This is a genomic window from Rhizobium sp. R634, from assembly GCF_002211305.1.
Classification (GTDB): domain Bacteria; phylum Pseudomonadota; class Alphaproteobacteria; order Rhizobiales; family Rhizobiaceae; genus Rhizobium.
In genome coordinates, this window is sequence record NZ_LOKW01000025.1 from 398,059 (window position 1) to 452,203 (window position 54,145).

General features: G+C 62.5%; 61 protein-coding genes and 1 tRNA gene (2 of these 62 running past the window's edge). 26 read left to right on the forward strand and 36 right to left on the reverse strand.

What is annotated here, in order from left to right:
- On the forward strand, nt 1-141 hold the 3' end of the coding sequence (locus ATY77_RS24870; RefSeq protein ID WP_088689249.1) for a GTP-binding protein. It extends 1,023 nt beyond the left edge of the window; only the last 141 of its 1,164 coding nucleotides appear in the window; its start codon lies off the left edge, out of view; its stop codon occupies nt 139-141.
- A 116-nt stretch (nt 142-257) separates the two neighbouring features.
- On the opposite strand, the gene ATY77_RS24875 is transcribed toward ATY77_RS24870, so the two are convergent.
- The 9 genes from ATY77_RS24875 to ATY77_RS32975 form a co-directional block, all read right to left on the reverse strand.
- Entirely contained in the window at nt 258-1,031 is a 774-nt protein-coding gene (locus ATY77_RS24875) for a FadR/GntR family transcriptional regulator (RefSeq protein WP_088689250.1), read from the reverse strand.
- 9 nt (nt 1,032-1,040) lie between these two features.
- Nucleotides 1,041-2,321, reverse strand: a complete 1,281-nt coding sequence (locus ATY77_RS24880; RefSeq protein WP_088677628.1) for a TRAP transporter large permease — start codon at nt 2,319-2,321, stop codon at nt 1,041-1,043.
- A 4-nt stretch (nt 2,322-2,325) separates the two neighbouring features.
- Complete coding sequence (locus ATY77_RS24885) at nt 2,326-2,904, reverse strand: TRAP transporter small permease (protein ID WP_141103965.1); 579 nt, start codon at nt 2,902-2,904, stop codon at nt 2,326-2,328.
- Nucleotides 2,905-3,045: 141 nt separating this feature from the next.
- The gene (locus ATY77_RS24890; RefSeq protein WP_088689251.1) at nt 3,046-4,023 is read right to left on the reverse strand and encodes a TRAP transporter substrate-binding protein; all 978 of its coding nucleotides are present in this window, start codon (nt 4,021-4,023) and stop codon (nt 3,046-3,048) included.
- Nucleotides 4,024-4,483: 460 nt separating this feature from the next.
- Nucleotides 4,484-4,708, reverse strand: coding sequence for a sulfurtransferase TusA family protein (locus ATY77_RS24895; RefSeq protein ID WP_088689252.1), 225 nt, complete (start codon nt 4,706-4,708; stop codon nt 4,484-4,486).
- A 5-nt stretch (nt 4,709-4,713) separates the two neighbouring features.
- Nucleotides 4,714-5,940 carry a murein L,D-transpeptidase family protein gene (locus ATY77_RS24900; protein ID WP_088689253.1) on the reverse strand — a complete coding sequence of 409 codons (1,227 nt, stop codon included), beginning with the start codon at nt 5,938-5,940 and terminating at the stop codon, nt 4,714-4,716.
- A gap of 196 nt (nt 5,941-6,136) precedes the next feature.
- Complete coding sequence (locus ATY77_RS24905) at nt 6,137-7,090, reverse strand: acetyl-CoA carboxylase carboxyltransferase subunit alpha (RefSeq protein ID WP_064707917.1); 954 nt, start codon at nt 7,088-7,090, stop codon at nt 6,137-6,139.
- A gap of 62 nt (nt 7,091-7,152) precedes the next feature.
- Nucleotides 7,153-8,106: a site-specific tyrosine recombinase XerD gene (gene xerD / locus ATY77_RS24910; RefSeq protein ID WP_088689254.1), complete on the reverse strand. Its 954-nt coding sequence runs from the start codon at nt 8,104-8,106 to the stop codon at nt 7,153-7,155.
- A gap of 4 nt (nt 8,107-8,110) precedes the next feature.
- Nucleotides 8,111-8,287 carry a hypothetical protein gene (locus ATY77_RS32975; protein WP_088677634.1) on the reverse strand — a complete coding sequence of 59 codons (177 nt, stop codon included), beginning with the start codon at nt 8,285-8,287 and terminating at the stop codon, nt 8,111-8,113.
- Between the two features lie 148 nt (nt 8,288-8,435).
- On the opposite strand from ATY77_RS32975, the gene ATY77_RS24920 reads away from it, so the two are divergent.
- From ATY77_RS24920 to ATY77_RS24930, 3 genes are read left to right on the forward strand one after another with little or no spacing between them, the layout of a single operon-like run.
- Nucleotides 8,436-9,026, forward strand: a complete 591-nt coding sequence (locus tag ATY77_RS24920) for a shikimate kinase (RefSeq protein ID WP_088689255.1) — start codon at nt 8,436-8,438, stop codon at nt 9,024-9,026.
- Nucleotides 9,023-10,156, forward strand: coding sequence for a 3-dehydroquinate synthase (aroB, locus tag ATY77_RS24925; RefSeq protein ID WP_088689256.1), 1,134 nt, complete (start codon nt 9,023-9,025; stop codon nt 10,154-10,156). The genes ATY77_RS24920 and aroB overlap by 4 nt, the downstream gene beginning before the upstream one ends.
- Complete coding sequence (locus tag ATY77_RS24930) at nt 10,153-11,463, forward strand: HlyC/CorC family transporter (RefSeq protein WP_088689257.1); 1,311 nt, start codon at nt 10,153-10,155, stop codon at nt 11,461-11,463. Before aroB ends, ATY77_RS24930 begins: the two co-directional genes overlap by 4 nt.
- Nucleotides 11,464-11,511: 48 nt before the next feature.
- Here ATY77_RS24930 and ATY77_RS24935 read toward each other — a convergent pair whose 3' ends face one another.
- Nucleotides 11,512-11,796, reverse strand: a complete 285-nt coding sequence (locus ATY77_RS24935) for a BolA family transcriptional regulator (RefSeq protein ID WP_190237698.1) — start codon at nt 11,794-11,796, stop codon at nt 11,512-11,514.
- Nucleotides 11,797-11,898: 102 nt separating this feature from the next.
- Between ATY77_RS24935 and ATY77_RS24940 the strand changes: the two genes are divergently transcribed.
- The 5 genes from ATY77_RS24940 (at nt 11,899) to ATY77_RS24960 (ending at nt 17,408) form a co-directional block, all read left to right on the forward strand.
- The gene (locus ATY77_RS24940) at nt 11,899-12,516 is read left to right on the forward strand and encodes a J domain-containing protein (RefSeq protein WP_085779650.1); all 618 of its coding nucleotides are present in this window, start codon (nt 11,899-11,901) and stop codon (nt 12,514-12,516) included.
- A gap of 306 nt (nt 12,517-12,822) precedes the next feature.
- On the forward strand, nt 12,823-13,815 hold the full coding sequence (gene cobS / locus ATY77_RS24945) for a cobaltochelatase subunit CobS (RefSeq protein ID WP_088677638.1): 993 nt from the start codon (nt 12,823-12,825) through the stop codon (nt 13,813-13,815).
- Between the two features lie 12 nt (nt 13,816-13,827).
- On the forward strand, nt 13,828-15,729 hold the full coding sequence (gene cobT / locus ATY77_RS24950; RefSeq protein ID WP_088689258.1) for a cobaltochelatase subunit CobT: 1,902 nt from the start codon (nt 13,828-13,830) through the stop codon (nt 15,727-15,729).
- A gap of 24 nt (nt 15,730-15,753) precedes the next feature.
- On the forward strand, nt 15,754-16,779 hold the full coding sequence (locus ATY77_RS24955; protein WP_088689259.1) for an esterase-like activity of phytase family protein: 1,026 nt from the start codon (nt 15,754-15,756) through the stop codon (nt 16,777-16,779).
- 62 nt (nt 16,780-16,841) lie between these two features.
- Nucleotides 16,842-17,408 carry an AAA family ATPase gene (locus tag ATY77_RS24960; protein WP_088689260.1) on the forward strand — a complete coding sequence of 189 codons (567 nt, stop codon included), beginning with the start codon at nt 16,842-16,844 and terminating at the stop codon, nt 17,406-17,408.
- A 12-nt stretch (nt 17,409-17,420) separates the two neighbouring features.
- Here the strand turns inward: ATY77_RS24960 and ATY77_RS24965 are convergent, their stop codons facing one another.
- Nucleotides 17,421-18,056 (reverse strand): VUT family protein, encoded by a 636-nt coding sequence (locus ATY77_RS24965; protein ID WP_088689261.1) that lies wholly within the window; start codon nt 18,054-18,056, stop codon nt 17,421-17,423.
- 110 nt (nt 18,057-18,166) lie between these two features.
- Nucleotides 18,167-18,463: a 50S ribosomal protein L28 gene (rpmB, locus tag ATY77_RS24970; protein WP_008527777.1), complete on the reverse strand. Its 297-nt coding sequence runs from the start codon at nt 18,461-18,463 to the stop codon at nt 18,167-18,169.
- 241 nt (nt 18,464-18,704) lie between these two features.
- On the opposite strand from rpmB, the gene ATY77_RS24975 reads away from it, so the two are divergent.
- Entirely contained in the window at nt 18,705-19,484 is a 780-nt protein-coding gene (locus ATY77_RS24975) for a DUF3108 domain-containing protein (protein WP_088677643.1), read from the forward strand.
- Between the two features lie 30 nt (nt 19,485-19,514).
- Nucleotides 19,515-20,405, forward strand: coding sequence for an EamA family transporter (locus tag ATY77_RS24980; RefSeq protein ID WP_088689262.1), 891 nt, complete (start codon nt 19,515-19,517; stop codon nt 20,403-20,405).
- Nucleotides 20,406-20,407: 2 nt separating this feature from the next.
- Here ATY77_RS24980 and ATY77_RS24985 read toward each other — a convergent pair whose 3' ends face one another.
- Together ATY77_RS24985 and gloB are read right to left on the reverse strand one after the other, a co-directional pair.
- A complete protein-coding gene (locus tag ATY77_RS24985; protein WP_088689263.1) occupies nt 20,408-20,830 on the reverse strand; it encodes a cupin domain-containing protein in 423 nt (140 codons plus the stop codon).
- Nucleotides 20,830-21,600: a hydroxyacylglutathione hydrolase gene (gloB, locus tag ATY77_RS24990; protein WP_088689332.1), complete on the reverse strand. Its 771-nt coding sequence runs from the start codon at nt 21,598-21,600 to the stop codon at nt 20,830-20,832. The genes ATY77_RS24985 and gloB overlap by 1 nt, the downstream gene beginning before the upstream one ends.
- Nucleotides 21,601-21,653: 53 nt before the next feature.
- On the opposite strand from gloB, the gene ATY77_RS24995 reads away from it, so the two are divergent.
- From ATY77_RS24995 to ATY77_RS25010, 4 genes are all read left to right on the forward strand, one after another.
- Nucleotides 21,654-22,430 carry a class I SAM-dependent methyltransferase gene (locus tag ATY77_RS24995; RefSeq protein WP_088689264.1) on the forward strand — a complete coding sequence of 259 codons (777 nt, stop codon included), beginning with the start codon at nt 21,654-21,656 and terminating at the stop codon, nt 22,428-22,430.
- Nucleotides 22,431-22,522: 92 nt separating this feature from the next.
- A complete protein-coding gene (hisC, locus tag ATY77_RS25000; protein ID WP_190237699.1) occupies nt 22,523-23,620 on the forward strand; it encodes a histidinol-phosphate transaminase in 1,098 nt (365 codons plus the stop codon).
- Nucleotides 23,617-24,543 (forward strand): prephenate/arogenate dehydrogenase family protein, encoded by a 927-nt coding sequence (locus tag ATY77_RS25005; protein ID WP_088677648.1) that lies wholly within the window; start codon nt 23,617-23,619, stop codon nt 24,541-24,543. The genes hisC and ATY77_RS25005 overlap by 4 nt, the downstream gene beginning before the upstream one ends.
- Nucleotides 24,544-24,550: 7 nt before the next feature.
- Complete coding sequence (locus ATY77_RS25010; protein WP_088689266.1) at nt 24,551-24,970, forward strand: GNAT family N-acetyltransferase; 420 nt, start codon at nt 24,551-24,553, stop codon at nt 24,968-24,970.
- Nucleotides 24,971-24,982: 12 nt separating this feature from the next.
- Here ATY77_RS25010 and ATY77_RS25015 read toward each other — a convergent pair whose 3' ends face one another.
- Nucleotides 24,983-25,999: a DUF2125 domain-containing protein gene (locus ATY77_RS25015; protein ID WP_088689267.1), complete on the reverse strand. Its 1,017-nt coding sequence runs from the start codon at nt 25,997-25,999 to the stop codon at nt 24,983-24,985.
- A 49-nt stretch (nt 26,000-26,048) separates the two neighbouring features.
- Between ATY77_RS25015 and ATY77_RS25020 the strand changes: the two genes are divergently transcribed.
- On the forward strand, nt 26,049-26,579 hold the full coding sequence (locus ATY77_RS25020; protein WP_088689333.1) for a gamma-glutamylcyclotransferase: 531 nt from the start codon (nt 26,049-26,051) through the stop codon (nt 26,577-26,579).
- A gap of 104 nt (nt 26,580-26,683) precedes the next feature.
- Here ATY77_RS25020 and ATY77_RS25025 read toward each other — a convergent pair whose 3' ends face one another.
- The 4 genes from ATY77_RS25025 to ftsE form a co-directional block, all read right to left on the reverse strand.
- Nucleotides 26,684-27,481: a 1-acyl-sn-glycerol-3-phosphate acyltransferase gene (locus ATY77_RS25025; protein WP_088689268.1), complete on the reverse strand. Its 798-nt coding sequence runs from the start codon at nt 27,479-27,481 to the stop codon at nt 26,684-26,686.
- A gap of 103 nt (nt 27,482-27,584) precedes the next feature.
- Nucleotides 27,585-28,301 (reverse strand): YdcF family protein, encoded by a 717-nt coding sequence (locus tag ATY77_RS25030; protein ID WP_190233741.1) that lies wholly within the window; start codon nt 28,299-28,301, stop codon nt 27,585-27,587.
- A 67-nt stretch (nt 28,302-28,368) separates the two neighbouring features.
- A complete protein-coding gene (locus tag ATY77_RS25035) occupies nt 28,369-29,382 on the reverse strand; it encodes an ABC transporter permease (RefSeq protein WP_088689269.1) in 1,014 nt (337 codons plus the stop codon).
- Nucleotides 29,375-30,034, reverse strand: a complete 660-nt coding sequence (gene ftsE, locus ATY77_RS25040; protein WP_088677654.1) for a cell division ATP-binding protein FtsE — start codon at nt 30,032-30,034, stop codon at nt 29,375-29,377. The genes ATY77_RS25035 and ftsE overlap by 8 nt, the downstream gene beginning before the upstream one ends.
- 206 nt (nt 30,035-30,240) lie before the next feature.
- On the opposite strand from ftsE, the gene ATY77_RS25045 reads away from it, so the two are divergent.
- From ATY77_RS25045 to ATY77_RS25055, 3 genes are all read left to right on the forward strand, one after another.
- Entirely contained in the window at nt 30,241-30,891 is a 651-nt protein-coding gene (locus ATY77_RS25045) for a hypothetical protein (protein WP_088689334.1), read from the forward strand.
- Between the two features lie 133 nt (nt 30,892-31,024).
- The gene (hpt, locus tag ATY77_RS25050; RefSeq protein WP_038691597.1) at nt 31,025-31,567 is read left to right on the forward strand and encodes a hypoxanthine phosphoribosyltransferase; all 543 of its coding nucleotides are present in this window, start codon (nt 31,025-31,027) and stop codon (nt 31,565-31,567) included.
- Between the two features lie 169 nt (nt 31,568-31,736).
- A complete protein-coding gene (locus ATY77_RS25055) occupies nt 31,737-32,096 on the forward strand; it encodes a response regulator (RefSeq protein ID WP_088689270.1) in 360 nt (119 codons plus the stop codon).
- Between the two features lie 103 nt (nt 32,097-32,199).
- Here the strand turns inward: ATY77_RS25055 and ATY77_RS25060 are convergent, their stop codons facing one another.
- The 4 genes from ATY77_RS25060 to argH all read right to left on the reverse strand — a co-directional run bounded on the left by ATY77_RS25060 (nt 32,200) and on the right by argH (nt 38,052).
- Nucleotides 32,200-34,851: a TIGR02302 family protein gene (locus tag ATY77_RS25060; protein WP_088689271.1), complete on the reverse strand. Its 2,652-nt coding sequence runs from the start codon at nt 34,849-34,851 to the stop codon at nt 32,200-32,202.
- Nucleotides 34,852-35,017: 166 nt separating this feature from the next.
- Entirely contained in the window at nt 35,018-36,286 is a 1,269-nt protein-coding gene (gene lysA / locus ATY77_RS25065) for a diaminopimelate decarboxylase (protein WP_088689272.1), read from the reverse strand.
- A 12-nt stretch (nt 36,287-36,298) separates the two neighbouring features.
- The gene (locus ATY77_RS25070) at nt 36,299-36,493 is read right to left on the reverse strand and encodes a lipoprotein (RefSeq protein WP_003582619.1); all 195 of its coding nucleotides are present in this window, start codon (nt 36,491-36,493) and stop codon (nt 36,299-36,301) included.
- 155 nt (nt 36,494-36,648) lie between these two features.
- Nucleotides 36,649-38,052: an argininosuccinate lyase gene (gene argH, locus ATY77_RS25075; RefSeq protein ID WP_088689273.1), complete on the reverse strand. Its 1,404-nt coding sequence runs from the start codon at nt 38,050-38,052 to the stop codon at nt 36,649-36,651.
- Between the two features lie 26 nt (nt 38,053-38,078).
- Between argH and ATY77_RS25080 the strand changes: the two genes are divergently transcribed.
- Nucleotides 38,079-38,741, forward strand: coding sequence for a TlpA disulfide reductase family protein (locus ATY77_RS25080; protein WP_088689274.1), 663 nt, complete (start codon nt 38,079-38,081; stop codon nt 38,739-38,741).
- A gap of 300 nt (nt 38,742-39,041) precedes the next feature.
- Here the strand turns inward: ATY77_RS25080 and ATY77_RS25085 are convergent, their stop codons facing one another.
- From ATY77_RS25085 to ATY77_RS25120, 7 genes are all read right to left on the reverse strand, one after another.
- The gene (locus ATY77_RS25085) at nt 39,042-39,923 is read right to left on the reverse strand and encodes a 3-hydroxybutyryl-CoA dehydrogenase (RefSeq protein ID WP_088677658.1); all 882 of its coding nucleotides are present in this window, start codon (nt 39,921-39,923) and stop codon (nt 39,042-39,044) included.
- Nucleotides 39,924-40,060: 137 nt separating this feature from the next.
- Nucleotides 40,061-40,990 carry an electron transfer flavoprotein subunit alpha/FixB family protein gene (locus tag ATY77_RS25090; RefSeq protein WP_088689275.1) on the reverse strand — a complete coding sequence of 310 codons (930 nt, stop codon included), beginning with the start codon at nt 40,988-40,990 and terminating at the stop codon, nt 40,061-40,063.
- 25 nt (nt 40,991-41,015) lie between these two features.
- Nucleotides 41,016-41,765: an electron transfer flavoprotein subunit beta/FixA family protein gene (locus tag ATY77_RS25095; RefSeq protein ID WP_088689276.1), complete on the reverse strand. Its 750-nt coding sequence runs from the start codon at nt 41,763-41,765 to the stop codon at nt 41,016-41,018.
- Nucleotides 41,766-41,951: 186 nt separating this feature from the next.
- Nucleotides 41,952-42,737 carry a rhomboid family intramembrane serine protease gene (locus ATY77_RS25100; protein ID WP_088689277.1) on the reverse strand — a complete coding sequence of 262 codons (786 nt, stop codon included), beginning with the start codon at nt 42,735-42,737 and terminating at the stop codon, nt 41,952-41,954.
- A gap of 36 nt (nt 42,738-42,773) precedes the next feature.
- Nucleotides 42,774-43,352: a cob(I)yrinic acid a,c-diamide adenosyltransferase gene (locus ATY77_RS25105; RefSeq protein WP_088689278.1), complete on the reverse strand. Its 579-nt coding sequence runs from the start codon at nt 43,350-43,352 to the stop codon at nt 42,774-42,776.
- A 408-nt stretch (nt 43,353-43,760) separates the two neighbouring features.
- A complete protein-coding gene (locus tag ATY77_RS25115) occupies nt 43,761-43,964 on the reverse strand; it encodes a twin transmembrane helix small protein (protein WP_088677727.1) in 204 nt (67 codons plus the stop codon).
- A 14-nt stretch (nt 43,965-43,978) separates the two neighbouring features.
- On the reverse strand, nt 43,979-44,812 hold the full coding sequence (locus ATY77_RS25120; RefSeq protein WP_088689280.1) for an SDR family oxidoreductase: 834 nt from the start codon (nt 44,810-44,812) through the stop codon (nt 43,979-43,981).
- Between the two features lie 76 nt (nt 44,813-44,888).
- On the opposite strand from ATY77_RS25120, the gene ATY77_RS25125 reads away from it, so the two are divergent.
- Entirely contained in the window at nt 44,889-45,812 is a 924-nt protein-coding gene (locus ATY77_RS25125) for a YihY/virulence factor BrkB family protein (protein WP_088677665.1), read from the forward strand.
- Here ATY77_RS25125 and gluQRS read toward each other — a convergent pair.
- Nucleotides 45,777-46,658, reverse strand: coding sequence for a tRNA glutamyl-Q(34) synthetase GluQRS (gene gluQRS, locus ATY77_RS25130; RefSeq protein ID WP_088689281.1), 882 nt, complete (start codon nt 46,656-46,658; stop codon nt 45,777-45,779). The two genes, ATY77_RS25125 and gluQRS, sit on opposite strands and share 36 nt — an antisense overlap.
- A 14-nt stretch (nt 46,659-46,672) precedes the next feature.
- Between gluQRS and ATY77_RS25135 the strand changes: the two genes are divergently transcribed.
- Complete coding sequence (locus ATY77_RS25135) at nt 46,673-47,350, forward strand: DNA-3-methyladenine glycosylase (RefSeq protein WP_088689282.1); 678 nt, start codon at nt 46,673-46,675, stop codon at nt 47,348-47,350.
- A 111-nt stretch (nt 47,351-47,461) separates the two neighbouring features.
- Nucleotides 47,462-48,019, forward strand: coding sequence for an HNH endonuclease (locus ATY77_RS25140; protein WP_004671754.1), 558 nt, complete (start codon nt 47,462-47,464; stop codon nt 48,017-48,019).
- A gap of 10 nt (nt 48,020-48,029) precedes the next feature.
- Here ATY77_RS25140 and ATY77_RS25145 read toward each other — a convergent pair whose 3' ends face one another.
- Together ATY77_RS25145 and ATY77_RS25150 are read right to left on the reverse strand one after the other, a co-directional pair.
- Nucleotides 48,030-48,545 carry a disulfide bond formation protein B gene (locus tag ATY77_RS25145; protein WP_088689283.1) on the reverse strand — a complete coding sequence of 172 codons (516 nt, stop codon included), beginning with the start codon at nt 48,543-48,545 and terminating at the stop codon, nt 48,030-48,032.
- 124 nt (nt 48,546-48,669) lie between these two features.
- Nucleotides 48,670-49,260 carry a YqaA family protein gene (locus ATY77_RS25150; RefSeq protein WP_088677669.1) on the reverse strand — a complete coding sequence of 197 codons (591 nt, stop codon included), beginning with the start codon at nt 49,258-49,260 and terminating at the stop codon, nt 48,670-48,672.
- Between the two features lie 200 nt (nt 49,261-49,460).
- On the opposite strand from ATY77_RS25150, the gene ATY77_RS25155 reads away from it, so the two are divergent.
- Nucleotides 49,461-49,748: a hypothetical protein gene (locus tag ATY77_RS25155; protein ID WP_088689335.1), complete on the forward strand. Its 288-nt coding sequence runs from the start codon at nt 49,461-49,463 to the stop codon at nt 49,746-49,748.
- Between the two features lie 43 nt (nt 49,749-49,791).
- Here the strand turns inward: ATY77_RS25155 and ATY77_RS25160 are convergent, their stop codons facing one another.
- Nucleotides 49,792-51,540 (reverse strand): cation:proton antiporter, encoded by a 1,749-nt coding sequence (locus tag ATY77_RS25160; RefSeq protein ID WP_088689284.1) that lies wholly within the window; start codon nt 51,538-51,540, stop codon nt 49,792-49,794.
- A gap of 214 nt (nt 51,541-51,754) precedes the next feature.
- Here ATY77_RS25160 and ATY77_RS25165 point away from each other — a divergent pair, with 214 nt between their 5' ends.
- Complete coding sequence (locus ATY77_RS25165; RefSeq protein ID WP_088677672.1) at nt 51,755-52,039, forward strand: hypothetical protein; 285 nt, start codon at nt 51,755-51,757, stop codon at nt 52,037-52,039.
- A gap of 155 nt (nt 52,040-52,194) precedes the next feature.
- Nucleotides 52,195-52,482 (forward strand): hypothetical protein, encoded by a 288-nt coding sequence (locus ATY77_RS25170; protein WP_088689336.1) that lies wholly within the window; start codon nt 52,195-52,197, stop codon nt 52,480-52,482.
- A 157-nt stretch (nt 52,483-52,639) separates the two neighbouring features.
- Here the strand turns inward: ATY77_RS25170 and ATY77_RS25175 are convergent.
- Together ATY77_RS25175 and ATY77_RS25180 are read right to left on the reverse strand one after the other, a co-directional pair.
- Nucleotides 52,640-52,724 (reverse strand) — tRNA-Leu (locus ATY77_RS25175).
- 126 nt (nt 52,725-52,850) lie between these two features.
- Nucleotides 52,851-54,145, reverse strand: partial view of an MFS transporter gene (locus ATY77_RS25180; protein WP_088689285.1) — the 3' portion only. 1 nt of this gene lie beyond the right edge of the window; the window shows 1,295 of its 1,296 coding nt (coding positions 2-1,296); its start codon straddles the right edge of the window (only 2 of its three bases are visible, at nt 54,144-54,145); the stop codon is at nt 52,851-52,853.

The window sequence follows — 54,145 nt, forward strand, 5'->3', positions numbered from 1 at the left end:
ATGGTGCTGATCACCAAGGACCTGCCGGAGGCTTTCGTGAAGGATCTCTTCGATGCCTTTCTCGGCAAGCCGCGCATCGATACGCCGGATCGCGCAGCGCTGTCGGACAATCCGCTCGCCATTCCCGGCATGCGGATCTAAAGCGCGTCGCGATCTTTCAGATTCGCTCCTTACGCTTTAACTCTTTGTTTCACGCATGTCGTTGTCGCAAAACCGCTGTACACTTTTGCGCGACATGCTCTAACGCGCCATCTTCGTCAAGCCGTGCGTTTAGGGGCCGCTGAAAGCCATCGGGCCTGCTGGCCGCTCAATAGGACGCGATAGCGCTCCTGGCTTGCGGTCAGGTGGGCGCGCATGGCGGCGCGGGCGGCTTCCGGGTCGCCGGCCGAAATCGCCTTCAGAATTGCCAGATGCTCGCGCTGCAGGCCTTCCTGATAGTCACGCGACAGCGTGCTGTCCGTACCCCAGGGCGAGGCGACGTCGCAGGGGATGGCCCGCATGCCAAGCGCGTCGAGAACTTCCACATAATATGAATTGTTGGTGGCCGCGGCGATTTGCCGGTGGAAGGCGAAGTCGCTCTTGCCCGTCGCTTCGCCGCGCTCGAGCAGCCGGTCGAATTCGAAGAACGCTTCCTGGATCTGCGCCTCCTGGGCGGCATTGCGGCGCTGCGCGGCAAGGCCGGCGCTTTCGATCTCCAGCCCCATGCGCACCTCGATGACGTTGAGCGCATGGGAAATCTTGTTGCCGACATCCAAGCTGATCGAACCGAAGGCGATCGTCGGATGGTTCTTGACGAAAACGCCTGCCCCCTGCCGCGCCTCGACGAGGCCGTCGGCGGCAAGGGTTGCGATCGCCTCGCGGACGACGGTGCGGCTGACGCCGAAAAGTTCGCCCATCCGCGTCTCCGTCGGCAGTTTTTCGCCGGGCGTGTATTCGCCCGACAAGACTTGGCCGCGGATGGCCGAAACCACGCTTTCGCAAAGTTTCGGCTTTCGCTCGATCTTCAGATCAACGGCTGTATCGGCAGCCATGTCGGCCTCCTATTTGAACACGGCCGGCAGCCACAGCGAAATCGCCGGGATGTAGGTGACCAGCCCGAGCACCACGAGGCCTGCCCCATAGAACGGCCAGATCGACCGCATCGCCTCCCAGACGGAAATCTTGCCGACCGCGCAAGCCACGAATTGCACCGCGCCGACCGGAGGCGTGTTCAGCCCGATGCCGAAATTCAGGATCATGATCACGCCGAAATGCACCGGATCGACACCGTAGGCCTGCGCCACCGGCAGGAAGATCGGCGTGCAGATGATGATGGTCGGGCCCATGTCCATGAAAGTGCCGAGCACCAGCATGAGGACGTTGAGCAGGAGCAGCACCGTCAGCGGGTCGTCAGCGACCGACTTCATCCAGAGAACCAGCGAGGCCGGCACCTTGAGGAAGGCCATCAGCCAGGAGAATGCGGCCGCGGTGCCGATGATCAGAAGCACCATTGCCGTCGTACGCACGGCGCCGTGCGTGGCGTGGACGAAGTCTTTCCAGCTCATTTGCCGGTAGACGAAGATGGTCACCAGCAGCGCGTAGATGACGGCGATGCAGGAGCTTTCCGTCGCCGTGAAGATGCCGGATCTCACGCCGCCGAAGATGATGGCGATCAGCAGGAGCCCGGGCACTGCGACAGCAAGCAAATGCGCCACCATGGCGAGGCCGGGAAAGGGCTCGGTAGGATAACCGCGTGAGCGCGCGACGATGTAGGCAGTCACCATGAGCGCCGCAGCAAGCAACAGGCCGGGCAATACGCCGGCGGTGAAGAGGTCGGCGATCGAGATCTTGCCGCCGGCCGAGATCGAATAGATGATCATATTGTGGGAGGGCGGCAGGAGCAGTGCGATCAAAGCCGCCATCGAGGTGACGTTGACCGCATAGTCGGCGCCATAGCCGCGCTGCTTCATCTGCGGGATCATCAGGCCGCCGACGGCTGCGGCCTCTGCCACCGCCGAACCGGAAATGCCACCGAACAGTGTTGCCGTGACGATGTTGACCTGTCCAAGCCCGCCGCGCACATGGCCGACAAGGGAGGCGGCAAAGGCGACGATGCGGCTCGCAATGCCGCCGCGCACCATGAGGTCGCCGGCATAGATGAAGAAGGGGATGGCAAGCAGAGAGAAGACGCTCATGCCGGAATTCAGCCGCTGAAAGATGACCAGGGGCGGCAGGCCCATGTAAAGCACCGTGGCGAAGCTGGCGACGCCAAGGCAGAAGGCGATCGGCGTGCCGATCAGCATCAGGGCGGTGAAAACACCAAACAGGATCCAGAGTTCCATCGCGTTACACCTTCAATTTGGCGTTCGGGTCGGCATTGATGTTTTCGATCTCGACGGCGATTTCCGCCGGCAGAACCTCATCCAGCACCTCGTCGATCGGTTCGCCGGCGAGGCGAAGCACGATGCGCTCCAGCGAGAAGATCACGGCAAGCACGCCGCCAGCGGCGAGCGGCAGATAATCGAACGCGCCCGAGATGCCCAGCGACGGCAGGGTAGTGTTCCAGGTCAAGCTCATGAGCGCGCCGCCATACCAGATCATGCCTGCGCCGAAGGCGAGGATGACGACGTCAGAGATCATGCGCAGCACGCGTTTTCCGGATTTCGGCAGCACATAAAGCAGCACGTCAAAACCAAGATGATTGTTCTCGCGGATGCCGACGGCGGCGCCCAGGAAGATGAACCAGCTCATCAGCATGACCGAGCCCGGCTCCGTCCAGCTCGGCGAGTCGTTCAGCACGTAGCGGCAAAATACCTGCCAGGCGACAAAGACCGTCATCAGCACCAGGCCGATGCCGGCGAGCCATAGGGCGGCGTTGCTCAGCCGCGTCATGAAATTGGCGGCAGGTGTCAGGGTGTTCGACATAAGGACCTCGTCGAAATGGGCGCTTGCTGTCCCTTATCGGGCGGATCGGGAAGATGGGCAGGAGACGGCGGAGGGACCGGGGTGGAAATGCCTCCACCCCGACGCCGACGCCATCCTCCATCAGAAGAAGGCAGGCTGCGATTACTGCACAGCCTTCACATCTTCGACCATCTTCTTCAGCACGTCGTCCTTGACGTGCTTTTCGTAAACCGGAGCCATGGCGTCGATGAAGCCCTGCTTCTCCGGCGTGGTGATCTGCGCGCCGAGCTTTTCGACATTGCCGCGCGATTCGGCGACCTTGGCCGACCAGAGTTCGCGCTGCTTGCCGACGCTGTCCTTGGCTGCCTGCTTGAAGATCTCCTGATCCTCCGGCGTCAGCTTGTCGAACGCGGCCTTGTTCATCACGAACACTTCCGGCAGGATCGTATGCTCGTCGAGCGAGTAGTTTTTCGCCACTTCGGCGTGCTTGGCCGTGTCGTAGCTCGGGAAATTGTTCTCGGCGCCGTCGATGACGCCGGTTTCGATCCCCGAATAGACTTCGCCATAGGGCATCGGCGTGGCATTGGCGCCGAGAGCCGCCACCATATCGACGAAGATGTCGGACTGGATGACGCGGAACTTCAGGCCTTTCATGTCGGCCACCGAGTTGATCGGCTTCGTCTTGTTGTAGAAGGAGCGCGCGCCGGCATCGTAGAAGGCCAGCACGACGAGGCCGGCCGGTTCGAACGCCTTCTTGATCTGATCGCCGACGGCTCCGTCCATGACCTTGTGCATGTGCTCTTCCGAACGGAAGATGTAAGGCAGGGCCGGAACGATCGATTCCTTCACGGTGCCGTTGAAGGGCGCCATCGACACGCGGTTCAGCTCGATCACGCCGGAGCGCACCTGCTCGATCGTGTCCTTCTCCTCGCCGAGCTGGGCGGAATGATACACCTCGACCGAATAGCGGCCCTTGGTGCGCTCCTTGATCAGCTCGCCGAAATATTTGACGCCCTCGACCGTGGGATAACCGTCAGGATGGGTATCGGATGATTTCAGCACGGTTTGTGCGCTGGCAGCGCTGCTCATGAACGCTGCGGCAACCATCAGGCCTGCCGCCAATTTAACGAAATTCTTCATGCTATCCTCCCGTATTGCATGACAATTCACTTTTCACAGTCGGTACGCCAGCTTTGCGAATCCAGGGAAAGAGCCCTGCACGCGTCGCCTTCTTCCGGCGATATTCCACAATCAGGCACTGGCGTCGGTACGATTGAGAAGTTGTGTGGGAAGAGGCCAAACGGCCATGCCAAATGCAGCTCGACGTGGCCATCGGAGGCCGACGGCACGGCTGCTTACATCTGCATGCACGCACTTGCGCTCTTCTCGTGGAACAAAGGTCTCGATCGACCCCTTATCCTGCCGCTCCTCCAACCGGCGCATTATGGCTAAAACCAGCAAGGGATAATGTCAACATACAAAAATTGCAAAGTTGTATGATGAATTTTCGGGGCTGCTTCGGCATCATCCTCGACGGCGGGAGCGCGCGCAGGGATCGAAGGCGCGACGGCCGCCTTCGGCTTGCTCATGGATGAGAAATTTAGCGCTTGCGGATCAGGAAGCGGTGGCCGTTGTCGGTCTTTTCCGTCTCGACCAGTTCGTGGCCGTCCTCATTGCAGAAATGCGGCATGTCGATCACCGCCAGAGGGTCGCTGGTATCGACGAGGATGAGCGCGCCGCTTGCCATGGCGGCAAGCTTCCTGCGCGTCTTCATCACGGGGAGTGGGCATTTCAGGCCGCGAAGATCGTAGAGAACGGGGTTCAAGCCGTTCAGTTCCGCGCCCAGAATTTCCAGAAGGGCTTCTTCGTCGCGGCGTCCGCCGTTTCCTGCGGTTCAGGCGCGGTATAGGCCAGCGGGTTCTGCGTCGGCACCGGCACGACCGCGGGTGTTGCGGCGGCAACGGCCGTTGCCTGCGGCTGGGCGGGTGCCGCGGGCGTGGCGCCCGCCGCGGAGTTGGCGGTGAGGCTTTGCGCGGTGCGCTTGGCCATCATATCTTCGAGTTCGGCGACCTTGACCATGCGGCCGGCTTCGAGCGACGTGCCGGTCGGCGCGAAGGCGAGTTCGCGGCCCTTGCGCAGCTTGGCGACCACGGCCTTGCGCTCTGCTTCGGACGGATCGTACCAGGCCATGCCGTCATATTTGCTCATGGCCTTGGCATAGTCGGCGTCATAGGTCTTGCCGTAGGAGGCAAGGGCCGCCGTCAGCGCCGCCGGTGTCGACATCACAGGGCATTTGCCGCCGGCATTGAAGGCGCCGCCATCGGTTGCCTGCTGGTTGAAGACATATTTCTTCTCGCAGACGTTCACCTCAGGCGGGCGCTTCGTCACTTCGAAATTGTCGTAGCCGACCTTCAGCATCTTCCAGAAGTCGTAGTTCGGGTCGAGGCGGTGCTTCACCATGTTTTCCGCCGTCATGCGGAAGGGGAAGGCCTGCAGCTGCACGCTCGTTTGGCCGCCCTTGAAGGCATCGCGGGCGAAGGCGTAGATCTCGAGCACCTGCTGGTCGGTCATCGAATAGCAGCCCGAGGACGAGCAGGCGCCGTGGATCATCAGATCGGACCCGGTGCGGCCGTTCACCGCGTCGTAGCGGTTCGGGAAGCCGGTGTTGATCGCCAGATAATATTTCGAATTGGGGTTCAGGTTGGCGCGCGTCAGGTCGTAGAAGCCTTCCGGCGCCTGCCGGTCGCCGGTCTTGACCTTCGGACCGAGACGGCCGGACCAGGCGCAGATCTTGTAATCGGCGATCTTGTCGAAACGGCTGTCGGTCTTCGCCTTCCAGATTTCGAGCGCGCCTTCTTCCTTGAAGATGCGGATCATGATCGGCGAATTGCGATCCATGCCCTTGGCGGACATCTGGGCGAGGACATGGGAAGGAAGCGGCTGCTCGACCTTGTTCTTGACCTTGGAAAGATCGACCTGCGCCGTTTCCAACGTATCGTTGCAGCCGGCCAGAGCCAGCGCCATGAGGGAAACATAGGCAAAATGACGTATGCGCATTCAAACTAGCCCATAAAGATGATGCGACCCGGTCCGCCTATGGAGTCCGGGCACGAAGCGGAATCATAAGTGGCTTATACTTCACAAAGTCTTAACAGCCTATGACGTGCCCGGAACACCCCCGCAAGCGCAAATGTCACAGATAACATTATTGTGGCCAAGGTTTGGCCGCAATCGACGGGGCGCCAAGTCTTGCTTAGAGATTACGGCCCATATTCAGGAATTTCTGCCGCCGCTCGTTGCGCAATTGCTCGCCGGAACGTGAGGCCATTTCGCCGAGCGCATTGGCGATGACATCGCCGGTTGCGGCTATCACGCTGTCGGGGTCGCGATGGGCGCCGCCGAGCGGTTCGGAAATGATGCCGTCGATGACGCCGAGCGATTTCAGGTCTTCGGCGGTGATCTTCATGTTGGTCGCCGCTTCCCGGGCGCGGGTGGAATCGCGCCAGAGGATAGAGGCTGCGCCTTCCGGCGAGATGACGCTGTAGATCGAATGCTCGAGCATGTAGACGCGGTTGCCGGTGGCAATCGCTATCGCGCCGCCCGAGCCGCCTTCGCCGATGACGACGGAAACGAGGGGAACCTTGACGCCGAGACACATTTCCGTCGAGCGGGCGATGGCTTCCGCCTGGCCGCGTTCTTCGGCGCCGACGCCGGGATAGGCGCCCGCCGTGTCCACCAGCGAAATGACCGGCAGGCCGAAACGGTCGGCCATTTCGAGTATGCGGATCGCCTTGCGGTAGCCTTCCGGGCGGGGGCTGCCGAAATTGTGCTTCAGGCGCGTCTTGGTGTCGTTGCCCTTTTCCTGGCCGATGACCGCGACGGGCTGGCCGCGGAAGCGGGCAAGGCCTGCCTGGATCGCGGCATCCTCGGAAAACTTGCGGTCGCCGGCGAGCGGCGTGAATTCCTGGAACAGCGTCTTGGCGTAGTCGACGAAATGCGGGCGCTGCGGATGGCGGGCGACCTGCGTCTTCTGCCAGGGATTGAGCTTGGAATAGATTTCGACGATCGCCTCGCGGACGCGAACCTCCAGCCTGCCGATCTCATCGGTGGTGTCGATGCTCTCGTCTTCCGTTGCGAGCTTCTTCAGCTCGATGATCTTGCCTTCGAGGTCGGAGATCGGCTTTTCGAAGTCGAGATAATTGTGCATGAGGTGCGTTTCCGTTCCTTGTGCCCGGGGCGTTTTCCTGGCTCCGCCCCTTGTCGCCGGTCCTATTCGTGCTTTTTCGCCTGTTTGGCAAGGGGGTGATGCGTCTGGACGAGCTGCTGCAGCCTCTCTTCGAGCACATGCGTGTAGATCTGTGTGGTCGAAATGTCCGAATGGCCGAGGAGTTCCTGCACGACGCGCAGATCGGCGCCATTGGCAAGCAGATGGCTTGCAAAGGCATGGCGCATGACGTGCGGCGAGATCATCGAGGGCGTCAGACCGGCGCGGATCGCAAGGTTCTTGAGGTCGCGGGCGAAAACCTGGCGCGGCAGATAGCCTTCCTTGGAGGCGGCGGGAAACAGCCAGGGGCTTTCCTGCGGATCCCTGGCCGCGGCGTTTTCCGCCGCCATCAGGCGCCCGTAGGATTTCAAGGCCGATATCGCCGATTGCGACAGCGGCACCAGCCGCTCCTTGTTGCCCTTGCCGCGGATCATCAGGAAGCGGCCTTCCTGGTCGAGCACGCGGGCCGGCAGCGAAACCAGCTCGCTGACGCGCATCCCGGTCGCATACAGCAGCTCCAGCAGCGCCAGCATGCGCAGGCGCTGCAATTGGCCGGGAGCCGGATCGTCGGCCTCGGCCTGCGCTTGCGACAGCAGCCGGCCGACCTCCTCGACGCCCATCGTCTTCGGCAGGGGGCGGCCTTTCTTCGGCGCGTCGAGAATGCCTGTGGGATCGTCGGTGCGAATGCCTTCGGCATAAAGGAACTTGTAGAATTGCCGCATCGCCGCAAGCCGGCGGGCCTGCGAGGAGGGTTTGAAACCCTGGCCGGCGAGCGAGGAGAGATAGGCGGCAAGATCGGCAGAGACGGCTTCGGTCAGGCGCACGTTTCTGCCGTTCAGGAACGAACGGACATCGTCGAGGTCGCGCTCGTAGGATTGCAGCGTGTTGGCGGCTGCGCCGCGCTCGGCGCTCATCATCTCCAGAAAGGATTCCACGTGGACGCGGCTGAGATCCCTCATGGCGTCATTTCCTGCTAGGATCGATCGTGCCCGTCGGAGGCGGGTTGACCCGCTCGGACGGAATGCGGATCGTTACGTCGCGCGGCTCGGGCTCGACGAAGGTCACAAGCGCCCACATCGCTCCGTAGACCGTCCCGGCGATGATCGCGCAGAAGAACAGGAAACGGAACAGGGTCGGCATCCGGCAACTCCTTCATGCTGTGCTTCTGTTATAAGAAGCGTGTTCGCAAGTGCAAGAAGCGCCATTCAAGCCATGATTCCCTTGTCCGCGACTTGACGCTCCACCTGCATTTGTCGATACGGTTTGCAAACAAAGTGTGAATGGACCGATGAGTGAACCACTGCTGACCGTTGCTGACAGCCTGAAAGACAGAGCTCGCGCCGCGCTCGGTTCACGCAATCTGATCCTCGTCGGCCTGATGGGTGCGGGAAAATCCGCAGTCGGGCGCATCGTCGCCAGCCAGCTCGGCATCCCCTTCATCGACAGCGACCACGAAATCGAGCGAGTGTCGCGCATGACGATCACCGAGCTTTTCGCAGCCTATGGCGAGGAAGAGTTCCGGGCGCTGGAAACGCGGGTGATGAAGCGGCTCTTGAAAGGCGGACCGCGGGTCGTCTCCACCGGCGGCGGCGCCTTCATCAACGAGCGGACGCGCAGGCATATCAAGAAGGGCGGCGTCTCCGTCTGGCTGAAAGCGGATCTCGACGTGCTCTGGGAACGGGTCAACAAGCGCGACACGCGGCCGCTGCTCAAGACCGAAAATCCGAAACAGACGCTCGAAAACCTGATGAACGCGCGTTATCCGATCTATGCGCAGGCTGACCTCACCGTGCTCTCGCGCGACGTGCGCAAGGAAATCATGGCCGACGAGGTGCTGAATGCCGTGATCGAAGCCCATAAGGAAAGAGCAGCCTCATGAATGCGATAAGCTCCGCTCCCGCCGTCCAGACGGTGCACGTGCCGCTCGGCGAGCGCGCCTACGATATCCTGATCGGTCCGGGGCTCATCGCGCGCGCCGGCGCCGAGATCGCCTCGCGTCTCAAGGGGCGCAAGGCGGCCATCGTCACCGACGAAAATGTCGCGCCGCTTTATCTCAAAGCGCTGGTCACAAGTCTCGATGAAGCGGGCATTGTCTCGGCCGCGGTCGTCCTGCCGGCCGGCGAGAAGACGAAGAGCTTCGAACATCTAATGACGGTCTGCGACAAGGTGCTGGAAGCCCGGGTCGAGCGCAACGATTGCGTCATTGCGCTCGGCGGTGGCGTCATCGGCGATCTCACAGGATTTGCCGCCGGTATCGTCCGGCGCGGCGTGCGCTTCGTGCAGGTGCCGACCTCGCTGCTGGCGCAGGTCGATTCCTCGGTCGGCGGCAAGACCGGCATCAATTCCCGCCACGGCAAGAACCTGATCGGCGTCTTTCATCAGCCGGACCTGGTCCTGGCCGACACGGACGTCTTGAATACGCTGAGCGAGCGCGAATTCCGCGCCGGTTACGCCGAGGTGGCGAAATATGGGCTGATCGACAAGCCGGATTTCTTCGCCTGGCTGGAAACGAACTGGAAAGCCGTCTTTTCGGGCGGCCCTGCTCGCATCGAGGCGATTGCCACAAGCTGCCGGGCCAAATCCGACGTCGTCGTCGCCGACGAGCGCGAGAACGGCCAGCGGGCGCTGCTCAATCTCGGCCACACTTTCGGCCATGCGCTGGAAGCGGCGACCGCCTATGACAGCCGCCGGCTCGTGCATGGCGAGGGCGTTTCGATCGGCATGGTGCTGGCGCATGAATTCTCCGCACGGATGAACCTTGCCAGCCCCGACGATGCGCGCCGCGTCGAGCGGCATCTGAAGGAGGTCGGCCTGCCGACCCTGATGTCCGACATTCCGGGCGCGCTGCCGCCGGCCGAAACGCTGATGGAGGCGATCGCGCAGGACAAGAAGGTCAAGAGCGGCAGGCTCACCTTCATCCTGACGCGCGGCATCGGCCAGTCCTTCGTCGCCGACGATGTTCCGGCCTCCGAGGTCGTCAGCTTTCTCAGGGAAAAGCACGCCCGATGACAATCGAAGGCGCTCTGGAATTTCTCGCGGCATATTGGCCGGAGATTGTTTCGATCGCCGCGCTCGTGCTCCTGTCGGCCTTCTTTTCCGGCTCGGAAACCGCGCTGACCGCCGTGTCGCGCAGCCGCATCCATACGCTCGAAGCCAATGGCGACGAACGGGCCGGCCTGGTGCGCCAGCTGATCGAAAGGCGCGACCGGCTGATCGGCGCGCTGCTCATCGGCAATAATCTCGCCAACATCCTTTCGTCGTCGATCGCCACCAGCCTCTTCCTCGGCCTGTTCGGCAGTTCCGGCGTGGCGCTGGCGACGCTCGCCATGACGGTCATCCTGGTCGTCTTCGCGGAAGTGCTGCCGAAGAGCTGGGCAATTTCGACGCCGGAACGCTTCGCGCTTGCCGTCGCGCTTCCCGCAAGGATCTTCGTCGCCGTCGTCGGCCCGGTGTCCTCCTTCGTCAACGGGGTCGTACGGCGGATCCTGGCGCTCTTCGGCATCAATCTGTCGCGGGAGGTGTCGATGCTGACGGCCCATGAGGAATTGCGCGGCGCCGTCGATCTCCTGCACCGCGAGGGATCGGTGGTGAAGGCCGACCGCGACCGCCTCGGCGGCGTGCTAGACCTCAGCCAGCTGGAACTGTCCGATATCATGGTCCACCGCACCAAGATGCGGGCGATCAATGCCGACGATCCGCCGGAAGCCGTGGTGCGCGCCATTCTCGAAAGCCCCTATACGCGCATGCCGCTGTGGCGCGGCACGATCGACAACATCATCGGCGTCGTGCACGCCAAGGATCTGCTGCGGGCGCTGGCCGAGCCGAACATGGAACCGCACAACCTCGATGTCGTGAAGATCGCGCAGAAGCCGTGGTTCGTGCCCGACAGCACCAATCTCGAGGACCAGCTCAACGCCTTCCTGCGCCGCAAGCAGCATTTCGCCGTCGTCGTCGACGAATATGGCGAGGTGCAGGGCATCGTGACGCTGGAGGATATTCTCGAGGAAATCGTCGGCGATATTTCCGACGAACACGATATCGAGATGCAGGGCGTGCGCCAGGAGGCGGACGGTTCCGTCGTCGTCGACGGCGGCGTGCCGATCCGCGACCTGAACCGCGCGCTCGACTGGAACCTGCCCGACGAGGAGGCGACGACGATCGCAGGCTTGGTCATTCACGAATCCATGACCATTCCCGAAGAGCGCCAAGCCTTCACTTTCTACGGCAAGCGCTTCGTCGTCATGAAACGGGAGAAGAACCGGATCACCAAGCTGCGCATCCGTCCGGCGGGAGAAGACGGCGCGAAAGCACCCTGATGCCGCTTGGATTGCCGGCGATGCCTACCCACATAGGCTGCGGTGCTGCTACCAGCGGGTCTGTTCGTCAGGTGCTGCAGGTTCGACCGCCAGCGCATGCAGGCCGGCATCGAGTTCGGGTTTCAACAGCTCGGTAATTGCCCGGTGGCGCGCCAGCCGCGACATGCCGGAAAATTTCGCCGAAACAATCCTCACCCGCATATGAGTTTCGCCGGTGCCCGTGATATCGGGCTGATGGCCGGCATGAAGATGGCTTTCGTCGATGACGCTCAGGCGTTCGGGGGCGAAGGCTTCGACGAGTTTTTCTTCGATGCGGGTCCTAAGGGTCATCATCCGGTCTTGTTGCTTCGCGAAAAGGGTTCCCACCAAGCCAGCAACATTCCTGTTTGTCAATTCTTGTTGTCGCATCGCGGCAGCCCCATAATTAGCGCCGCCATGAGACTCGATTCCAAATATTTCGACCGCATCCGAACACGCCGCAAACGCGAGCAGGAGACAGAGCAGGCGCCGCCTACCTGTCAATGGGATGGCTGCGACAAGAAAGGTGCGCATCGCGCTCCGGTTGGGCGCAACGCCGAAGGTCAGTTCTTTTTGTTCTGCTTCGAGCACGTCAAGGAATACAACAAGGGCTACAATTATTTCTCCGGCCTTTCCGATGGCGAGATCGCCAGGTATCAGAAAGAGGCGATCACCGGCCACCGGCCGACATGGACCGTCGGCGTCAATAAATCCGCCAAGGACAGCCCGCTGCATTCCGAAGTCCGCTCCGGCGCCTATTCGCGCGTCCGCGATCCCTTCGGCTTCGTCAAGGAAGGCGGCAAGGGCAGCGGGCCGCGCTTTCCTCAGGCGCGCAAGCTGAAATCGCTGGAAAGCAAGGCTTTCGACACGATGGGTCTCCATGCCAACGCGACCTCGGCGGAGATCAAGAGCCGCTACAAGGAACTGGTCAAGAAGCACCATCCGGATGCCAATGGCGGCGACCGCGGCTCGGAGGAGCGCTTCCGCGCCGTCATTCAGGCCTATCAATTGTTGAAGCAGAACGGTTTTTGTTAATTCCCGTCCTTGCTCTTGGGCTTCAATCGGGTATGGTCCAAATCGGCTGAGGCCGCAGGCGAACGCGGCTCCTATTTGCGTGTTTACCCATCGCCTCCGCCGACCTTCCGGACGCGGCGTTTCTTGTCCGGGACTCTCTCAAGAATGCTCGCACGCGGTCATTATCCCGCCGAGGTTTCGTTTCAGTCCCGGAGAAGTATCGCCGACGTTCCGACCTGGACGGGCGCGGAATAAAATCGCGGCGTCACGGTTGCGACATGGCCTGAGACAGTATGGCCGGGTGGCATCACCCGCCTTGGAGACATGATGAGCAAGATCGACCTCGATATTTCAGAACTGCCCGACACCACCGTTTCGGTCCGCGAGACCTTCGGCATCGATTCCGACATCCGCGTTCCCGCCTACAGCAAGGGCGACGCCTATGTGCCTGATCTCGACCCCGATTACCTCTTCGACCGCGAGACGACGCTCGCCATTCTCGCAGGCTTCGCGCATAACCGCCGCGTGATGATCTCCGGCTATCACGGCACCGGCAAGTCCTCGCATATCGAGCAGGTGGCGGCGCGGCTCAACTGGCCTTGCGTGCGCATCAACCTCGACAGCCATGTCAGCCGTATCGATCTCGTCGGCAAGGATGCGATCGTCGTCAAGGACGGTCTGCAGGTCACCGAATTCAAGGACGGCATTCTGCCCTGGGCCTATCAGCACAATGTGGCGCTCGTCTTTGACGAATATGATGCCGGCCGCCCCGATGTGATGTTCGTCATCCAGCGCGTGCTGGAATCTTCCGGCCGCCTGACGCTGCTCGACCAGAGCCGCGTCATCCGGCCGCACCCGGCCTTCCGCCTGTTTGCAACCGCTAACACCATCGGCCTCGGTGATACCACAGGTCTCTATCACGGTACGCAGCAGATCAACCAGGCGCAGATGGACCGCTGGTCGATCGTGACGACGCTGAACTACCTGCCGCATGATCACGAAGTGAATATCGTTGCCGCCAAGGTGAAGAGCTTGGGCAAGGACAAGAACGGCCGCGAGACGGTTTCCAAGATGGTCCGCGTCGCCGACCTGACGCGTGCTGCCTTCATGAATGGCGACCTCTCGACCGTCATGAGCCCGCGTACCGTCATCACCTGGGCCGAAAACGCCGAAATCTTCGGTGATCTCGCCTTCGCCTTCCGCGTCACCTTCCTCAACAAGTGCGACGAGCTGGAGCGCCCGCTGGTTGCCGAGCATTATCAGCGCGCCTTCGGCGTCGAGCTGAAGGAAAGTGCCGCCAACATCGTTCTCGGAGCCTGAGACCGACCGATCATGGCAGCTCGCGGTGACAATTCGAAAGCAAAGCCCGGTGCGCCCGTCGACGTCGAGCCGTTGCGCCGGGCGATATCAGGTTGCGTACGCTCGATCGCCGGCGACGGCGATGTCGAGGTAACCTTCGCCAACGAACGGCCTGGAATGACCGGCGAACGTATCCGGCTGCCGGAGCTTTCCAAGCGGCCGACGACGCACGAGCTCGCGGTCACCCGCGGGCTTGGCGATTCCATGGCGCTGCGGCTCGCCTGCCATGACGAGAAGGTGCATACGACGATGGCGCCGCAGGGCTCGGACGCCCGGGTGATCTTCGATGCAGTCGAGCAGGCGCGTGTCGAATCGATCGGTGCGTTGCGCATGGAGGGCGTGGCGGCGAACCTGCGCTCCATGACGGAAGAGAAATATTCCAAGGCGAATTTCACCGGTATCGAGCGCCAGGAAGATGCGCCGATCGGCGAAGCCGTTGCGATGATGGTGCGTGAGAAGCTGACCGGTCAGCGACCGCCCGCTTCCGCCGGCAAGGTGCTCGACCTCTGGCGCGGCTTCATCGAGGACAAGGCGGGCTCGGAGCTCGACAACCTGTCGGAGGCGATCAACGACCAGCAGGCTTTCGCCAAGGTCATCCGCAACATGCTGTCGGCCATGGAAATGGCGGAGGAATACGGCGACGACGACAGCCAGGCCGACAATGAGGACCAGTCGGAGCAGGAAGATCAGCCGAGCGGCGACGAGCAGGACCAGGACGAGGTCGACGAGGATGCCGGCACCGATGCCGCCCCCGTGGAAGACAGCGAGGTCGCCGACGAGCAGATGGAGGACGGCGAGACCGAAGGCGCCGAAATCTCTGACGACGATATGATGGAAGAGGGCGAGGACGATTCGGAAACGCCGGGCGAGACCCGCCGTCCGAACACGCCTTTCGCCGATTTCAACGAAAAGGTCGATTATCACGTCTATACCGAAGAGTTTGACGAGATCATCACCGCCGAGGAGCTTTGCGACGCCGCCGAGCTGGAGCGCCTGCGCGCCTTTCTGGACAAGCAGCTGGCGCATCTGCAAGGCGCGGTCGGCCGCCTCGCCAACCGACTGCAGCGCCGCCTGATGGCGCAGCAGAACCGCTCCTGGGATTTCGACCTGGAGGAAGGTTATCTCGATCCGGCCCGGCTGCAGCGCATCATCATCGACCCGATGCAGGCGCTTTCCTTCAAGATGGAGCGCGACACGCAGTTCCGCGATACCGTCGTCACCCTGCTGATCGACAATTCCGGCTCGATGCGCGGCCGGCCGATCACGGTTGCCGCCACCTGCGCCGACATTCTCGCCCGCACGCTGGAGCGCTGCGGCGTCAAGGTCGAGATCCTCGGCTTCACCACAAAGGCCTGGAAGGGCGGGCAGGCGCGCGAAACCTGGCTGGCCGGCGGCAAGCCGCAGACGCCGGGCCGCCTCAACGACTTGCGCCACATCGTCTACAAATCCGCCGACGCGCCGTGGCGGCGGGCGCGGGCCAATCTCGGGCTGATGATGCGCGAGGGCCTGCTCAAGGAAAATATCGACGGCGAGGCGCTGATCTGGGCGCATAATCGCCTGCTCGCCCGCCGCGAACAGCGCCGTATCCTGATGATGATCTCGGACGGGGCGCCGGTCGACGACTCCACGCTATCGGTCAATCCCGGCAATTATCTGGAACGGCACCTGCGCGCCGTCATCGAGCAGATCGAGACGCGTTCGCCTGTGGAACTGCTGGCGATCGGTATCGGTCACGATGTGACGCGTTACTATCGCCGCGCCGTGACGATCGTCGATGCCGATGAGCTTGCCGGCGCGATGACCGAGCAGCTTGCCTCGCTCTTCGAAGACCAATCCGCCCAGCCGCGCGGCGGCCGGCTACGCCGTGCCGGCTGACGCCGCTGGAAGGAAACGCGTGGAATGACGGTCAAGCGCCTCTGCCGCGCGGCTTTGGTTGCCTTCTGCCTCGCAGCGGGCGCTTCTTCGTCGTCAGCCGGTGAGGACGTGCCGGTCATTAGCCGGCAAATTACAGATTTCAGGATCGGATCATCGGAGACGAAATTCGGCTCGCTGGAATTTCTCGGCGGGTTGGAGATGGTTTCCAGCCGGGCGCTGTTCGGCTCGCTTTCCTCCATCCGTTTCCAGCAGGACCAGAAACATTTCATCGTCGTGCTCGATACCGGCCAGTGGCTGACCGGCAGCATCGAACGCGACGCCAAGGGCAGGCTTTCCGGTCTTGCCAATGTCGAAATCACGCCGATGAAGAACCGCTCGGGGAAGAGCTTCGAGGGCAAGGGCCACATGGATGCCGAGGGCCTGGCGCTTGATGGCGATAGAATACTGGTCTCCTTCGAGCAGGAGCATCGCGTCGATGTCTACCCCGATCCCGGCTTTGCCGAATCGGGCGCCATCGCCACGCTGCCGATGCTCATCCCGCGGAAGATGCTGAGTGACAATCGCGGCATCGAGACCATCACCGTGGCGCCCGCATCCAGCCCGCTCAAGGGCGGCGTGGTGATCGTCTCCGAGCGCGGCCTCGACAGCGAAGGCAACCGGATGGCGGCCATTCTCAGCGGGCCGCTGAAAGGGCGTTTTTCAATCGAGCGTGATGGCAGCTTCGATGTCACCGACGGCGCCTTCTTGCCGAACGGCGACCTGCTGCTGCTCGAGCGCCGCTTCAACATGGCGGAGGGCATCGGCATGCGGCTTCGGCGCATCAAAGGCGCCGATATCCGGCCCGGCGCCGTCGTGAGCGGCGAGCTCCTGCTCGAGGGCGATTTCAACTCGCAGATCGACAATATGGAAGGGCTCGATGCTTTCCAGGCTGCCGACGGCACCACCCATATCATTCTGGTGTCGGACGACAATCATTCGATCCTGCAGCGCAATCTGATGCTGGAGTTCCGGCTTTCGGAAACCGGTGCCAAGCAGGTGTCGTCAGACTGACGTCATATGGCTTGGCTATCTGAGTCAGCGGTCGGTCAGTCAGCAACATTCGGAGGGAAGTCGTGGTGCATATCCATGTCATGGGCGCGTCCGGCTCCGGCACGACATCGCTCGGCCTTGCGCTTACCGAAAGGCTCGATATCGCCCACCTCGACACCGACGATTTCTTCTGGCTGCCTACCGATCCGCCGTTCACGACGCCGAGGGAGGCCGGTGAACGCATCCGGCTGCTCCTCGATGAGACGGCGCGGCATGACGGCTGGGTTCTTTCCGGATCGGCGCTGAAATGGGGAAGGCCGCTCGAACCGCTCTACGATCTGATCGTCTTCCTCAGGATCGAGCCGGAGCTTCGCATGGCGCGGATCCGCGCACGGGAGGCCGCCCGATACGGCAACAGGATCGGGCCTGGCGGCGACATGGAAGTCAAGAGCGGCGAGTTCCTGGAATGGGCGGCAAGCTACGACACGGCCGGACCGGAGCGCCGCAGTCTTGCGGCGCATGAGCAATGGCTGGAAACGCAGACGGCGCCTGTCCTCAGGCTCGATTCGTCGAGCGAACTAGACGATCTGGCTGCGGAGGTGCTGCTGCACCCGGCTATCGCCGCCGGTGCGGTCCGGCGGCGGCGGTGACTTTCCTAGGCTTTAGCGGGCGCGGACGGGCTGCATCGGCCGCAGCACGTTCATGAGCGCGCCATAGGGCAGCAGCATGACGAGGCCGACGATCATCTTGACGGCGAAATCTCCGATCGCCCAAGAGATCCAGCGCGGAGCTTCCGCTGCGAAGACGCCGAGGATGGGGGCCGATTCGAGCGCGAAAGGTTCGTTCGGGCCGAGGACGACGAAAAGTGCCGCAAAGGAAAGCGAGAAGAACATCACCGTATCGAGCGCCGAGCCGATCAGCGAGCCGACGAGCGGCGCGCGCCACCAGGCCTGGCTGCGTAGGCGGGTGAAGACGGCGATATCGAGCAACTGGCCGGCAAGATAGGCCGAGCCGGAAGCGATGGCGATGCGCGGCACCGAGGTGAAGAAAGAGAGGCCGACGCCGACGACGAAACCAGCAAAGACGACCTTGCGGGCTGCCTGCGGGCCGAACTGGCGGTTGGTCAGATCAGTGATCAGGAAGGCGACCGGATAGGAGAAAGCGCCCCAGGTCAGGATGTCGGCGAGATTGATGCCGGCGACTTCGGCGTTCAGCGGAAACTGGACGAGGAAGTTGGAGGCGACGACGACAAGCGTCATCAGCGCGACATAGGCAATGGTATAGCGGGTCTTCAGCATTTTTTTATCCTGGGTGATGCCACCAGTTGGAGAGACGGACCGGCAAAGCAAAAGGCTTGACCGGTATTATCCGTCAAGCCTTTTGAAACCGTATGAAGAAGGGCAGAAGCTTACGCAGCAGCGGCTTCGGCGGTCTTCTTGACGATTTGACGGCGCAGCAGGCGCGCGCGCATCGACAGTTCGTTTTCGCTTGCCTTGATCAGGAAGGCATCGAGGCCGCCGCGGTGCTCGACGGAACGAAGAGCAGCAGCCGAAACGCGAAGACGATAACGCTGGTTGAGAGCGTCGGAAATCAGCGTCACCTGGCACAGGTTCGGCAGGAACCGGCGCTTGGTCTTGTTGTTGGCATGGCTGACATTGTTACCAGTCAGGACGGCCTTGCCGGTCAATTCGCACACGCGGGACATGGAACACCTATTCTTGTTTTTCTCGGGCCATCGGACTGCCATCCCCGGCAAAACCGGGCTCGCAATCCAACAGGCATGATTGGAAAGTTGCGGTTCTATAGTCAGAGAGCCTGCTCGCGTCAAGCCAAACCTTGGCCTTTCCCGCAATTCTGTCAAAAAGCTGCTGTTTTCTTCCCCTCCGGGCAGGAGTATAGAGCGTGTCGGCAAGGGCTGCCGCGCGCGGTTGGACAAGGCTACACACATGGCTCATTCGGGCAGACGCATTTTCATTTCCGCCATTGCCGCGCTCCTTGCCATACCGGCATCGGCCGCCGAGATCCAGCACCGGACGGTCTACCGGGTGACGCTTGCCGGCCTGCCGATCGCGCGCGCCGCGTTCCTGACGCAGATCGAGGACGATCGCAGCTACAAGATCGCCGGCGACATCAAATCCTCAGGCCTTGCCGATCTCGTCACGACCATCTCGGCAAAGACCAGCGTTACCGGCGTCGTCCGTAACGACCGGCTGCAGGCGCTGAAATATTCGCTCTACTACAAGAAAGGCAAGAAAGCCCGCGTCTACGAGGTCAGCTACCGCAACGGCGATATCATCTCGGCGACGACGACCCCACCGCCGAAGCGGCCGAAGAACTGGATCGACGTTACGCCGCGCGACATGCGCTCGGTGCTCGACCCGATCTCCGGCCTGGTCTTCACTGGGGATACCAAGGTCTGTTCGCAGACGCTGCCGATCTTCGACGGCGAGACGCGCATGGACCTGGTGCTCTCGCCGAAGGGCGACGAGGATTTCTCGACCGACGGCTTCAAGGGCAAGGCGGTCGTCTGCGGTGTGCGCTTCGTGCCGCGTTCCGGCTACAAGAAGGGCCGCAAGGACATCGACTATCTTAGCAAAAGCGACCGCATGGAGATCTGGTTTGCCAAGTCGGATGCGGCAAATGTATATGCTCCTGTCTATGTGCGCATTCCGACCGAATATGGAATGGTGACGATTACCGCCGTCAAATATGGCAGCGTCGGCTGACGGAGCTTTCGCCTCCGTGGAGGAGGACAGGTGAAGCTTCGTGCGACGGCGGTCGGTTTTACCGCAATTCTGATGTGGTCGTTCCTGGCGCTGCTCACCGCGGCCTCGGGAAAGATGCCGCCGTTCCAGCTCTCGGCCATCTGCTTTGCGATCGGCAGTATTCCCGGCATTCTGGCGCTCATCCTCAATCCTTCACGGCTGGCGCTGCTGAAGCAGCCGGCCAAGGTCTGGGCGACGGGCATTGCGGGGCTCTTCGGTTATCATTTCCTCTATTTCACCGCGCTCAGAAACGCGCCGGCGGTTGAGGCAGGGCTGATCGCCTATCTCTGGCCGCTCTTGATCGTCGTCGGCTCGGCGCTGCTGCCGGGAGAGCGGCTGCGCTGGTACCACGTGGCGGGCGCGCTTGCCGGGCTTTGCGGCACCTTCCTCATCGTCGGCCGCAACGGCATCGATTTCGACGGCGCCTATGCCCTTGGTTATGGCGCCGCCTTCCTCTGCGCCTTCACATGGTCCGGCTATTCGCTGCTGACGCGGCGTTTCGACGCCGTCTCCACCGACGTCGTCACCGGTTTCTGCCTTGCGACATCAATCCTGTCCTTGTTCTGCCATCTCGGCCTCGAGGCGACCGTCTGGCCGGAAACGGGCTTCGAATGGATCGCCGTCATCGGGCTCGGGCTCCTGCCTGTCGGGGCTGCCTTCTATGCCTGGGATCACGGCGTCAAGAACGGCGATATTCAGATCCTCGGCGCTGCGAGCTATGCCGCGCCGCTGCTTTCGACGCTGATCCTGACGCTGTTCGGATTTGCCGAACCGAGCTGGCGGATCGCGCTCGCCTGCCTGCTCGTCACGGGCGGGGCGGTGCTCGCCGCTCAAGAAATGTTCCGCCGCAAGGCCCAAGTGAAGCCGGTTGCGGCGCAGTAGCCTCAGCCGCCGGGTTTCCAGCCCGGCGGGGCCATCTCGAAGCTCGAAAATTCGAAGCCGGGCGAGACGGTGCAGCCGACCAGGGTGAAATCACCCAAGGTTTCGGCCGATTGCCACCAGTTGGCGGGAATGATCGCCTGCGGCCGCTCGCCGGCGGAAAGGCTGGTTCCGAGCATCAGGGTCTCGCTCGTCGTTCCGTCTTCCGAGCGGTGCAGCGCCAGCGGTGCGCCGGCATAATAGTGCCAGACCTCGGCCGCGTCATGGACGCGGTGCCAGTGCGAGCGCTGTCCCGCCGTCAGCAGATAATAGATTGCCGTCGAATGGCCGCGCGCGCCTCCCGAGGTATCGCGGAAGGTCTGCACGTACCAGCCGCCTTCCGGATGCGGCTCCATGCCGAGCGTGCGGATGATCTCCTCAGGAGACATCAAAAATTGTCCTTGCGCTTGCGAATCTCGGCAAAGACTTCCTCGTTGGTCTTGCCTTCCATGATCAGGTTGCGGCGGATCGCCGGATCGGCGGCGCGCAGGAAGGGGTTGGTTTCCTTTTCCAGTCCGAGTGTTGTCGGAACGGTGAATTTGCCTTCCGCGCGCAAGGCTTCGATCTCGGCGGCGCGGGTCTTCAGACGCTCATTGTCGGGATCGACCGTCAGCGCGAAGCGGGCATTGGAGAGCGTGTATTCATGGCCGAAATAGATCGCGGTCTCATCCGGCAGCACGGCGAGCTTCTGCAGCGAATGCCACATGTCGGCGGCGGGGCGTTCGAACAGGCGGCCGCAGCCGAGCGCAAACAGCGTGTCGGCGGCAAAGAGCAGCTTGTCGTCGGCGAAGTGATAGCAGATGTGGCCGGCGGTGTGGCCGGGTGTCTCGATGACATTGACCGTATGGTCGCCGAAGAGAAACCTGTCGCCATCGGCCATCGTCCGGTCGAGGCCGGGAATGGCGACCGCCTCGTTGATCGGGCCGATGATCTCGCAGCCGAATTGCTGCTTCAGCGCCAGATTGGCGGCCACGTGATCGGTGTGGTGATGGGTGGTAAAGATATGGGTGATCTTCCAGCCGCGGCGCGTCGCCGCTTCCAGGATCGGCGCTTCCTCGGGAGCGTCGATCGCCGCGGTAAAGCCCGTCTCCACGTCGTGCACGAGAACGCCGAAATTATCGGTACGGCAGAGAAAAACGTCTAATTCCAAAGGTTTCATCTTCAAATAATCCTTTGTCATGCGAGTCTTGCGGGAATGTAGAGGGTCCGGCCTTGAAGTCCAACCGCCCGCTGATAACATTTATCGCAATGCACGCCGATATCGTCGACCTACGTCAGTTCTACCATTCCGATCTCGGCCGTCTTGCCGAGCAATCGATCGCCATGGCGCTCTCCTCGCTCTGGGTGCGGCTGCCGCAGGAGCGTCTGGTCGGCCTCGGTTATGCCGTGCCGTTCCTCGACCGGTTCCAGGCCGATACCGAGCGCACCTTCGCTTTCATGCCGGCCGGGCAGGGTGCGGTGAACTGGCCGATGGGCTCGCTGTCGTCGACGACGCTGATTTTCGATGAGGAGTTGCCGCTGCCGGATTCCTCGATCGACCGGGTGCTGATGGTGCATTCGCTGGAATTCGCCGAAAGCCCGCGCGAGACGCTGAAGGAGCTCTGGCGGGTGCTTGCGCCGGGCGGGCGGTTGGTCATCGTCGTGCCGAACCGGCGTGGGGTCTGGGCGCGCATGGAGCATACACCCTTCGGTTCGGGCCGGCCCTATTCGCGCGGCCAGCTGACGCATCTGCTGCGGGAGACGAATTTCACGCCTGGGGCGACGGCCGAGGCGCTATTCTTTCCGCCTTCCAAGCTCAGGACGATCCTGCGGCTTCGCCGCGCCTTCGAGCGGATCGGCCGGACGCTGTGGCCGGCCTTTTCGGGTGTCATCATCGTCGAGGCGCAGAAGCGGCTCTATCAGGGGCTGCCGGTAGCGGCGCGCGCGTCTCGCCGCGTCTTCGTGCCCGTTCTCGCACCGCATGGTGTGCCGACGACGCGCAGCCGGTGAGCCCGCTCCCGGCTCTCGACAAGAACCACATTCCGCTTTAATGCCACTTGGTCATTTTCCGGAAAATCCAAGGTCGACCCATGAGCGTTGAGATGAGCAAGCCCGTTCCGCGTCCCGGTATTCTCGATATCGCATCCTATGTGCCGGGCAAGGAACATGCGCCGGGTGTTGCCCGCGTCTACAAGCTCTCCTCCAACGAAACGCCGCTCGGCGCCAGCCCTAAAGCGATCGAGGCGGTCAAGGCGGCTGCCGAAAATCTCGGGCGTTATCCCGACGGGCAGGCAGTCGAACTGCGCGAGGCGATCGCGGCCGTGCATGGCCTCAATCCGGCAAACATCCTCTGCGGAAACGGCTCGGACGAACTGCTCGGTCTGCTCTGCCATGTCTATCTCGGCCCGGGCGATGAAGGCATCATCACCGAGCACGGCTTCCTCGTCTACAAGATCCAGATCATGGGCACGGGTGCCACGCCCGTCGTCGTCAAGGAGAAGGACTATACCGTCGACGTCGACGCGATCCTTGCCGCGGTGACGGAAAGGACGAAGATCCTCTTCATCGCCAATCCCGGCAATCCCACAGGCACCTACGTTCCCGTCAGCGAGATCCGCCGCCTGCAGGCCAGCCTGCCGAAACACGTCGTCCTCGTGCTCGATGCGGCTTACGCCGAATATGTGCGCCGCAACGATTACGAAGCCGGCATCGAGGTCGTGTCTTCCAATTCCAACGTGGTGATGACCCGCACCTTTTCGAAGGCCTACGGTCTTGCGGCGCTGCGCGTCGGCTGGATGTATGCGCCCGCGGAGATCGTCGATGCCGTCAACCGTGTCCGCGCTCCGTTCAACTTGAACGCGGCGGCGATTGCCGCGGGTGCCGCGGCCATCCGCGATCAGGCTTTCGTCCAGCAGGCCGTCTCCTTCAACCAGATGTGGGTGGAGACGCTCACGGAGGCTCTCGAAGCGATCGGGCTGAAAGTGACGCCCTCCGTCGCCAATTTCGTCCTCATCCATTTCCCCGACATCGACGGCAAGCGCGCGGCCGATGCCGACGAACTGCTGACGAGCCGCGGTTACATCCTGCGCGCCGTGCGCAGCTACGGCTTTTCCAATGCGTTGCGCATGAGCATCGGTCCCGAAGAGGCCAATCGCGGCGTCATCGCAACGCTGCGCGAATTCATGGGACGTCAGGCATGAGCGTGCTGTTCGACCGGATCGCGCTGATCGGCATCGGCCTGATCGGCTCTTCGCTCGCCCATGACATCCGGCGGCTCGGGCTTACGAAGGAGATCGTCGTCGCCACGCGCAGCGCCGATACGCTGAAGCGCGCGGAAGAGCTTGGCCTCGGCGATCGCTATACGACCTCCTCGGCAGAGGCGGTGCGGGATGCCGACCTCATCATCGTTTCGGTGCCCGTCGGCGCTTCGGAAAGTGTCGCGAAGGAAATCGCCGGGAGCCTGAAGCCGGGCGCGATCGTCACCGATGTCGGCTCCACCAAGGCTTCCGTCATCGCGCAGATGCAGCCGCATATGCCTGACAATGTGCATTTCATCCCCGGCCATCCGCTGGCCGGCACGGAAAAGTCCGGTCCCGATGCCGGCTTCCCCGGCCTCTTCGAAGGCCGCTGGTGCATCTTCACGCCGGTCGCAGGCACCGACGAAATGGCGCTGAAGCGGTTGCGCGGCTTTTGGCAGGCGCTCGGCTCGAAGGTCGACGAGATGGATGCGGAACACCATGATAAGGTGCTCGCGATCGTCTCGCACCTGCCGCATATCATCGCCTACAACATCGTCGGCACCGCCGACGATCTGGAGACGGTGACGGAATCGGAAGTCATCAAGTATTCGGCCTCCGGTTTTCGCGATTTCACTCGTCTCGCCGCCTCCGATCCGACCATGTGGCGCGACGTCTGCCTGCACAATCGCGATGCGATCCTCGAAATGCTGGCGCGCTTCTCGGAAGATCTCGCCTATCTCCAGCGGGCGATCCGCTGGGGCGAGGGCGACAAGATTTTCGAACTCTTCACCCGCACCCGCGCCATCCGCCGCTCGATCGTCCAGGCCGGCCAGGACGTCGACGCACCGGATTTCGGCCGCCCCCACCCGCTGGACAAGAAGTAGCCGCGCGATGGTGGAGGTGGCGAGCGCGAGCCAGGCGGATATCGATTGGCTGGTGCGCGAAGATGCCAATGCGGGCAAGGCATGGATATCGCGATGCGTGGCGCTCGGCGAATATCTCGTGGCCAGGGAGGCCGGCGAGATCGTCGGCTTCCTGCGCTTCTCCCGTTTCTGGGGCAGGGTTCCCTATATGGAAATGATCCGCATCCAGCCTGCCTATCGCCGGTTGGGTGTCGGCACGGCGCTGTTTCTTGCCTGGGAAGAGGCGATGCTGGCCGAGGGCGCCCGCATGCTGATGACGTCGAGCGAATGCGACGAGAGCCGGCCTCAGGACTGGCATCGCCGCAACGGATTTACCGAAACCGGCGCCATCGAGCTGCCCGGTCTGCAATCGGTGCCCGAGGTTTTCTTCATCAAGCACATCGGCTGAAAGCGGAGCCTGTCAGATCGGCGGTATCCGGCCAAGCGGGATGAAGCCGCTGACGGTGGCGTTGCCATGATCGACGACGAGATCGACCGAGACCTTGTCCTTGCCGCCGGCAAGCGACTGCAGGAGCTTCGTCGCCGTGTTAACGGTCGATGCAATGTCGGGGAAGGCCTGTTTCAGGCTATCGCCCCAGGGCCCGAGCTGTTCGATCTCCAGCTTGAATTTTCCGGAGAGAAAACCCTGCTCATCAAAGGAGAAGGGGCCACTGAGCGTCATCACCTTGCCGTCGCCGATATTGGCGACGATGCGGCGCAGCTCGCCGGCGGAGCCGTTGAGGCCGTTCGGATCGCTGCCGTCGATCAGCCCGGCCTTGCCGGCGACGGTGAGATCGATGCTGGCGGAGAATTTCGGGAAGATCTGCGGCCAGTCCTTGATCGCGGTGTTTGCATTCTCCACGGAGATCGCTCCGTCGAGATCGGCTCCGTTCTGGCGCAGATGAATTTCGGTGCGGGCCGCATCGAAGTTGACGGTCTGGCCGGTGAACGAGGAAACCGCCGTCGCCTTCAGGCCCTCGATGACCGTCGAGCTGCGGTCGATGCCTTTCAGCCTGGTTGCGAGGCTCGCCTGGAGGTTCGTCCATTGCGCCGAGATCGTCAGGCCGTTTGTCGTGCGGATTTCGGCCGGCGAATCGAGTTCCCAGACGATATTGCCGGGCGCATAGACTTGGGCTGCCGAGCGCAGTGCGCCGAAGGTGGCAGAGACGCCGTTGACATTGTCGTCAACATCGACCTTGGAGCAGAACAAGCCGATGCGGAAGGGATAGCCGCGGAATTCGATATCGGCGCATTCGCCGCTGACGCCCGCCTGGTCGCGCGGCGCGATCGCTTGCAGCACCGTCGTCTTCAGCGCCGATGCCGCATAGAACCAGCCGCCGGTATAAATCGCGATCGCCAGGAGAATGGCGCCGCCCAGCAACCAGAATTTCTTGCTACTGCCAGATTCGCCGCTGCCGGATCGGCTTGACGCTGCCATGATGTTCTCCAATGGTGAATCGCAAAGTGATTCCGGTCTGGCGTGCGATATGGACGAATTTTGGGTGTTTGGCTACGGCTCGCTGATGTGGAATCCGGGCTTCGAGTTCCTAGAACGGGCAGAAGCTCTGGTGCATGGTTACAGGCGTTCACTTTGTGTGCGCTCCTTCGTCCATCGCGGCACGCGCGACAATCCGGGCCTCGTTCTCGGCCTCGACAGGGGCGGCGCCTGCCGCGGCATGGCGTTCCGCATTGCGCCTGACAAATGGGACGAGGTGATCGATTATCTGCGCGCCCGCGAGCTCGTCACCAACGTCTATCTGGAACGCCGGGTGCGATTGCAGTTTGCCGGCGGCCGCAGGGTGGAGGCGGTGACCTACATCGCCGATCGCGGCCATGAGCAATATGCCGGTACGCTCGACGCGCTTGCGGCGGCGCGGGTGGTGAACGAGGCCAAGGGGCAATCCGGCCCGAACGATGCCTATGTCTTCAATACGCTCGCGCATCTGAAGCAGATGGGCATCCGGGACCATTGGCTGGAACAGGTCGTCGACGAAGTGGAGCGGCTGCGCGCCGCCTAAAGCACGTCGCGATCTTTCAGATTCGCTTCCCGCGCTTTAGGTCTTTATTTTCTCGCATGTCGTTATCGCAAAACCGCAGCACACTTTTGCGCAACATGCTTTAATCACGCCATGGCAGCGTTCAGCTTGCGCAGTTCGGCCAGCCTTTTGACTGCCGTCGGCGGCAAGGGCAGGTGCGGGTTGCGTTCGACGGTATCGATGAGAAGCTCGTCGCTCGCTCGTTCCGTGACTTCGATCAGGTGTGCGAAAAAGGCGTCCGGATCCATGCCCGGCATGATCGGCGGCAGGATCCTCACCTTGAAATGGCCGGGATAACGGCGGATGCTCCGCCGCGGCCAGAAGAGGCCGGGATGCATGGCGATCGGCACCACGGGGATGCCAAGGTCGCGGTACATGCGGGCGATGCCGTATTTATAGACCGGCTCCGCGCCCGGCGGACGACGGGTGCCCTCGGGATAGATGATGAGCTGGCGGCCGGTGGCAAGCTCTTCCTTCGTGCGTTTCAGCACTTCCACCATCACCTTGCCGCGGGCGCCGCGATCGACCGGGATCATGCGCTGCTTCTTGGCATACCAGCCGAAGAGCGGAATCCACATCAGCTCGCGCTTCAGGATGTAGACCGGGTCCTTGAGCCGGGGCAGCAGCGCATAAGTATCCCAGAAGGATTGATGCTTCGGCGCCAGGATGTAGCTGCCGTCTGGCAGGTTCTCCAAGCCCTCGATCTCGAAGGTCGTGCCGACGATCACGCGCATCAGCCAGTGATTGGAGCGCGCCCAGTTTTTCGGGATTTCATAGGCGGTCAGACGCGGCACCACGAAATAATAGGGCGAGAGCACGATCATCCGGATGATGAGGTTGGCATAGAAGATCGTGTTGAAGAGGATGGAACGCAGGGCGATCATGAAATTTTCCCGAGGCATGCTCACGCGACCGGCCTACACGATATTGCCCATCATAAAAAGCGTTTGATGATGCCCCAGAACAGGATTCATTTTAGGTCAGGCCTCAGTCGGCGGCGGAGACGCTGGCCGAGCGCAGCCCGGTGTGGCGGCCGAAGCCGGTAATGTTGCGGGCGCCGGCCAGGAGCACCTTTACATATTCGGCGAGCATGACGCGCATCGCGTTCGGATCGGTAAACCAGTTGCGGGTCTTCAAATCCGAATTGACGACGGGATAGGGGATGAACTCGATGTCGGGATCGACATAGGAGAGTTCGGCGAGGCTGCGCGGCATGTGGTAATTGTTGGTGACGACGAGGACGCTCCTGTATCCCCTCGCATGGATCCAGTTGGAGGCCTCCTCGGCATTGCCGATCGTGTCGATGGCATCGTGGCCAATATCGACGCAGCAGGAGAAGAGATCGGCCGAGCCCTGCGTCATCCTGCGGATCTGCGCCGGCGTCGTCGTCGGGTGGACGCCCGAGATCAGTAGCCGTTTGCCGGCGCCCTTCTGCAGCAATTCCACGGCTTGGTCGATGCGCTGATAGCCGCCGGTCAGCACCACGATCGCATCCGCCTTGGGTTCGGCGGGCGGCTTCAGCGTCGTCACCGAGTCGGCAAAACGCAGGAAGCCGCCGAACACCAGGGCGATCGCCAGCACGCAGGCAAAGCCGCCCCAGCGCAGCAGGCGGCGGATGGGGCCGCGCCGCGGCGGCAGACCCGCCGGGCGCTGAAGCTCCGGGTCCTGCCGAATCGGGTTGCGTGTCGTATGGCCCATGGTCATGAATCGTGATTATACGCTGATTGCGGCGCAGAACAGACGCTGACATGACAAAACGGCATGGTTGCGATCAACTTGCGATGCCGTCAGTCCGTGTCGGGTCCGAACGCAATGTATCGATTTCGTAGATCGTCCGCATGACGGTCAGCCGCGCGGTGAAAGTCGTGAGCAGCGCGATGACGATCATCGTCGCGAAGATGCCGGCATAACCGAGCACGCCAACGGAAAAGGTGCCGAAAAGTGCCGTCGCCTGGTCGGTTTCAGGGGTCGCCAGCGTGCGGCTCTGCCAGAAGCCGGCCGTGGCGAAGAAGAGCGCGGCAAGCGCGCTGCCGATCGCTGAGCCCTTGAGGCTGATCTTCAGGAAATGCTTCTGGAATTCGGTGGCGACGAAGGAGCTTTCGGCGCCGACGAAATGCAGCACTTCGACGATGTGGCGGTTGCCCGACAGCGCGCCGCGCGTGGCGAAGACGACGGTCAGCACCATTGCCGAGAAGACCAGCAGGAGGATGCCGGTGCCGATCAGCACCGTCGTATGCGCCATGGAGACCAGCCGGTCGACCCAGGTGCGGTGGTCGTCGAGGCTCGCCTGCGGGATGCTCTCCTTGAGCAATCCCCTCATCGCATCGAAATCCGGCGGATTGCTCTCGTCGATGGTGATGACGACGAGGCGGGGAACGGGCAGATCCTTGAGATCGAGACCCGGGCCGAGCCAGGGTTCCAGCAGGCGAGCGGTGGCCGCCTCGTCGACGATCTGGCCGCTCTTGGTGCCGACGAAGGTCAAAGCGAGATCGCGTGCCTGCGCCAGCGCCTTTTCCATGTCGAGATTGTCGTCCGGCTTGATCTGGATGGTGATCTCGCGGGAAATCTGGCTCTCCCAGCTTGCCGCGGTCGAGCGCACCATGCTGACGCCGCCGAGCGTCAGGCAGGCGAGGAAAGCCATGATCGATATGACCACCATCAGGGCGTTGCCCTGGATGTTGGAAGGCGGCAGGATCGGCGCCGTCGGGCGCACGCGCATTTCCGGCCGTTTCTGCTGGTTTTGCGCCGGCGCCTTGTCTCGGTCTCTGGATGGGGGCTCAGTCATAGATATCGAGGTGCCCTCCCGAAAGGATCATACGGCGGGCTTCCACTTGCTCCATTAGCGCCAGATCGTGAGTGGCGATCACCACGGCGGTGCCGAGCCGGTTGAGCTCAAGGAAAAGATTGAGCAGGCGCCGTGCCATGGGTGGGTCGACATTGCCGGTCGGCTCGTCGGCGAGCAGCACTTCCGGCCGGTCCATCAGCGCCCTGGCGATCGCGGCACGCTGCTTTTCCCCGCCGGAAAGCACGGGCGGCAGGACGTTGATGCGTTCGCCGAGACCGACCCATTTCAGGAGTTCGATGACGTCGGTCTTGTAGGAGCTCTCCTCCTTGCCCCGCACCCGTAAGGGCAAAGCGACATTCTCATAGGTGGTGAGATGGTCGAGGAGGCGGAAATCCTGGAAGACGATGCCGACGCGGCGGCGCAGCAGCGGCAGTTCGGGGCGGGGGATTTCGGAAATGTCGCGCCCGAACATGCGGATCAGGCCGCGCGTCGGCTGCAGCGACATGAAGAGCAGCCTGAGCAGCGACGTCTTGCCGGCGCCCGATGGGCCCGTCAGGAACTGAAAGGATTTCTTCGGAATGTCGAAGGTCAGGTCCCGGAGGATTTCCGGGCCCATGCCATAGCGCAAACCGACATTCTCGAAGTGGATCAACGGGCAGCTCAGTCTGTTCTTGGTTTCACCGCGCGACTTGTTAACCAACACCGTTAACAGCCGGTAAATTTTGCCGGAAAGACGCCCGTTTGATGGCAATCTTTGCGAAGCATTAACCATTAAAATTTACGACTGAGGAGGATTCGTTTCAATGCCAAGATTTCGACCGGCATCGAAACCATGTGGACATCTGCGAGGCAGCCACCATGGAAGCATCCTCCTTCAGCCGCCGGACACCGGGCCAGGCCTATGATTTCCTGCCGCCGGAACCCGCACGCCGCCAATACCGCACGGCACGCCCTGCCGATATTTCCGACGCCGAGTTCGTCACGGTCGGCAAAGTCCGGCCAAGGGAATTCAACGCAAGGACTTATAACGACAATCGCAGACGCATGGCCGCCGCAGCCGGTGCGCAGCCGACGCTTCTACCAATAATGGCTTCGGCTCTGCGGAGCGCGGAATCCTGGCTGCAGCGCGCGTCGCTACGCAGCTTCGCAGTCTTGGTGCTGGGCCTTGCCGTGCTCGTCTTCGGGCTTGCAGGCGGCTTTTCAGGCCTTTCCGCCGAGGGGGCCGCCTCCGGAGCGCCGTTGCATTTCACCCATGTGACCGTGACGCCGCGGGATGCCAACGGCATGCGCGTGCTTGATATCAACGGCATCATCGAAAACGAAAGCGGCACCACGCAGACGGTGCATCCGATCCGCGCCGATCTCGTGACCGACGAACGGCTGACAGCAAGCATCGTCATCGAACCGCCCGCCGACGTCGTCTATGCCGGCCAAAGCCGGGGTTTCTCGGCCCGCGTCCAGCATGCCGGCGGCAAGATGCCGGAGGTCAGGCTTTCCTTTCTGCCATAGCGCCGCGGGAGGCGTGACGGCCGGCTTACGGCCGCAAGTCTGCATGAATCGCGTTAATTTCATGCCGAGCGAGGCTGTTTCAGGCTCGCATATGTGCTAACGGCTTACCCTTCTTTTCATGGAGCAAGCCCTTATGCCTGTCGTGCGCGGAAAAAACATCGAGCCGCTCTTCACCGCCGAGCAGATCGCCGAGCGCAATCATTCGATGGCGCGGGAGATCGCCAACGGTCCGACCAAGGACCTGCTCGTCATCGCGGTACTCAAGGGCTCCTTCATCTTCGCCGCGGACCTGATCCGCGCCCTGCATGACACCGGGCTTGCTCCGGAGGTCGAGTTCATCACGCTGTCGAGCTACGGCAGCGGCACCGTTTCCCAGGGCGTGCGCATCGTCAAGGATATCGACAGCGACGTGCACGGCCGCGACGTGCTTTTGATCGACGATATCCTCGAATCCGGCCGGACGCTGCTTTTTGCCAAGGAGCTGCTCTTCGAGCGCGGCGCACGCAACGTCACGATCGCCGTGCTGCTCGACAAGCGCGTCAAGCGCAAGGAAAAGCTGGAAGCCGATTATGTCGGCTTCGAATGCCCCGACTATTTCGTCGTCGGCTATGGCATGGATGTCGCTTATGCCTTTCGCGAATTGCCCTTCGTCGGCGTGGTTACCGGCGACGCCTGAATTATCGGGAGCACCGCAGCGCCTTCGCACGTCTGAAAAGACGCGCGGCGCTGTGCTGTCGCCCGAGACGGGTTGTTAACCATTCCGTTCATCGCTTCGCCATCTTTACCGATCGAAAAGGAAAGTCTGGTGATTTCCGTCGCGGGGCTGAAGACGGAGCAATGCACATATGGCAAGAATTCTGATTACGGAAGACGAGGACTCCCTGCGGTCTTTCGTAGCCCGGGCCTTGCGGCTCGACGGTCACGAGACCGATGAAGCCGCCGACGGCGCCGAAGGGCTGGAGAAGCTGAAGGACGGGGTCTACGATCTGCTGCTGTCGGATATCCGCATGCCCGTGATGGACGGCATCGAGCTCGCCCATCAGGCAAAGGACGCTTTTCCTGCTTTGAAGATCCTGCTGATGACCGGCTATGCCGAACAGCGCGAGCGCGCCGACGACCTCGCGGAAAAGATCATCGACGTCGTCTCCAAGCCCTTCGCGCTTCCCGATATACGCAAGGCTGTCGCCCGGGCGCTCGTCGCTTAACGCATTTTCATTCCTCGGAATTCACGCGTAACCCCGGAAATCGCTTGGGATTTCCGGGGTTACGCGCGTCAAAACCTGATATCCTTTGCTTGATGACGCAGGCCTACTGGATATCCAGAAGCCGTTCGAGATATCGCCGCTCCATCTCCTGCGGCGGATTGTTGCCGAGCTTTTCGCGAATCGCGTCGAGGATTTCGCGCGCCCGCTGGACGTCGATTTCGTCGGGCACCTTCACGCCGTCGTCGTCGATATAGCCCTTGCTCATGCGTGGCCGTCCGAGCGGGTCGCGGCCGTTCTGATCGCCCTGGCCGACCTGCCCGTTCGGGCCCTGTCCCTGCTGGCCCCGCTGCGCCTGCATCATCTGGTTCATCATGTCGCGGGCGCCCTGGCGAAGGGCTTCCAGCGCGCGGCCCTGGTTTTCGACGGCCGTGTCGCCGCGGCCCTGGCCGAGCTCGCGGCCGGCGCCGTCCATCTCGCGTTGGGCCTGGCCGAAGCCCGGGCCGGGCTTCATGCCCATTTCGCCGAGTTTCTTCTGCAATTCGCCTAGCTGCTTGCCGAGCGCATCCTGCTGGGCGCGCAGCTGTTTCAGCGCCTCCCTCAGCTGCTCGGCCGTCATCTGGTCGGAAGGTTGCTGGCCCTCGCCTTGCTGACCTTGCTGCTGGTCCTGCGGCTCGCCGTTCTCGCCCGGGGTCATCTGGTCGAGGAGCGGGTCGTTCTCGCCCATATCGGATTCGCCGCGCTGCATGCGATCCTTGAGCTGCTGATCGAGGCGGAAGGTCTCTTCCATCAGCTTCTGCTGGTCGCGCAGGATCTCGCCGAGCTTGTCGATCTGCTTGCGGGCTTCGCTGTTTTCCTGGCCCTGCTGACCCCGCTGCGGCCGGCCGGCCTGCAGGTTGTTCATCATGCGCTGCAATTCCGAGAGCATCTGCTGGGCCGCGTCGCGATTGCCGGAGCGGGCGAGATTCTCGATCTGGTCCATCATCCGTTCCAGATCCTGCTGGCGCAGGATATTCTGGGCATTCTGGTTCGGCTGCATCGGGGCGTTCTGCATGCGCTGGGCAAGCTCGGTCATGTAATCCTGCATCGCCTTGCGCAGCTCGTCCATCAGCTTCTTGATCTCCTCGTCGGACGCATTGCGGTTCAAGGCATCGGCAAGCTTCTGCTGGGCTTCGCGCAGCTTGCGTTCGGCCAGCGAAAGATCACCATCCTCCATGCCAAGCGCGATTTCCCAGAGATATTGAGCCGTATCCTTCAGCGCATCCTCGGTTTTTGCGAGCTTCATGCGGGCCAAGGCGGATTCCAGCAGCAGATAATTGGTGAGCTTGGGAATGGTCTCCTCAGGACGAATGGTCAGCGCCTCGTTCAGCGCGATTGCCTGCGGCATCTTGCGCGTGTCGAGCGCGAAGACCTGTCGTTCCTCTGCAACGGCCGCGGCAAGTGGCTCGTTGAAGGGCCGCGAGGGCAGGATCATGTCATAGGGCGGGCTGCGGCCGGTCTGGCCGGCGGCATCCTTGGCGACGAGGGTGATGCGCACGCGCTTGCCGGCAAGCGGATGTTCGGTCAGGTTTCGGCTGGTCACGCCCTTGGCGTCGCGGGCGTTGCGGCGGGGGATATCCAGCCGGTATTCCGGCAGCGGGTAGAGCGGCGTCGCCGTCGGATCGGCTTCGACCGGCACGATTTCCGCATGGGCCTCCTGAACGCCGTAATCGTCCTTGACGGTGAAGCCGATTTCGAGCGCGCCGTTGACGCTCGGCTTCGGCATGCCGTCGAAGGCGATTTCCGGCGCCTTGTCGGGCAGCACGTCGAAGCTCCAGCGGCGGCCATTAACCTCGAGCGCGCCGTTTTCCTCGAGCTTCATCACATGCGTCTGCGCGACGAGGGCATTGTTGGCCGGTGCGCCGGTCGCCGGCTGCTCCACGGCGGGCGCCGCTGCCTGCTGCGCCTTTGTGTCTCCCTGCACGGGGATATCTCGCGCCTCGCCGTTCGCCCTACGGAAAACAACTTTCTCGGCCGTCTTTCCGCCGCTGACGCGCACGGTGAGGCCCGAAAATTGCGGAATGCCGATCGCCGCCTGCTCGCTGCCGTCGGCTGTGAGATAAACCGGCGCACGGCCGGTATAGGAGGGCGGCGTCACCCAGGCGTCGATGCGCACCGCCGGATCGACCGTCACCTGTTCGGGGGCCGCCTGCAGGGCGTCGCCCACCGAGCCGCCGTTGATCGACAGCGAATAGCCGAAGGCTGTGACGACAAGCAGTGCCGGAATGGCGCGAAGGGCGAAGCGGTCATGCGCGGCGATATCGGGTCTCGGCATGCCGGCATCGAGGGCGGCGATCTTCTCGGCCATGCGCGCCTGGTGCTCGCGCCAAAGCGCCCGGGCGAACGGCGTATCGAAGGCCGGATCGTCTTCCTGGACGGTGACCGGCTGGTGCGGCAGGCCATTGCGCTCTTCCAGCATGCGGTCCGCTTCGGCGACCTTGGGCCAGCGCAGATTGCGGAAGGGGACGAGCGAAACGAGGAAAGCGGCGGCGAAAGCGATCAGCAGCAGGATGCGCATCCAGTCCGGCACGCTGCGGAAGAGGCCGAACCAGGACGCGGAAAGATAAAAAGCGATGACCGAGAGGACCGGCATCAGCGGCGGCAGCAGCTGCTCGAAGAAGAGCACGATGCGCGCCAGCAGGCGCTTCGTCGTTACCAGCCGGGCAAGCGAGGGGCGGAGCGCGAATGCACCTTTCTTCTGCCTCGTAGGGCTTGTCATCGGTCCGGTCTCCGCGATCTGGCGTTCTGATACAGAGGGCGCTTCCGGCGATTGCGGGGCAATACGCTCATGATTGACAAGGATAACACTCTTTGTGGCGAAGGCGAGGGCGAGCGGCCGGTAATACCGGCTTTTCACGTTTGTTCGCCAAAAAGTGATGGCCTTGTCAGTCGAGCCAGGCCGGAACTGAATCGAGACCGATCAGTTCGGCGTAGGTTCTGCGCGGGCGAATCGTATGGAAATCGCTGCCCTTGACCAGAACTTCGGGCACCAGCAGGCGGCTGTTATAGGTGCCTGCCTGCACCGCGCCATAGGCGCCGGCGGTGCTGACGGCGATCAGATCGCCGGGCTTCGGCATCGCCATTTCACGGTCGAGCGCCAGATAATCGCCGGTCTCGCAGACGGGGCCGACGACGTCGGCGCGGATGCGCGGGGCATTGGCCGCCGAGATCGTGACCGGGCGGATCTCGTGATAGGCCTCATAGAGGGTCGGGCGGATGAGATCGTTCATCGCGCCATCGACGATGACGAAGGTCTTTTCGCCGCCGTCCTTCACATAGAGGACTTCGGTCACGAGGATGCCGGCATTGCCGACGATTAGGCGGCCGGGCTCGGTGATGATCTTGCAGTTCAGGCCGCGCAGCTGGTTCTTGACGATCGCCGCATAGGCATCGGGAAGCGGCGGCGGATTGTTGTCGTCCTTATAGGGGACGCCGAGGCCGCCGCCGATATCGACGTGGTGAATGGTGTGGCCGTCGGCGCGTAGCGTCGCGACGAGGTCGCTGAGCAGCTTGAAGGCATCGTCGAAGGGCTGCAGCTCGGTGATCTGGCTGCCGATGTGCATGTCGATGCCGGTGACTTCGATGCCCGGCAGCTTGGCGGCATGGGCATAGATGGCGCGGGCGCGCTCCCAGGAGATGCCGAACTTGTTTTCCTTCTTGCCGGTCGAGATCTTCGAATGCGTCTTCGCGTCGACATCCGGGTTGATGCGGAAGGAGACCGGCGCTTTCTTGCCGGCGCTGACGGCGCGCTGGTTGAGGATCTCGAGCTCCGGTTCGGATTCGACGTTGAAGCAGTAGATGCCGGCCTCAAGGGCAAAATCCATCTCCTGCGGCGTCTTGCCGACACCCGAAAACATGATGCGGTCCGCCGGAATGCCGGCGGCAAGCGCGCGGCGCAGCTCGCCTTCCGAGACGACGTCGATGCCGGCGCCGAGGCGGCCGAGCGTCTTCAGCACCGCCTGGTTCGAATTCGCCTTCATCGCGTAGCAGACCATGGAGTCGACATCGGCGAAGGCTTCGGAGAAGACGCGGTAATGGCGTTCCAGCGTCGCGGTGGAATAGACGTAAAAGGGCGTGCCGACCGCCTTGGCGATCTCGGGAACGGGGACGTTCTCGGCGTGAAGGATGCCGTCGCGATAATCGAAATGGTTCACGGGATGTGCGCCTTAAAGAAGAGGGTCAAGAAGGAAGGGCTTGTCGACAGTGCCCGGCTGTTTCGTCGGTTTCGAAACGTCGCCTTCCTTCGTTGCCGCAGCACTCGGCGGATCGAGGTCGCCTTTGCGTCCGCATCCGGCAACGGCAAGGCCGATGACGGCGAGCACCGCCGTCAGGCGGATGAGGTGCGGCAAGCTCTTCTGCATGGATATCCTCTTGTACGAGATATGGCGGACATCATTCATTTCGAATGACGGGGATCTTCATAGCGAAGTTTATCCGCCTTGTGCACCCTGATTGTTGGACGGTCCTGCCGGCCTTGCGCGAGGGGCGAGGCGGCTTTCGCCACGCCCGGCATTCCTCAGTTGCGGGCGCGCCAGAAGGAGATCTGCTTGCGCACCTCGGAGGGCGCCGTGCCGCCGAAGCTCTTGCGGCTGGCGACGGATGCCTCGACCGTCAATACGTCATAGACCTTGTCGGTGATCGCGGAATGGATCGCCTGCAGGTCGGACAGCGACAGCTCGGCCAGGTCGCAGCCCTTGCTTTCGGCCAGCGCCACGGCGCGGCCGGTGACGTGATGGGCATCGCGGAAGGGCAGGCCCGCTTCGCGCACCAGCCAATCGGCAAGGTCGGTCGCCGTCGAGAAGCCCGAGCCGGCGGCAGCCTTCATGCGCGCGGTGTTGACGGTCATGTCGCGCACCATGCCGGTCATGGCGGCGATTGCCAGCTCCAGGCTCTCGGCCGCGTCGAAGACCTGTTCCTTGTCTTCCTGCATGTCCTTGGAATAGGCGAGCGGCAGGCCCTTCATGATCGTCAGCAGCGCAATCAGCGAGCCGTTGATGCGGCCGGTCTTGGCGCGCACCAGTTCGGCTGCGTCAGGGTTCTTCTTCTGCGGCATGATGGAGGAACCGGTCGAGAAGGCGTCGGACAGGCGCACGAAGCCGAACTGCGGCGTCGACCAGATGACGATCTCTTCCGCCAGGCGCGACAGGTGCATGCCTGCAATCGCGGCGATCGACAGGAACTCGATGGCGAAGTCGCGGTCGGAGACTGTGTCGATGGAGTTGCGGGTCGGCTCGCGGAAACCGAGCGCCTTGGCGGTCATGTGGCGATCGATCGGATAACCGGTGCCGGCCAGCGCAGCAGCGCCGATCGGGCTTTCGTCCAGGTGCTCGATGGCGTGGCGTACACGCGAGCGGTCGCGCCCGAACATTTCGACATAGGCCATGCAGTGATGGCCGAAAGTGACCGGCTGGGCGGTCTGCAGGTGGGTGAAGCCCGGCATGACGCTTTCGGCATGTTCCTCGGCGCGGTCGAGGAAGGCGGCGATCAGGCCGGTCAGCATCCGCTCGGTTTTCTGCAGCTCTTCCTTCACCCAGAGGCGGAAGTCGAGCGCCACCTGGTCGTTGCGCGAGCGAGCGGTGTGCAGCCGGCCGGCCGCCGGTCCGATCAGCGTCGCCAGGCGCGCTTCGATGTTCATGTGGATGTCTTCGAGCCGGCGCGAGAATTCGAAATTGCCGCTTTCGATTTCTGACAGGATCGTGTTTAGCCCGTGAACGATCTTGTCCTTATCGTCCGACGAAATGATCCCCTGATGGGCGAGCATCGTCGCATGGGCGACCGAACCGCGGATATCCTGTGCGAATAGCTTCTTGTCGAAACCGATCGAGGCATTTATCTCCTCCATGATCGCGTCCGGGCCGGAGGCGAAGCGCCCACCCCACATCTGGTTGGAGGATTTGGTGTCCGTGTTGCTCTCGGCCATGGAAGATGCCCGTCCTGGAGAATGAAATGACGACGAAAAAACCCTTCGGCCTGCCGTCCGTAAAACTGATCGCAATTGCCGCCGTCGCGGGCGTTATTGCCGGTGCGGCAGCGGTATACGTGAAGGAGGCGGGGATTGGCAATGGCATCGGCAGCAGCGCTTCGGCCGAATGCCCGCTGGCGAAGGAGCGCGCCGCCAATCTGACGCCGCTGATGAAGGGGCAGGTTGCTGCCATGGTGGCGGCCAACGAGCCGCGCAAGCTGACGGCGGTATCCTTCAACGGCCCCGACGGCAAGCCGCTGACGCTCGATCATTTCGCAGGCAAGACCGTGCTTCTCAATCTCTGGGCCACCTGGTGCGTGCCCTGCCGCGAAGAGATGCCGGTCCTGAACGCGCTGGAAAAGGAGATGGGAAGCGACAAGTTCCAGGTCGTGCCGGTCAATATCGACACCGGCGACGACGAGAAGCCGAAGACTTTCCTGAACGAAATCGGCGTCGATGCGCTGCAGCTTTATCGCGACAACACGATCGGGGTGTTCAACAGCCTGAAGAAGGAAGGTCTTGCCTTCGGCCTGCCGGTGACGCTGCTGCTCGACGAGAAGGGTTGCCTGATCTCCGCCATGAATGGCCCGGCCGCCTGGGACAGCGAGGACGCCAAGGCTTTGATCAAGGGCGCGATCGGCTCGTAAGGATATTGCTCAGTCGCCGTCTCCTCTGATGAGGAAAACGCCCGCAATTCCGATAAGGACGCAGCATTGCAGCAGGAACATGGGTGTTTCGGTCGACATGGCGTTTCCTCCCGTTCCCGGCAAGGAAAGCATGTCGCGGGCGTTCGGTCCACTCGCCCTTTCTAGTGATAGTCGAAAGCCCGTCGCGATCTTTCAGATTCGCTCCCCGCGCTTTAGTTTTTATTTTCAGGCATGTCGTTGCGGCAAAAGCGCTTCGCGCTTTGCCTGAGAAAACCGCTGCCCACTTTTGCGGGCCATGCTTTAGCGGGTCGGGACCGGCACTTCACCGCGATAGTCGTAGAAGCCGCGGCCGGACTTGCGTCCGAGCCAGCCGGCTTCGACATATTTCACCAGCAGCGGGCAGGGACGGTATTTCGAATCCGCCAGGCCGTCATGCAGCACCTGCATGATCGAGAGGCAGGTGTCCAGCCCGATGAAATCGGCAAGCTGGAGCGGTCCCATCGGGTGGTTGGCGCCGAGTTTCATCGCCGTATCGATGGCATCGACCGTGCCGACGCCTTCGTAAAGCGTATAAATCGCCTCGTTGATCATCGGCAGCAGGATGCGGTTGACGATGAAGGCCGGGAAGTCTTCGGCGACGGTGACCGTCTTTTCCAGCGAGGCGACGAATTCCTTGGCGGCGCTAAAGGTCTTTTCGTCGGTGGCGATGCCGCGCACCAGCTCGACCAGCTTCATGACCGGAACCGGGTTCATGAAATGTATGCCCATGAAGCGCTCGGCGCGGTCGGTGGCGGCTGCCAGCCGGGTGATAGAAAGGGAAGACGTGTTGGTGGCGAGGAGCGCCTCCGGCTTCAGCACCGGGCAGACCTGCGTATAGATCTTGCGCTTGACGCTTTCGTCCTCGGTGGCGGCCTCGATGACGAGATCGGAGGGAGCGAGATCGTTGACATCGGAGGAGCCGCTGATGCGCGCCAAGGTCGCTTTGCGCTCCTCGTCGGTCATCTTGCCGTTCGTCACCAGCCGGGCGAGATTGCCGTTTATGGTGGCGAGGCCGGATTCGATGCGGTCCTGGGAGAGATCGTAAATGTGAACCCTGTAACCCGCGGCGGCCGAAACATGCGCGATGCCGCAGCCCATCTGGCCGGCACCGATGATACCAATATTCTTCAACACCGCACTCATCTCCAAACCCCCGCTCGGCAATCGCCCCCGCGTTGCCGATTATTTTAGCATTACTGCCGGACGAAAGATCGCCCGGCAGCAGATAAAAGACAATTTTCCTGTCATTCGCAAGTGCGAAAGAAAAGCATGGAGGCCGCTCAGAGCGCCTTTTGCAATTCCGGCAGTGCGTCGAAGAGATCGGCGACGAGGCCGTAGTCGGCGACCTGGAAGATCGGCGCCTCCTCGTCCTTGTTGATGGCGACGATCACTTTCGAATCCTTCATGCCGGCCAGATGCTGGATGGCCCCGGAGATGCCGGCGGCAATGTAGAGATCGGGGGCGACCACCTTGCCGGTCTGGCCGACCTGCCAGTCGTTCGGAGCATAACCGGCATCGACGGCCGCACGGCTGGCGCCGACGGCGGCACCGAGCTTGTCGGCAACCGGCAGGATGACCTCCTTGAACTTCTCCGCCGAACCCAAGGCGCGGCCGCCGGAGATGATGATCTTCGCCGACGTCAGTTCCGGACGTTCCGAGGCCGACAGCGCATCGGAGACGAACCGCGACAGACCCGGATCGGAGATGGCCGGGATCGCCTCGACAGCGGCCGAGCCGCCTTCAGGCGCCGAAGCGAACGAGGCGGTGCGCACGGTGATCACCTTCTTCGCATCGCTTGCCTGCACCGTCTGGATGGCGTTGCCGGCATAGATCGGCCGCTTGAAGGTATCGGATGAGACGACTTCGATGATTTCGGAGATCTGGGCGACGTCGAGCAGGGCGGCGACGCGCGGCAGCACGGTCTTGCCGACCGAGGTGGCGGCAGACAGGATCGTGTCGTAGGAACCGGCGAGCGAGACGATCAGATCGGCCAGCGGCTCGGCGAGATTGTTGGCAAGCGCATCGCTTTCGGCCAGCAGCACTTTCGAGACGCCGGAAAGCTTGGAGGCCTGATCGGCCGCGGCCTTGGCGGCCTTGCCGGCGACCAGCACGTGCACGTCGCCGCCGATCTGGCTTGCTGCCGTCAGCGCCTTGGCGGTCTGGTCGGAGAGATGATTGCCGTCATGGTCGGCCAGAAGAAGAATGGTCATGATAGTTGCTCCTGTTCCTGCCCGATTACAGCACGCCGGCTTCGTTCTTCAGCTTGTCGACCAGTTCGGCCACCGACTTGACCTTGACGCCCGCCTTGCGGCCACTCGGCTCCTCGGTCTTCAAGACCTTCAGCCGCGGCGTCGTGTCGACGCCGAAGTCAGCCGGGCTCTTCTTGTCGAGCGGCTTCTTCTTCGCCTTCATGATGTTCGGCAGCGAGGCATAACGCGGTTCGTTCAGCCGCAGGTCTGTGGTGACGACTGCCGGCAGCTTGATCTCGATCGTCTGCAGGCCGCCATCGACCTCGCGGGTCACGGTCGCCTTGCCATCGCCGATCTCGATCTTCGAGGCGAAGGTCGCTTGGGCAGAACCGAGCAGGGCCGCCAGCATCTGGCCGGTCTGGTTGGAATCGTCGTCGATCGCCTGCTTGCCGACGATGATCAGGCCTGGCTGTTCGGCATCGGCGACTGCTTTCAGGATCTTGGCGACGGCGAGCGGCTCGACCTGATCGTCGGTCTCGACCAGGATCGCCCGGTCGGCGCCCATGGCGAGCGCCGTCCGCAGCGTCTCCTCGGCCTTGGCCGGGCCGATCGACACGACCACAACCTCTTCCGCTTTGCCGGCCTCCTTCAGCCGCAGCGCCTCTTCCACCGAAATCTCGTCGAACGGGTTCATCGACATCTTCACATTGGCAAGCTCGACACCCGTGCCGTCCGGCTTCACCCGGATCTTCACGTTGTAGTCGACAACCCGTTTGACTGGGACGAGAATCTTCATGGGGTCCTTCCTTCAAGAGAGAACTGGCTTCAGCGAGGCTGTAGGGAAAATGCGCGCTCGGGCGCCGCTCCGATTGTCGAATGGCGACATGGATACGCGTTTTTCCTCCAAATTCAACGGTTCCATGACGCCGACAGGCAATTTGCCGGCAATATATGGACGTTTACGTCTACGTCAATATCGCAGTCAGCGCCGGCCCCAGGGAAAGCGCTGCACCGTGCGCCCATCCGGGCCGGCAGCGACAGTCGGACCGGTTGCGGGTTCGTTTCTCACGGAGCGGGGCGTCACGATCTGCCGGTCGAAGAGTGGCACCCCGGGCCGGCGCATGACGAGGATCAGAAGAGCGCCGGCAAGGATGCCGCCGACATGGGCGCCCCAGGAAACATCGCCGCCGGAAGCGATGACCAGCATGAGGAATTGCTGGCCAATCCATAAAAGCAGCGGGATGAAGGCCGGCAGCGGCAAGGGCACGCGGAAGAAGACCAGCACCCAGACCCTGACGCGCGGATGTAGCATGACATAGGCGGCAACGACGCCGGAGATCGCCCCCGATGCGCCGACCAGCGGCGCTTCCGACGTCGTGCCCAGCAGACCGTGGCAGAGCGCGCCGGCGGCGGCGCAGGCGAGGTAGAAGATCAGGAAGCGCAGATGCCCCATCGCGTCCTCGACATTGTCGCCGAAGACCCAGAGGAAGATCATGTTGGAAGCCAGGTGCCAGAAGCCGGAATGGACGAAGGCATAGGTGAGATAGGTCAGCGGCTCCGGCACGATTTCGAGGCCCTGCGCCAGCACCGCATGGCCGAAGGCGATCGCCGGGATGTAACCGAGCCCGACCGTCGTCGCCTGGGCTGCCTGTTCGCTTTCCAGGGCAGTCAGAAGCCAGACCGCGACATTCAGCGCGATCAATGAGAGCGTCACCCACTGAACCTTGATGTGTTTGAGCGTATTGGCATCGTGAAATGGTATGAACATGCAGGCGCCCCCCGGCGATCGTGATCGGGGGCGAGCCTATCTGTTTTTTCCCGGAACCCAAAGCACATCCGCGCGGCCATGATCATTGGCATGACGCGCGGCGACGAAGAGGAAGTCGGAAAGGCGATTGACGTATTTCATCGCAGACGCACCGACGATCTCGCCCTCGGTGCGGGCAAGCGCCACCATCAGACGCTCGGCGCGGCGAGCAATCGTGCGGGCAAGGTGCAAATGCGCGGCGGCCGGGTTTCCGCCCGGCAGGATGAAGGATTTCAACGGCTCCAATCCGGCATTCAGCCGGTCGATATCCCGCTCGATGCGATCGACCTGCGTCTCGACGATCCGCAGCGGCTCATAGGCCGGGGGCTCACCGGTATCGGGCGTGGCGAGATCGGCGCCAAGATCGAAAAGATCGTTCTGGATCAGCATCAGCTTGGCGTCGAGATCGGGCAGGCCGGCCGTGTGCAGCCGCGCGAGCCCTATCGCCGAATTGGCCTCGTCGATCGTGCCGTAGGCCTCGACGCGCAGGTCGTCCTTCGTGCGGCGCGGGCCGGAAACCAGGCCGGTCGTGCCGTCATCGCCTGTTTTGGTGTAGATCTTGTTGAGTTTCACCATGCAGCACCGCCGATTGAGGGGAAAGCTGTTGCGTGTCCCCAACCTCCGTCATGCTCGGGCTTGACCCGAGCATCCACACCGTATCCGTCAGCGGTTAGGAGGATTGATCCTCGGGTCAAGCCCGAGGATGACGGAGGGTTGGGTTGGGCTTCTCGCCAAACTCGCCCCGGCATAATGACGCATACCGCGTCGGGGCGCTTCCTCAAGCCGGCGCTCGTCTCGCTTCCCTCATTCCTGTGCTCGTCACAGGAATCCAGTGCGCCCAAGTCTTTGGGCGCGGAATACGTTTTCAATGGCAGGCAGTAGTCATTCACGGCGCGGACGCGCCGTGGCTGGATTCCTGTGACAAGCACAGGAATGAGGGAGGATTTATTTGCGCGTTTCATCAAATCCCCGCTCCATGCTTTCTCAAGTCGGACGGCCGCCGCCGGTCAGCCAGAGCGTCAGCATGATCAGGATGACGGCAATCGCCTGCAACAGGACGCGCAGCTGCATCAGCTTGTTGGAAAGGTTGGCATCGCCGCCCTTCATCATGTTGAAGAGGCCGCGGATCAGGACGAGGGCGACGACGCCCATGACGATGATCGCGAGGATATAGGTGACCGTGGACATGGCATTCAGCTTTCTCAGTCCGTCCATCGCATGAGGCGGTAGAAAAGGTCTGCCGGAAGCAGCCTCTTCAGGACCATGCCCTGTTTAGCCGGAGTCGTTACAGGATAATGTGGCCTTGGGTTTTTCGAGTTCAATGCGTGTTTCAATACCGAATAGACCGCATCCGGGCCAAGTTTGTGGCGGTTGGGCGGTCCCGCTCCTTCGAGCCTCGCCAACTGCCTGGCATAATCGGGCGCGTGCGGCGAGTTTACGAGGTCGATATGCTCCTTGATCTTGGCGAGCGCATTGGCGGTAAAGCGCGTCGCGATCGGTCCCGGCTCGATCAGGCTCACATGGATGCCGCTGCCCTGCAGCTCCATGCGCAGGGTGATACTGAGGCCTTCGAGCGCAAATTTAGAGGCGGTGTAGGCGCCGCGGTAGCGATAGGGAACGATGCCGAGGATGGACGAGCATTGCACGATCCGCCCCTCTCCGCGCCTGCGCATCGCCGGGATGACCTGACGCGTCAGCTCATGCCAGCCGAAGAAATTCGCCTCGAATTGCGCGCGCAGCGCTGAAGTCGAAAGGTCCTCGACGGCGCCCGGCTGGCCGTAGGCGCCATTGTTGAAAAGTGCGTCGATGCGGCCGCCGCTGCGTTCGAGCACTGTTCCGACCAGTTCCGAGATCGTCTCGGTCCTGGCATAATCCATCAGAAAGGCTTCGATGCCGTCGGCTTCCAGGTCTGAAAGATCCTCCGCCTTGCGCACCGTCGCGAAGACGCGCCAGCCATCGGATTTCAGCGCCCGCGCGCAGTAAGCGCCGATGCCGGACGAACATCCGGTCACGACGATGGTGCGCTCTGCCGCCATGGAATGATTCCTGTACAAAATGGGACTCGTTTCCCATATTCGGCCAGACGATACAATCTGGAAAGCCGGAGACGGAATGCGGAAAGTGCTGCGCACGACTTATGACGTGGTCTATGACGCGATCTGTCACATGGTCGAGGACGACGGCTTTGCCATGGCGAGCCATGTGGCGCTCTCGAGCCTGCTTGCGGTTTTCCCCTTCCTGATCTTCGGCACCGCGCTTGCAAGCTTCCTCGGCGCCGATCAGTTTTCCTCCACCGCCATCCACCTGATCTTCGACACCTGGCCCGAAGCGATCGCCAAGCCGCTCGCCGATCAGGTGCTGCAGGTGCTGACCATTCCGCGCGGCGGGCTGCTGACGATCTCGGTGCTGGCGGCTGCCTATTTCGCCTCGAACGGCGTCGAGGCGCTGCGCATTTCGCTCAACCGCGCCTACCGGGTGCAGGAGACGCGGCCGTGGTATTTCACCCGCCTCGCCAGCCTCGGCTATGTGCTGATCGCGGTCATCATCTTCGCGGCGATCAGCATTCTCCTCGTCGCCCTGCCGCTCGCCCTCGATTATGCGCGCGGCTGGTTCCCGCTGTTTGCCGACACGCTCGACATCGTCTTCAGCTGGCGCGTCTACGGCACGCTCGTCGTGCTGACCGTCGGGCTGCTCGTGGTGCATCTCTGGCTGCCATCCGGCAAGCGGCGCGTTTTCGACGTCATCCCCGGCGTGCTGCTGACGTTGCTTCTGTGGCTCGCCGGCGCGCTGATCTTTGCCTATTATCTCGCGACCTTCGCCAATTATACGGCGACCTATGCCGGTCTCGCCTCCGTCATGATCGTGCTGATCTTTCTCTATATGGTCGGCGTCATCTTCATCATCGGAGCGGAGATCAACGCGGCGCTGATCAAGTTCCGCGTCTTCCGAATGTTCTCGCATACGCTTTCGATCGTCGGCAGAGAGCGCGTCGAAAGGCGGTCAGAGCCCGACAAGGCGGCGAATGTCGGGCCCTGACAGGCCCTGGGCACGCAATTCGCCAAGCCCGCTGTCGCCTTCGCTTTTCGAAAGCTTGCGGCCGTCTTCGTCGAGGATGAGGCGATGATGGTGATAGCGGGGCTGTGGCAGGTCGAGCAGCACCTGCAGCAGCCGGTGCACCGATGTCGCATGGAAAAGGTCGAGCCCGCGCACGACATGGGTGATACCCTGCAGCGCATCGTCGACGACCACGGAAAGATGATAGCTCGATGGGGCGTCCGAGCGCGACAGGATGACATCGCCCCAGACCCCGGGCTCTGCGGCGATTTCGCCGGTCCTGCCGTCGCCGGTCTCCGTCCAGAACAGGAGTTCGCCGATGAGGTCGAGCGCCTTGCGCATATCGAGCCGCCAAGCATGCTTCTTTCCCGAGGCGAGAATGTCTCGCCATTCAGCTTCGGGCCGCTCGCGGTCGATCGACGGATAATGCGGGGTGCCGTCCGGATCGCGCGGCCAGGCTTGCCCCGCCGCCTCATAGGCAGCAACGCGCGCCTTCACCTCGCCGCGCGTTAGGAAGGCGGGATAGACCAGTCCGCGTTCGATCAGCGCATGCAGCGCCGCCTGATATTCGGGAAAGTGCTCCGACTGGCGCCGCACCGGGCTTTCCCAGCGGATATCGAGCCAGTCGAGATCCCTGAAGATTCCGGCCTCGAATTCCGGCGTGCAGCGTGCCTGATCGATATCCTCGATGCGCAGCAGGAGGCGGCCGTGTTCGGCCTCAGCCATATCGCGGTTCAACAGCGCCGACAGGGCATGGCCGAGATGCAGCGGTCCGTTGGGACTCGGGGCAAAACGAAAGACGGGCTTTTGACGCTCACTCGTGGTCATGCTTTTCTTCTGCCATGGATTCGCGTTTGGAACCACTGCGAGGCGATGTGCAGATCATTCGCAATGAAGACGATGTCAGGCAAGGAGTGGAAGCGTTGCTTCGTCTCGATCCGCGCCTTGTCCCGATCGCAGCGGATGCGGGCCCCATTCCGCTGCGGCTGCGCGAGCCCGGATTTGCCGGCCTTGCCCATATCATCGTCTCGCAAATGGTATCGCGCGCCAGCGCCGAGGCGATCTGGCGGCGGATGCTGCCGGCGGACGGTGCGCTGACCGCCGAAGGCTACGCGCTGCTTCATGCCGATGCGTGGCGGGAGTTCGGATTGTCGCGCGCTAAGGCCGAGACATTGTCGCGGATCGCCGAGGCCGTTGCCGCCGGCCGCCTCGATCTTTCCGGCCTATGCCTGAAGCCGCCAGGCGAAGCGCTTGCCGAGCTCACCGCCTTGAAGGGTGTCGGGCCATGGACGGCGGAGGTCTATCTGATGTTTTGCGGCGGCCATGCCGATGTCTTTCCGGCAGGCGATGTCGCGCTGCAAAATGCCGTCGGCACGGGCTTGCGGCTTGCGGCCCGGCCGCAGGCAAAGGCGCTGGCTCGCCTGGCGGAAGCCTGGTCGCCATGGCGTTCGGTCGCGGCCCGGCTTTTCTGGGCCTATTACGCCGCGAAAATGCGCCGCGACATGGTGCCGGTCGGCTGATCGGCAACACTCTTCAAATTGCCTTTATCCTCTGAATTTATTGGACTTCACAATCCTGTAACAACCGGCCTAATATACAGGTGCAGATGCCGAATCGATCAGGAGAGTCCCTTGACGATTGCAGTCTCCCCGCAGGCCCTGCCGGCGCTCGTTCTGAACGCTGACTACCGGCCGCTGAGTTATTACCCCTTGTCGCTATGGTCCTGGCAGGACGCGATCAAGGCGGTATTTCTCGACCGTGTGAATATCATCGCAGAATATGAACATTCGGTTTCATCACCGAGCTTTTCGATGCGGCTTCCGAGTGTCGTATGCCTGAAGACCTATGTTCAGCCGTCCCGCAATCCCGCTTTCACCCGGTTCAACGTCTTCCTGCGCGACCGGTTCGAATGCCAGTATTGCGGCGCCCATGACGACCTGACCTTCGATCACGTCATCCCGCGCGCCCATGGCGGCGAGACGACCTGGGAGAACGTCGTGGCGGCCTGCTCGCCCTGCAATTTGCGCAAGGGCAGCAAGCTTCCCAAGCAGGCGGGCATGTTCCCGGCGCAGAAGCCCTACCAGCCGACGGTGCAGGATCTGCACAATAACGGCCGGCTGTTTCCGCCGAACTACCTGCATGACAGCTGGCTCGACTATCTCTATTGGGATACCGAACTGCAGCCCTGACCGACCCTGGTCACGCGGCCTTGCGGACGCCGACAAAGGCGAAGGCCGCGAGCAGAATTCCTGCGATCACATTCCAGCCTGCGAAAGACAGGCCGAGCACTCTCAGCGCCGCATCGGTGCAGGAGGGGCCCTTGATCGTATTGAGCTCGGTGAGCAGATCGCCGGCATTGCCCATCATGCTGTTTGCCGTCGTCGAGCAGGTGGCCGGCCCCGGCCAGAAATGCCATTCGACGCCGGCGTGATAGACGCCCATGCCCGCGGTGACCAGCATCAGGATGCCGGCTGCGAGAATGAGGGCGCGGGTGATCCAGTTCGGCAGGCCGACCATTGCGGAGATGGTGCCGAGCAGGGCGATCGGGATAGCATAATAATAGGGCTGGCGCTGCAACAGGCAGAGCGCGCAGGGAATATAGCCGCCGATGTACTGGAAGCCGAGAGCGGCGCCGACCACCGCCGCCATGCCGATCGCGAGCAGTATGGAATAGATAAAGCCCGGACGGGCGAGCGGCGAGGCGGTGACAGTCATGGCGGAACTCCGCAGGTTTGGCTTAGGGCAATTCCAGCAAAAGTGTGAAGCGGTTTTGCGTCCGGACTTGCGTAAAATTAGAGAAATAGAGCATCTTCGTCATTCTAAGAAAAACGAAACTGCTCTAGTGGGCGAAAGAGCGGTAGCCGACATAGAGCAAGATCACCGCACCGGCACCGATGCCAACGATTTGGCCGAGGCGCTTCTCGATGAAGTCACGGATCGACTCGCCGTAGCGGCGCAGCAGCCAGGCGAGGAAGAGGAAACGCGCGCCGCGTGCAATAATCGCCGAAACGATGAAAAGCCCCAGATTGACGTTGATGACGCCGGACAGGATCGTGACGATCTTGATCGGCGGCAGATGCGCAAGACCTGATGTGACAAGCAGCAGCAGGATCCACTCGTAGGTGACGTAGGCCTTCATCTGCTCGAAGGCATCGAGCTTGCCGTAGAATTCGAGAACCGGCCGCGCCACCGCCTCATAAGCGTAATGACCGAGCGCCCATCCCGCGATGCCGCCGAGCACGGAGGCGACAGTCGCAACCAGCGCGTAGCGATAGGAGCGTTCCGGCTTGGCGAGCGCCATCGGCAGGAAAAGCACATCGGCGGGCACGAGAAAGACGGAGCTTTCGACGAAGGCGATGACGGCGAGCCAGACTTCGGCCGATTTGCGTGCGGCCAGAGACATGGTCCAGTCGTAAAGTCTGCGGAGCATTCCATTCCCTTCCTGTTGCGGTGCAAAAAGCTTTAGGGGCCATGCGCGGCACTGTAAATGCTCGCCCGTGTCCTTCGCGCCACCGTCGTTTAAAAATTTCGTGAACCGTGGCGCGGGCGCGTCTCCCAAGATTTCATGAGATTGCGAATCGGCCATTCTGCGGCAAGCTGTTTCGAATGGACGCGCAGGATGGCGAGAGCATGTTCAAAGTGATCGAAGGCGACCGTGGGCAGGCCGTGCAAATGGAAGTCCGGGCCGAGGGCAATTTCGGACCGAGCCGGGACGATGTCCGCCGGGAGGCCGCGCGGCGGCTCAACGAAAGCGGCTATCACGTTTCCCGCGTCCGGGAATTTGCCACCGGCGCGCAGATGCCGGCGGCGCTCAGATACCTGTCGCTGCAGCTCGATTTCGTCGCCGACGCGCTGTCGCGGCTCGACCCTATCCCCGTTGATTTTCGTTCCGACGCCTATTGGCCGGTCTCTTCCTGAGCGGACGATATGAGGAATCGCGCCGCAGCTTGAGGCTGCGGTTTCAGGACAGATCCATCGACTTTTCCCACTGCTGGCGCAGGACGTTCATTTCCGTGCGCTTCTGGGCCATCTCGCTGACGACGGCGCGCAGATTGGGATGGCGCGACATGAACATGTTGAAGTCGCGCCGTTCGAGCAGTTCGAATTGGCAGAAATCGACGGCGATGACGTCGGCCGTGCGCCGGTCGCCGGTCAGCAGCGCCATCTCGCCGAAGAAGGCGCCAGGCTCGAGCCGGATGGCGCCGCTGGCGAGGCGGACTTCCACGGCTCCCGATGAAATGAAGTACATGCCGTCGCCCCGGTCGCCGCGACGGATGACGCGTTGGCCGGGCGGGGCGGATTTCGCCTTGAAGAGCAGCAGCAGCTCCTCCTGCGCGTCCTCATTGACCTGGGAGAATAGCGGGAAGGTTTCGATCAGCTGCTGGATCTTCAGCTGGTGCTGGCGCTCGCGCTCTTCGCCGAGCGCCCTGATCTTTTCGAGTTCGACGCCAAGGGCCTTCTGGCGGCCCCTGCCATAGTTTTCCCAGAGGGACGGCCAGTTCGAACGCATGTATTTCTTCAGGCTGTCGGTCGCGAAGATCACCAGCGGGTTGAGCGTGATCGACAGGATCGCGGCGGCAAGGATCATATCCCGGCCCTCTTGCGGCAGGAGGCCGAGCGAGACGCCGAGACCGGCGAGGATGAAGGAAAATTCGCCGATCTGCGCAAGGCCGCCGGCCAAGGTCAGCCCCATGCCGATCGGATAGCGCAGCAGCATGACGATCCCGAAGGTGATGATGCCCTTGCCGAGGATGATGAGCGCCAGCGCGCCGAGCACAGCCGCCGGCTGGCGCACCAGGATCGAGGGGTCGAAGAGCATGCCGACGGAGACGAAGAACAGCACGGAGAAGGCGTTCTGCAGTGGCAGTGAATCGGCGGCCGCCCTGTGGCTGAGCTGGGATTCGCTCATGACGACGCCGGCGAAAAACGCACCCAGCGCGAAGGAGACGCCGAAGATCGCCGCCGAGCCGAAGGCGATGCCGAGTGCAATCGCCAGCACCGTCAGCGTGAAAAGCTCGCGCGAGCCGGTGCGGGCGATCATCGTCAGCAGCCAGGGCACGATGCGCGGGCCGAGGAAGATCGCCATGGCGGCGAACGCCGCCACCTTCAAGAGCGTCAGGCCGATCGTCAGCGCCAGCGGCAGGTCGCCGAGGCCGTGAGTGACTGCTTCGCCGGCGTGGCCGCCCAGCAGTTCGGCGAGCGCCGGCAGCATCACCAGCGCCAGGACCATCACCAGATCCTCGACGATCAGCCAGCCGACGGCGACGCGTCCGCTCGGCGCGTTGACGAGGTTTCGCTCTTCCAGTGCTTTCAGGAGAACGACGGTACTCGCCACCGACAGGCTGAGGCCGAAGACGAGGCCGGCGCCGAGGCTCCAGCCCCAGAGCTTGCAGAGACCGATGCCCAACAGGGTGGCGAGGATGATGCGCCCGATCGCGCCCGGCACGGCGAGGCCACGCACGGCAAGCAGGTCGGAGGCGGAGAAATGCAGGCCGACGCCGAACATCAGCAGGATGACGCCCATTTCGGCGAGCTGCCCGGCAAGGGCGGTATCGGCGACGAAACCCGGCGTGAACGGCCCCATCAGGATGCCGGCCATCAGGTAACCGACGAGCGGCGGCAGCCGCAGGCGATCGGCGCCGTAACCGAGGATCGCCGCGAAAACGAAGCTAACGGCGACCGTTGCTATGAGTCCTACTTCCTGATGCACGTCTGGCCCTTCCGGATGACAAGGGCCGCACTTTGGACGAAGTGCACGCAAAATTAAACAGTTGATTCGCGAGATATGGCGACTGTTCGGCGCCTAAATTAATCTGGCGCAAGCGGGCGTTTCTCCCTTGCCCACCCATAATCCTGCCGTCGCCGATGTTGGAACCACTTGTAGCCTGTCTCGTTGCTCTTTCATCAGGAGAAGGAGAAACGATATGCGAAAGATCATCCTGAACTGTACTGTGACGGCGCTTGCCGTCTGCTCGTTTGCCGCGCCCGTTCTCGCCGACAGTGTCTATGTCAGGGAGCGTTCCTATGACGACGGCTATCGCCATGAGCGGGTGAGACCGGGCGTTACCATCAGCGAACGCGGCATCACCTTCGGCGCGGTGCGCGAACGCGAGCGCCGCCGCCATCGCGACGACGGCTGCGAAACCAGGAGCGTCACCCGCCAGACAGAGGACGGCGAGGTTACCAGGACGGTCCGGCGCTGCTATTGACGGTATGTGGCATGAAGACGAAGCCCGGTTCCAGCGAGCCGGGTTTTCGTCGGTCCGCTATCGCAATGTGGTGGTGGAAGTCACTCGTCGATGCTATGAGCGCGCCTTCGTTCAAAGCGCGTGTCTCACGCCAACACCTCGCAGGATTTTTCAATATGATTGAGCTTACCCCATCCCAGATCGCTGCACTCAAACTCGTCAGGGATGGAGATCTTTATCCTCAGCCAGCCAATAAATGGACGCATCAGAACGCGACCGTGACCTACGCCAAATCCGACCGCTGGAAAGAGCGGCCGCAGAAAGTCAAATCGGTCACGGCAAAGACGCTGGGGGAGTTGACGGAGTCGGGTTTCCTCGAGCGGCGGCACCTGGACGACGATGTCTCGAAAGACGTCTACGGCATCACCATGGCCGGCAAGATATGGCTGTTGAAGAATAAGTAATTTTAGTCGGATGCCAATTCGTTCCGTATCCGTATGCGTATCTGGATCGGGGCCGCGGGGTGAAACCCGTCCGCCTTCGTTCCTGACGGAACTACGGCGCGACAGCCTCCGCTCTGTGAGCTTCGGCCCGCCAAGCCGAAGCTCACAGAGCGGAGGCTGGTGCCCCATGCCGGGGTCGAACCAGCACTTCTTTCGAAACTCGATTTTGAGTCGAGCGCGTCTACCAATTCCGCCAATGGGGCAACGGATACAGACGGGCGGCTGTCTAACATGCGGGCGCCCGCGCGCGCAAGACGGTCGGGCGAAGTTATCGCGGTTCCCCGTGAGAGATCCGGCCTCGTCGTTTTCGAGGCCGGATGCCGTTGTTATCAATGGGCGGCGGCGGGTACGGGGTTGGTCAGGCCGGACTTCTTCAGCGTGATCGCCAGGACCGAGGCCAGCAGGCAGAAGGCGCCGGCGACGAAGAAGGCGGGCAGGTAGGTCGAAAGCTCGGTGCGCGAGAGGCCGGCACCATAAGCGGCGGTGGCGGCGCCCAGCTGATGGCCGGCGAAGACCCAGCCGAAGACGAGGCCGGCCTTTTCGCGGCCGAAGCGATCGGCGGCGATCTTGACGGTCGGCGGTACGGTGGCGATCCAGTCGAGGCCATAGAAGATGGCAAAGAAGGAGAGGCCGTAAAAGCTGAAATCGCTGAAGGGCAGGTAGAGCAGCGAAAGGCCGCGCAGACCATAATACCAAAACAGCAGCCAGCGATTGTCGAACCGGTCGGAGAGCCAGCCGGACCCGATCGTGCCGAAGAAATCGAAGATGCCCATGACGGCAAGCACGCTGGCGGCGGCTACCGGGGCGATGCCGAAATCGCCGCAGAGAGTGACGAAATGCGTCTGGATCAGACCGTTGGTGCTGAGGCCGCAGATGAAGAAAGTGGCAAAGAGGATCCAGAAGGTCGAGGTTGTCGAAATTTCCTTCAGCACGGTGATCGGCGTTGCAAGCGCTGCGCTGAGCGTGCCGCGTGCCGGGGCAGGGGCGACGTGCGTTTCTCCCAGCAGCGGCAGACTTACATCCGAGGGACGGTCGCGCATGAGGAGAAGGACGAGCAGGGCCGCGACCATGATCATGGCGCAGACGAAAAAGACGGTGGCACGCCAGCCATAGCGCTCGGTGAGTTCCGCCATCAGCGGCAGGAACACCAACTGGCCGGTTGCCGAGCTTGCCGAGAGCATGCCGACGACGAGGCCGCGATGCTTGACGAACCAGCGCGTGGAAACCGTTGCCGCCAGCACCATGGCCGTCAGGCCGGTGCCGAAGCCGACGACGACGCCCCACAGCGCCAAGAGATGCCAGAGCTTGGTCATGAACAGCGAGCCGATGAAGCCTGCGCCGACCAGCGCCAGCGCAAAGACGATGACCTTGCGGACGCCGAAATAATTCATGAAGGCGGCGGCAAAGGGACCCATCAGGCCGAAGAGGACGAGGCGGATCGCGAGGGCAGAGGAAATTTGCGACGTCTCCCAGCCGAACTCGTCCTGCAGCGGCTTGATGAGCACGCCGGGGGCGCCCATGGCGCCTGCCGTGACCAACATGGTGAGGAAGGTCGCGGCAACGACGACCCAGCCATAGTGGATGTTGCGCCGGGCAAGGGTGGAGGCAAGCGCTGTAGAAACCA

Bases quoted from the DNA above. Each gene is read 5' to 3' on its own strand.
- ATY77_RS24875 (WP_088689250.1), bottom strand. From the start codon at position 1,031: ATGGCTGCCGATACAGCCGTTGATCTGAAGATCGAGCGAAAGCCGAAA.
- ATY77_RS24880 (WP_088677628.1), bottom strand. From the start codon at position 2,321: ATGGAACTCTGGATCCTGTTTGGTGTTTTCACCGCCCTGATGCTGATC.
- ATY77_RS24885 (WP_141103965.1), bottom strand. From the start codon at position 2,904: ATGTCGAACACCCTGACACCTGCCGCCAATTTCATGACGCGGCTGAGC.
- ATY77_RS24890 (WP_088689251.1), bottom strand. From the start codon at position 4,023: ATGAAGAATTTCGTTAAATTGGCGGCAGGCCTGATGGTTGCCGCAGCG.
- ATY77_RS24900 (WP_088689253.1), bottom strand. From the start codon at position 5,940: ATGCGCATACGTCATTTTGCCTATGTTTCCCTCATGGCGCTGGCTCTG.
- ATY77_RS24905 (WP_064707917.1), bottom strand. From the start codon at position 7,090: ATGCACAATTATCTCGACTTCGAAAAGCCGATCTCCGACCTCGAAGGC.
- xerD (WP_088689254.1), bottom strand. From the start codon at position 8,106: ATGAGGGATCTCAGCCGCGTCCACGTGGAATCCTTTCTGGAGATGATG.
- ATY77_RS32975 (WP_088677634.1), bottom strand. From the start codon at position 8,287: ATGCCGACCCTGTTCCGTTTCCTGTTCTTCTGCGCGATCATCGCCGGG.
- ATY77_RS24920 (WP_088689255.1), top strand. From the start codon at position 8,436: ATGAGTGAACCACTGCTGACCGTTGCTGACAGCCTGAAAGACAGAGCT.
- aroB (WP_088689256.1), top strand. From the start codon at position 9,023: ATGAATGCGATAAGCTCCGCTCCCGCCGTCCAGACGGTGCACGTGCCG.
- ATY77_RS24930 (WP_088689257.1), top strand. From the start codon at position 10,153: ATGACAATCGAAGGCGCTCTGGAATTTCTCGCGGCATATTGGCCGGAG.
- ATY77_RS24935 (WP_190237698.1), bottom strand. From the start codon at position 11,796: ATGATGACCCTTAGGACCCGCATCGAAGAAAAACTCGTCGAAGCCTTC.
- ATY77_RS24940 (WP_085779650.1), top strand. From the start codon at position 11,899: ATGAGACTCGATTCCAAATATTTCGACCGCATCCGAACACGCCGCAAA.
- cobS (WP_088677638.1), top strand. From the start codon at position 12,823: ATGAGCAAGATCGACCTCGATATTTCAGAACTGCCCGACACCACCGTT.
- cobT (WP_088689258.1), top strand. From the start codon at position 13,828: ATGGCAGCTCGCGGTGACAATTCGAAAGCAAAGCCCGGTGCGCCCGTC.
- ATY77_RS24955 (WP_088689259.1), top strand. From the start codon at position 15,754: ATGACGGTCAAGCGCCTCTGCCGCGCGGCTTTGGTTGCCTTCTGCCTC.
- ATY77_RS24965 (WP_088689261.1), bottom strand. From the start codon at position 18,056: ATGCTGAAGACCCGCTATACCATTGCCTATGTCGCGCTGATGACGCTT.
- rpmB (WP_008527777.1), bottom strand. From the start codon at position 18,463: ATGTCCCGCGTGTGCGAATTGACCGGCAAGGCCGTCCTGACTGGTAAC.
- ATY77_RS24975 (WP_088677643.1), top strand. From the start codon at position 18,705: ATGGCTCATTCGGGCAGACGCATTTTCATTTCCGCCATTGCCGCGCTC.
- ATY77_RS24985 (WP_088689263.1), bottom strand. From the start codon at position 20,830: ATGTCTCCTGAGGAGATCATCCGCACGCTCGGCATGGAGCCGCATCCG.
- gloB (WP_088689332.1), bottom strand. From the start codon at position 21,600: ATGAAACCTTTGGAATTAGACGTTTTTCTCTGCCGTACCGATAATTTC.
- hisC (WP_190237699.1), top strand. From the start codon at position 22,523: ATGAGCAAGCCCGTTCCGCGTCCCGGTATTCTCGATATCGCATCCTAT.
- ATY77_RS25005 (WP_088677648.1), top strand. From the start codon at position 23,617: ATGAGCGTGCTGTTCGACCGGATCGCGCTGATCGGCATCGGCCTGATC.
- ATY77_RS25010 (WP_088689266.1), top strand. From the start codon at position 24,551: ATGGTGGAGGTGGCGAGCGCGAGCCAGGCGGATATCGATTGGCTGGTG.
- ATY77_RS25015 (WP_088689267.1), bottom strand. From the start codon at position 25,999: ATGGCAGCGTCAAGCCGATCCGGCAGCGGCGAATCTGGCAGTAGCAAG.
- ATY77_RS25020 (WP_088689333.1), top strand. From the start codon at position 26,049: ATGGACGAATTTTGGGTGTTTGGCTACGGCTCGCTGATGTGGAATCCG.
- ATY77_RS25025 (WP_088689268.1), bottom strand. From the start codon at position 27,481: ATGATCGCCCTGCGTTCCATCCTCTTCAACACGATCTTCTATGCCAAC.
- ATY77_RS25030 (WP_190233741.1), bottom strand. From the start codon at position 28,301: ATGACCATGGGCCATACGACACGCAACCCGATTCGGCAGGACCCGGAG.
- ATY77_RS25035 (WP_088689269.1), bottom strand. From the start codon at position 29,382: ATGACTGAGCCCCCATCCAGAGACCGAGACAAGGCGCCGGCGCAAAAC.
- ATY77_RS25045 (WP_088689334.1), top strand. From the start codon at position 30,241: ATGGAAGCATCCTCCTTCAGCCGCCGGACACCGGGCCAGGCCTATGAT.
- hpt (WP_038691597.1), top strand. From the start codon at position 31,025: ATGCCTGTCGTGCGCGGAAAAAACATCGAGCCGCTCTTCACCGCCGAG.
- ATY77_RS25055 (WP_088689270.1), top strand. From the start codon at position 31,737: ATGGCAAGAATTCTGATTACGGAAGACGAGGACTCCCTGCGGTCTTTC.
- ATY77_RS25060 (WP_088689271.1), bottom strand. From the start codon at position 34,851: ATGACAAGCCCTACGAGGCAGAAGAAAGGTGCATTCGCGCTCCGCCCC.
- ATY77_RS25070 (WP_003582619.1), bottom strand. From the start codon at position 36,493: ATGCAGAAGAGCTTGCCGCACCTCATCCGCCTGACGGCGGTGCTCGCC.
- argH (WP_088689273.1), bottom strand. From the start codon at position 38,052: ATGGCCGAGAGCAACACGGACACCAAATCCTCCAACCAGATGTGGGGT.
- ATY77_RS25080 (WP_088689274.1), top strand. From the start codon at position 38,079: ATGACGACGAAAAAACCCTTCGGCCTGCCGTCCGTAAAACTGATCGCA.
- ATY77_RS25085 (WP_088677658.1), bottom strand. From the start codon at position 39,923: ATGAGTGCGGTGTTGAAGAATATTGGTATCATCGGTGCCGGCCAGATG.
- ATY77_RS25090 (WP_088689275.1), bottom strand. From the start codon at position 40,990: ATGACCATTCTTCTTCTGGCCGACCATGACGGCAATCATCTCTCCGAC.
- ATY77_RS25095 (WP_088689276.1), bottom strand. From the start codon at position 41,765: ATGAAGATTCTCGTCCCAGTCAAACGGGTTGTCGACTACAACGTGAAG.
- ATY77_RS25100 (WP_088689277.1), bottom strand. From the start codon at position 42,737: ATGTTCATACCATTTCACGATGCCAATACGCTCAAACACATCAAGGTT.
- ATY77_RS25105 (WP_088689278.1), bottom strand. From the start codon at position 43,352: ATGGTGAAACTCAACAAGATCTACACCAAAACAGGCGATGACGGCACG.
- ATY77_RS25115 (WP_088677727.1), bottom strand. From the start codon at position 43,964: ATGTCCACGGTCACCTATATCCTCGCGATCATCGTCATGGGCGTCGTC.
- ATY77_RS25120 (WP_088689280.1), bottom strand. From the start codon at position 44,812: ATGGCGGCAGAGCGCACCATCGTCGTGACCGGATGTTCGTCCGGCATC.
- ATY77_RS25125 (WP_088677665.1), top strand. From the start codon at position 44,889: ATGCGGAAAGTGCTGCGCACGACTTATGACGTGGTCTATGACGCGATC.
- gluQRS (WP_088689281.1), bottom strand. From the start codon at position 46,658: ATGACCACGAGTGAGCGTCAAAAGCCCGTCTTTCGTTTTGCCCCGAGT.
- ATY77_RS25135 (WP_088689282.1), top strand. From the start codon at position 46,673: ATGGATTCGCGTTTGGAACCACTGCGAGGCGATGTGCAGATCATTCGC.
- ATY77_RS25145 (WP_088689283.1), bottom strand. From the start codon at position 48,545: ATGACTGTCACCGCCTCGCCGCTCGCCCGTCCGGGCTTTATCTATTCC.
- ATY77_RS25150 (WP_088677669.1), bottom strand. From the start codon at position 49,260: ATGCTCCGCAGACTTTACGACTGGACCATGTCTCTGGCCGCACGCAAA.
- ATY77_RS25155 (WP_088689335.1), top strand. From the start codon at position 49,461: ATGTTCAAAGTGATCGAAGGCGACCGTGGGCAGGCCGTGCAAATGGAA.
- ATY77_RS25165 (WP_088677672.1), top strand. From the start codon at position 51,755: ATGCGAAAGATCATCCTGAACTGTACTGTGACGGCGCTTGCCGTCTGC.
- ATY77_RS25170 (WP_088689336.1), top strand. From the start codon at position 52,195: ATGATTGAGCTTACCCCATCCCAGATCGCTGCACTCAAACTCGTCAGG.